The organism is Pseudomonas sp. NPDC087336, from assembly GCF_044744285.1.
Taxonomy (GTDB): Bacteria; Pseudomonadota; Gammaproteobacteria; order Pseudomonadales; family Pseudomonadaceae; genus Aquipseudomonas.
Window position 1 is genome coordinate 57,115 of sequence record NZ_JBIUYA010000023.1, and the last position, 55,929, is coordinate 113,043.

General features: G+C 57.9%; 42 protein-coding genes and 4 pseudogenes (1 of these 46 only partly in view). 21 read left to right on the forward strand and 25 right to left on the reverse strand.

Annotated elements, in window-relative coordinates; genetic code table 11:
• Window positions 1-20 carry the beginning of a fumarylacetoacetate hydrolase family protein gene (locus tag ACIO0C_RS21810; protein ID WP_401315147.1) on the reverse strand. It extends 640 nt beyond the left edge of the window, so 20 of the gene's 660 nt are visible here — the first part of the coding sequence; its start codon is at window positions 18-20; its stop codon lies off the left edge, out of view.
• A gap of 181 nt (window positions 21-201) precedes the next feature.
• Here ACIO0C_RS21810 and hpaA point away from each other — a divergent pair, with 181 nt between their 5' ends.
• Window positions 202-1,107, forward strand: coding sequence for a 4-hydroxyphenylacetate catabolism regulatory protein HpaA (gene hpaA / locus ACIO0C_RS21815; RefSeq protein WP_401315149.1), 906 nt, complete (start codon window positions 202-204; stop codon window positions 1,105-1,107).
• Between the two features lie 251 nt (window positions 1,108-1,358).
• Window positions 1,359-1,781 carry a homoprotocatechuate degradation operon regulator HpaR gene (gene hpaR, locus ACIO0C_RS21820; RefSeq protein ID WP_401315151.1) on the forward strand — a complete coding sequence of 141 codons (423 nt, stop codon included), beginning with the start codon at window positions 1,359-1,361 and terminating at the stop codon, window positions 1,779-1,781.
• Between the two features lie 539 nt (window positions 1,782-2,320).
• Here hpaR and ACIO0C_RS21825 read toward each other — a convergent pair.
• From ACIO0C_RS21825 to ACIO0C_RS21845, 5 genes are all read right to left on the reverse strand, one after another.
• Window positions 2,321-3,673, reverse strand: a complete 1,353-nt coding sequence (locus tag ACIO0C_RS21825; RefSeq protein WP_401315153.1) for an MFS transporter — start codon at window positions 3,671-3,673, stop codon at window positions 2,321-2,323.
• Between the two features lie 47 nt (window positions 3,674-3,720).
• Window positions 3,721-4,878, reverse strand: a complete 1,158-nt coding sequence (tcuB, locus tag ACIO0C_RS21830; RefSeq protein ID WP_401315154.1) for a tricarballylate utilization 4Fe-4S protein TcuB — start codon at window positions 4,876-4,878, stop codon at window positions 3,721-3,723.
• Window positions 4,865-6,319, reverse strand: coding sequence for an FAD-dependent tricarballylate dehydrogenase TcuA (gene tcuA / locus ACIO0C_RS21835; RefSeq protein ID WP_401315156.1), 1,455 nt, complete (start codon window positions 6,317-6,319; stop codon window positions 4,865-4,867). The genes tcuB and tcuA overlap by 14 nt, the downstream gene beginning before the upstream one ends.
• 168 nt (window positions 6,320-6,487) lie before the next feature.
• On the reverse strand, window positions 6,488-7,423 hold the full coding sequence (locus ACIO0C_RS21840; RefSeq protein WP_401315158.1) for a LysR substrate-binding domain-containing protein: 936 nt from the start codon (window positions 7,421-7,423) through the stop codon (window positions 6,488-6,490).
• A gap of 211 nt (window positions 7,424-7,634) precedes the next feature.
• Window positions 7,635-8,309 carry a hypothetical protein gene (locus ACIO0C_RS21845; protein ID WP_401315160.1) on the reverse strand — a complete coding sequence of 225 codons (675 nt, stop codon included), beginning with the start codon at window positions 8,307-8,309 and terminating at the stop codon, window positions 7,635-7,637.
• A 109-nt stretch (window positions 8,310-8,418) separates the two neighbouring features.
• Here ACIO0C_RS21845 and ACIO0C_RS21850 point away from each other — a divergent pair.
• Window positions 8,419-8,757, forward strand: a pseudogene (locus ACIO0C_RS21850) (potassium transporter Kup); the annotation flags it as partial.
• An 86-nt stretch (window positions 8,758-8,843) separates the two neighbouring features.
• Here ACIO0C_RS21850 and ACIO0C_RS21855 read toward each other — a convergent pair.
• Complete coding sequence (locus tag ACIO0C_RS21855; protein WP_401315161.1) at window positions 8,844-9,794, reverse strand: magnesium transporter CorA family protein; 951 nt, start codon at window positions 9,792-9,794, stop codon at window positions 8,844-8,846.
• Between the two features lie 66 nt (window positions 9,795-9,860).
• Complete coding sequence (locus ACIO0C_RS21860; protein ID WP_401315163.1) at window positions 9,861-11,447, reverse strand: RimK family protein; 1,587 nt, start codon at window positions 11,445-11,447, stop codon at window positions 9,861-9,863.
• A gap of 92 nt (window positions 11,448-11,539) precedes the next feature.
• Between ACIO0C_RS21860 and rimI the strand changes: the two genes are divergently transcribed.
• Window positions 11,540-12,685 carry a ribosomal protein S18-alanine N-acetyltransferase gene (rimI, locus tag ACIO0C_RS21865; protein WP_401315165.1) on the forward strand — a complete coding sequence of 382 codons (1,146 nt, stop codon included), beginning with the start codon at window positions 11,540-11,542 and terminating at the stop codon, window positions 12,683-12,685.
• Between the two features lie 52 nt (window positions 12,686-12,737).
• On the opposite strand, the gene ACIO0C_RS21870 is transcribed toward rimI, so the two are convergent.
• The 7 genes from ACIO0C_RS21870 to ACIO0C_RS21900 form a co-directional block, all read right to left on the reverse strand.
• Entirely contained in the window at window positions 12,738-13,427 is a 690-nt protein-coding gene (locus ACIO0C_RS21870; RefSeq protein ID WP_401315167.1) for a response regulator, read from the reverse strand.
• Window positions 13,424-16,123, reverse strand: a complete 2,700-nt coding sequence (kdpD, locus tag ACIO0C_RS21875) for a two-component system sensor histidine kinase KdpD (protein ID WP_401315168.1) — start codon at window positions 16,121-16,123, stop codon at window positions 13,424-13,426. The genes ACIO0C_RS21870 and kdpD overlap by 4 nt, the downstream gene beginning before the upstream one ends.
• Before the next feature lie 26 nt (window positions 16,124-16,149).
• Window positions 16,150-16,722, reverse strand: a complete 573-nt coding sequence (gene kdpC, locus ACIO0C_RS21880) for a potassium-transporting ATPase subunit KdpC (RefSeq protein ID WP_401315170.1) — start codon at window positions 16,720-16,722, stop codon at window positions 16,150-16,152.
• A 12-nt stretch (window positions 16,723-16,734) separates the two neighbouring features.
• Window positions 16,735-18,813, reverse strand: a complete 2,079-nt coding sequence (gene kdpB / locus ACIO0C_RS21885; protein ID WP_401315172.1) for a potassium-transporting ATPase subunit KdpB — start codon at window positions 18,811-18,813, stop codon at window positions 16,735-16,737.
• Window positions 18,814-18,823: 10 nt separating this feature from the next.
• A complete protein-coding gene (gene kdpA / locus ACIO0C_RS21890; protein ID WP_401315173.1) occupies window positions 18,824-20,596 on the reverse strand; it encodes a potassium-transporting ATPase subunit KdpA in 1,773 nt (590 codons plus the stop codon).
• The gene (gene kdpF, locus ACIO0C_RS21895; protein WP_201187734.1) at window positions 20,593-20,685 is read right to left on the reverse strand and encodes a K(+)-transporting ATPase subunit F; all 93 of its coding nucleotides are present in this window, start codon (window positions 20,683-20,685) and stop codon (window positions 20,593-20,595) included. The genes kdpA and kdpF overlap by 4 nt, the downstream gene beginning before the upstream one ends.
• A gap of 203 nt (window positions 20,686-20,888) precedes the next feature.
• A complete protein-coding gene (locus ACIO0C_RS21900) occupies window positions 20,889-21,077 on the reverse strand; it encodes a hypothetical protein (protein ID WP_401315175.1) in 189 nt (62 codons plus the stop codon).
• 98 nt (window positions 21,078-21,175) lie between these two features.
• Here ACIO0C_RS21900 and ACIO0C_RS21905 point away from each other — a divergent pair.
• A pseudogene (locus ACIO0C_RS21905) lies at window positions 21,176-21,412 on the forward strand (arsenate reductase ArsC); the annotation flags it as partial.
• 362 nt (window positions 21,413-21,774) lie between these two features.
• Complete coding sequence (locus tag ACIO0C_RS21910; protein WP_401315176.1) at window positions 21,775-22,242, forward strand: hypothetical protein; 468 nt, start codon at window positions 21,775-21,777, stop codon at window positions 22,240-22,242.
• A 189-nt stretch (window positions 22,243-22,431) separates the two neighbouring features.
• On the opposite strand, the gene ACIO0C_RS21915 is transcribed toward ACIO0C_RS21910, so the two are convergent.
• The 5 genes and pseudogenes from ACIO0C_RS21915 to ACIO0C_RS21935 all read right to left on the reverse strand — a co-directional run bounded on the left by ACIO0C_RS21915 (window position 22,432) and on the right by ACIO0C_RS21935 (window position 31,508).
• Window positions 22,432-25,527, reverse strand: a complete 3,096-nt coding sequence (locus ACIO0C_RS21915) for an efflux RND transporter permease subunit (RefSeq protein ID WP_401315177.1) — start codon at window positions 25,525-25,527, stop codon at window positions 22,432-22,434.
• Window positions 25,524-26,621 (reverse strand): efflux RND transporter periplasmic adaptor subunit, encoded by a 1,098-nt coding sequence (locus tag ACIO0C_RS21920; protein WP_401315179.1) that lies wholly within the window; start codon window positions 26,619-26,621, stop codon window positions 25,524-25,526. The genes ACIO0C_RS21915 and ACIO0C_RS21920 overlap by 4 nt, the downstream gene beginning before the upstream one ends.
• A 30-nt stretch (window positions 26,622-26,651) precedes the next feature.
• Window positions 26,652-28,115, reverse strand: coding sequence for an efflux transporter outer membrane subunit (locus tag ACIO0C_RS21925; RefSeq protein WP_401315180.1), 1,464 nt, complete (start codon window positions 28,113-28,115; stop codon window positions 26,652-26,654).
• A 165-nt stretch (window positions 28,116-28,280) separates the two neighbouring features.
• Window positions 28,281-28,496 carry a hypothetical protein gene (locus tag ACIO0C_RS21930; RefSeq protein WP_401315181.1) on the reverse strand — a complete coding sequence of 72 codons (216 nt, stop codon included), beginning with the start codon at window positions 28,494-28,496 and terminating at the stop codon, window positions 28,281-28,283.
• A gap of 113 nt (window positions 28,497-28,609) precedes the next feature.
• Window positions 28,610-31,508: pseudogene (locus tag ACIO0C_RS21935) on the reverse strand (AAA family ATPase).
• Between the two features lie 387 nt (window positions 31,509-31,895).
• Here ACIO0C_RS21935 and ACIO0C_RS21940 point away from each other — a divergent pair.
• Both ACIO0C_RS21940 and ACIO0C_RS21945 read left to right on the forward strand, forming a co-directional pair.
• Window positions 31,896-33,551 carry a bifunctional 3-(3-hydroxy-phenyl)propionate/3-hydroxycinnamic acid hydroxylase gene (locus ACIO0C_RS21940; protein ID WP_401315182.1) on the forward strand — a complete coding sequence of 552 codons (1,656 nt, stop codon included), beginning with the start codon at window positions 31,896-31,898 and terminating at the stop codon, window positions 33,549-33,551.
• A gap of 2 nt (window positions 33,552-33,553) precedes the next feature.
• Complete coding sequence (locus ACIO0C_RS21945; RefSeq protein ID WP_401315183.1) at window positions 33,554-34,201, forward strand: TetR/AcrR family transcriptional regulator; 648 nt, start codon at window positions 33,554-33,556, stop codon at window positions 34,199-34,201.
• A gap of 864 nt (window positions 34,202-35,065) precedes the next feature.
• Here ACIO0C_RS21945 and ACIO0C_RS21950 read toward each other — a convergent pair.
• Window positions 35,066-36,301, reverse strand: a complete 1,236-nt coding sequence (locus ACIO0C_RS21950; protein WP_401315184.1) for an NADH:flavin oxidoreductase/NADH oxidase family protein — start codon at window positions 36,299-36,301, stop codon at window positions 35,066-35,068.
• 326 nt (window positions 36,302-36,627) lie between these two features.
• Between ACIO0C_RS21950 and ACIO0C_RS21955 the strand changes: the two genes are divergently transcribed.
• The 5 genes from ACIO0C_RS21955 (at window position 36,628) to ACIO0C_RS21975 (ending at window position 42,907) form a co-directional block, all read left to right on the forward strand.
• Window positions 36,628-37,242, forward strand: coding sequence for a TetR/AcrR family transcriptional regulator (locus ACIO0C_RS21955; protein ID WP_401315185.1), 615 nt, complete (start codon window positions 36,628-36,630; stop codon window positions 37,240-37,242).
• Window positions 37,243-37,323: 81 nt separating this feature from the next.
• Window positions 37,324-38,415, forward strand: a complete 1,092-nt coding sequence (locus ACIO0C_RS21960; RefSeq protein WP_401315187.1) for a VOC family protein — start codon at window positions 37,324-37,326, stop codon at window positions 38,413-38,415.
• Between the two features lie 175 nt (window positions 38,416-38,590).
• A complete protein-coding gene (locus tag ACIO0C_RS21965) occupies window positions 38,591-39,547 on the forward strand; it encodes a fumarylacetoacetate hydrolase family protein (protein WP_401315189.1) in 957 nt (318 codons plus the stop codon).
• Window positions 39,547-41,448 carry an acyl-CoA synthetase gene (locus ACIO0C_RS21970; RefSeq protein WP_401315190.1) on the forward strand — a complete coding sequence of 634 codons (1,902 nt, stop codon included), beginning with the start codon at window positions 39,547-39,549 and terminating at the stop codon, window positions 41,446-41,448. Before ACIO0C_RS21965 ends, ACIO0C_RS21970 begins: the two co-directional genes overlap by 1 nt.
• A 163-nt stretch (window positions 41,449-41,611) precedes the next feature.
• The gene (locus ACIO0C_RS21975) at window positions 41,612-42,907 is read left to right on the forward strand and encodes an outer membrane protein transport protein (protein WP_401315192.1); all 1,296 of its coding nucleotides are present in this window, start codon (window positions 41,612-41,614) and stop codon (window positions 42,905-42,907) included.
• A 579-nt stretch (window positions 42,908-43,486) separates the two neighbouring features.
• Here ACIO0C_RS21975 and ACIO0C_RS21980 read toward each other — a convergent pair.
• Together ACIO0C_RS21980 and ACIO0C_RS21985 are read right to left on the reverse strand one after the other, a co-directional pair.
• On the reverse strand, window positions 43,487-45,070 hold the full coding sequence (locus ACIO0C_RS21980; protein ID WP_401315193.1) for a GMC family oxidoreductase: 1,584 nt from the start codon (window positions 45,068-45,070) through the stop codon (window positions 43,487-43,489).
• A gap of 26 nt (window positions 45,071-45,096) precedes the next feature.
• The gene (locus ACIO0C_RS21985; RefSeq protein ID WP_401315195.1) at window positions 45,097-45,870 is read right to left on the reverse strand and encodes an alpha/beta fold hydrolase; all 774 of its coding nucleotides are present in this window, start codon (window positions 45,868-45,870) and stop codon (window positions 45,097-45,099) included.
• Window positions 45,871-45,958: 88 nt separating this feature from the next.
• On the opposite strand from ACIO0C_RS21985, the gene ACIO0C_RS21990 reads away from it, so the two are divergent.
• On the forward strand, window positions 45,959-47,398 hold the full coding sequence (locus ACIO0C_RS21990; protein ID WP_401315196.1) for an HD domain-containing phosphohydrolase: 1,440 nt from the start codon (window positions 45,959-45,961) through the stop codon (window positions 47,396-47,398).
• A gap of 23 nt (window positions 47,399-47,421) precedes the next feature.
• On the opposite strand, the gene ACIO0C_RS21995 is transcribed toward ACIO0C_RS21990, so the two are convergent.
• A complete protein-coding gene (locus ACIO0C_RS21995) occupies window positions 47,422-48,339 on the reverse strand; it encodes a LysR family transcriptional regulator (RefSeq protein WP_401315198.1) in 918 nt (305 codons plus the stop codon).
• A gap of 256 nt (window positions 48,340-48,595) precedes the next feature.
• On the opposite strand from ACIO0C_RS21995, the pseudogene ACIO0C_RS22000 reads away from it, so the two are divergent.
• The 6 genes and pseudogenes from ACIO0C_RS22000 to ACIO0C_RS22025 form a co-directional block, all read left to right on the forward strand.
• Window positions 48,596-48,793 (forward strand): annotated as a pseudogene (locus ACIO0C_RS22000) (response regulator transcription factor); the annotation flags it as partial.
• 92 nt (window positions 48,794-48,885) lie between these two features.
• The gene (locus ACIO0C_RS22005) at window positions 48,886-49,218 is read left to right on the forward strand and encodes a nuclear transport factor 2 family protein (protein ID WP_401315200.1); all 333 of its coding nucleotides are present in this window, start codon (window positions 48,886-48,888) and stop codon (window positions 49,216-49,218) included.
• A complete protein-coding gene (locus ACIO0C_RS22010) occupies window positions 49,212-49,988 on the forward strand; it encodes an SDR family oxidoreductase (RefSeq protein WP_401315202.1) in 777 nt (258 codons plus the stop codon). Before ACIO0C_RS22005 ends, ACIO0C_RS22010 begins: the two co-directional genes overlap by 7 nt.
• A 205-nt stretch (window positions 49,989-50,193) precedes the next feature.
• Window positions 50,194-50,832, forward strand: coding sequence for a DUF2459 domain-containing protein (locus tag ACIO0C_RS22015; protein WP_401315203.1), 639 nt, complete (start codon window positions 50,194-50,196; stop codon window positions 50,830-50,832).
• 423 nt (window positions 50,833-51,255) lie between these two features.
• Window positions 51,256-51,702, forward strand: coding sequence for a hypothetical protein (locus tag ACIO0C_RS22020; RefSeq protein WP_401315204.1), 447 nt, complete (start codon window positions 51,256-51,258; stop codon window positions 51,700-51,702).
• Window positions 51,703-51,983: 281 nt separating this feature from the next.
• A complete protein-coding gene (locus ACIO0C_RS22025) occupies window positions 51,984-53,696 on the forward strand; it encodes an arylsulfatase (RefSeq protein WP_401315205.1) in 1,713 nt (570 codons plus the stop codon).
• Between the two features lie 74 nt (window positions 53,697-53,770).
• On the opposite strand, the gene ACIO0C_RS22030 is transcribed toward ACIO0C_RS22025, so the two are convergent.
• Complete coding sequence (locus tag ACIO0C_RS22030; RefSeq protein WP_401315206.1) at window positions 53,771-54,430, reverse strand: MarC family protein; 660 nt, start codon at window positions 54,428-54,430, stop codon at window positions 53,771-53,773.
• Between the two features lie 264 nt (window positions 54,431-54,694).
• Between ACIO0C_RS22030 and ACIO0C_RS22035 the strand changes: the two genes are divergently transcribed.
• Window positions 54,695-55,771 (forward strand): HAD family hydrolase, encoded by a 1,077-nt coding sequence (locus ACIO0C_RS22035; protein WP_401315208.1) that lies wholly within the window; start codon window positions 54,695-54,697, stop codon window positions 55,769-55,771.
• Window positions 55,772-55,929: the final 158 nt, after the last annotated feature.

The following is a 55,929-nucleotide window of genomic DNA, read 5'->3' on the forward strand; positions in this document are numbered from 1 at the left end:
TCATGCAAGGCGCGGCTCATGCTTTTCTCCTGGGAGAGCCTTGGGGGCTCTGTGATTTTGTTAATGTGTTAACAGTTATAATTAATATGTTAACTATCGTCAAGCGTGGCAGACTGGTCGAACAGTGGTTGTCTTGCCCAATTCGGTGCAGGATGAAGGCGACTGCAAGGCTTGAATCAGAATGAAAATGAGTAGCGAGCGATGACCGACCGTCAACCGATCCCGAACATCAACATTGGCCAGGTGTACGACCAGCGCTACAGCGACGCTGAAGTGCATTACGACAAGCTGGGTAACCTGGCGGGCTTCTTCGGTCGCAACATGCCGGTGCACCGACATGACCGGTTTTTTCAGGTTCACTACGTCAAAAGCGGCACGGTGCGGGTGTACCTGGACGACCAGCAATACGTGGAGTCCGGGCCGATGTTCTTCCTGACGCCACCGACCATTCCTCATTCCTTCGTGACTGAGGCCAACAGTGACGGGCACGTTTTGACGGTGCGTCAGCAACTGGTGTGGCAACTGATCGATGCCGATTCCAGCCTGGCGCCTGCTGGGGCACAGTTTCCGGCTGTGTGTGTCGCGCTGTCTCGCCTTGGGCCGGAATATGCCGCTGAGGTGCGCCGTCTTGAATATTTTTTCGAGGAGCTGAGTGAGGAGGTCGTGACTGAACGTCCGGGACGCAGTTCTGTCCTGGACGGCTTGACGCGATTGATCATGATCAGTCTGCTGCGACTGTGTCCCAACTCGTTGAAAGCCTCGCCAGCAAGGCACGAAGACCTGAGAATCTTCCACCGCTTCAATGAATTGATCGAAGCCCACTACCAGCAACACTGGCCGTTGTCGCGTTACGCTGAACGCATCGGGGTTACCGAAGCACGACTCAACGATGTGTGCCGACGGATTGCCGACCTGCCTTCCAAGCGCCTGATCATGGAGCGCTTGATCCAGGAAGCGAAACGACTGCTGTTGTTTACCGGCGGCTCTGCCAATGAAATCTGCTATCAGCTGGGGTTCAAGGACCCGGCCTATTTCAGTCGATTCTTCCAGCGCCACGTGCAGTTGACACCGGGGGAGTATCGCCAGCGCCAATCGGGTTTGCGTTGAGCGGGGCATAGGCTTTTGGGCCTTGGTCGGGTTGATCTTGTACGGATCATCATGACCACCGCGGCGCTGCGACAGAATGGCTTTTACAGGGAACCGATTGCACTTTTCACAGGCGCGTTGCTGCCAGGCAATGTCGGGTTGATCCAAGACGGAAAATGGTTAACAAGATAATAAGCGAGCGCGGGTCCGCCGCTTGCACCCGTTGGCTGGCGACACTAAGCTGCCGACTCGCCCAATCAAGTAGTTCGATCATGGCTAACCCCAGACCTTCACTGACGCTGACCTTATTGCAGGCTCGCGAGGCCGCAATGGCTTTCTTCCGCCCGGCTCTCAACAAACACGACCTGACTGAACAGCAGTGGCGGATCATTCGGATACTGCGTCAGCAGGGCGAGCTTGAAAGTCATCAGCTTGCGCACCAGGCCTGCATTTTAAAGCCGAGCATGACTGGAGTTTTGACACGTCTGGAGCGAGATGGTCTGGTGCGTCGGCAGAAATCCAGCGAGGATCAACGACGGGTTCTCGTGGCGCTCACAGAGCGCGGCCAGCAGTGCTTTGTCTCCATGAGCGACGGCATGGAAGGTAACTACCTCAAGATTGAAGAGCAGTTTGGTGCGGAGAAAATGGCGCAGTTACTGGCATTGCTCAATGAGTTTAAAAATATCAAACCTTGACTGGCGTCTGTTAATGCAATGACTTTCGCCGACTTTCCGTGCATTCCTTTTTTGCAGGAGCTTACTGGCATCGGTTTTCAAAGGCTCCAGCAACAGGGATTCCAGTCCAGAGGAGCTGGCCGCCGCCTTTACACTGACGTTTGCTCACGAGGCAGATGTAGCAAGGCTACGGGGTAGGGTGGCGCTACATGCCCGGAAGATGGCAGTGACCGCTTTTGGCCGATTGTGTTGAAAAAGTCGGTCCTTCCAGATCGCCTGCGTACAGGCTGCTGAAAACGCCTTTTTTGCGCGCAGCTACGCGAAATCTGAGCTCGGAATCCTCTGCACAAAGTAAAGATTTCAATCTCAAGCGCGTACTTTTCTGCCTCGGAAACCATGGCCGACTTTTTCAACAGAATCGGCCGATTGTTGCCCATCCCAAAGGGCGACAATCGACCCAATATAGATAGTCGTGGGCCATACGAATAAGCGCAAGTTAGATCTCGTACTCCGATGCGGCCGATTACTGCCCTGACGACTGTAATCGACCTCATGCCACTCTAATTCGGTTCCCGCCGTGGATCGACGCGTGGTAAGCGTCGGCGATCGGGGAACAAAACGGTCCTGACTGCCAAAGCTTTTTGCCGACGATACAGAATCGTCGTCGCAGTGAACCCGCACACCGCCGCGAACATCAGCCAGTAGGCAGGTGATGCCTTGTCGCCCGTGGCCTGGACAAGCAGCGTGGAGATTGCCGGGGTAAAACCGCCAAACACCGCGGTGGCCAAACTGAAGGCCAGTGAAAACCCGACTACCCGCACGTTCTGTGGCATGACTTCGGTCAATGCCGCGACCATGGCGCCGTTGTAAATGCCGAAGAAGAACGAGAAGTACAGCAGAACAGCGAGCAGTCGTTCGAAACTCGCCGCTTCTGCCAGCCAGTGCATGGCGGGATAGGCGGTCAAGATGCACAGCAACGATATCGCCAGCAACAGTGGCCGACGGCCAATGCGGTCGGAGAGGGCGCCTCCGACAGGCAGCCAGATAAAGTTGCTGATGCCGACCAGCAGTGTGACCGCCAGGCTGTCGGTGGTGCTCAGGTTCAGTACTGTCCTGCCAAAGGTAGGTGTGTAAACCGTAATCAGGTAGAACGTGGTAGTGGTCATGGACGCCAGCAAGCCACCCGCTAGTACGGTGCGCCAGTTGTCACGCATCGAGCGAAAAACTTCGCGCGTTGTTGGACGATGGCTGCGAGCCGTGAAGGCAGCGGTTTCTTCCAGTGAGCGGCGAATAATGAAAATGAACGGGATGATCACGCAGCCAATGAAGAACGGAATACGCCAGCCCCAATCGGCAATCTCAGCAGCTTGCATCGTGGCGTTGATCGTGTAGCCCAACGCGGCCGCGACGACGATCGCCACCTGTTGGCTGGCCGATTGCCAACTGGTGTAGAAACCGGTGTGACCGGGGGTGGAAATTTCCGCCAGATACACGGAAACACCGCCCATTTCCGCTCCGGCGGAGAAGCCCTGGAGCAGCCTGCCCAGCAACACCAGAATCGGTGCGGCCACGCCGATGGCGGCATAGCCCGGCACCAGGGCGATCAATACGGTACCGGCGGCCATGATCGACAGCGTCACGATCAGGCCCTTGCGACGGCCCACCTTGTCGATGTACGCCCCCAGCACAATGGCGCCTAACGGACGCATCAGGAATCCGGAACCGAAGACCGCGAAGGTCATCATCAGCGAGGCAAACTCGCTGGTGGCTGGAAAGAAGGTCTGAGAGATGTAGGTCGCGTAGAACCCGAACAGAAAGAAGTCGAACTGCTCGAGAAAGTTACCGCTCGTGACCCGCAAAATGGCGCCCAATTTGGACCCCTTGGCTCGGGTTGTTGCCGTTGTCGTTTTCATGGCTACCGTTATGCTCACTATTGTTTTTGGAATGAGTGTTTTAACCGTCAGTCGCTGCCGGCGTTGATCGGGATGGGTTGACGCTTCTCGATCGCGTGTTTGAGCAGCGCTGCGCTGCGGAATATTCCATGGGCGAATTTGCTGTAGGGCATGGTCAGGAAAAACGCCATGACCAGGCCGAGATGGACAGCCAACATCACGCCCAAGACGCTGGTTTCACGCAAAGCCAGTAGCGCCAAGCCGCTTGCGCTGACCAGAAACAGCAGTGCGATGAAGCCGCGATCCATGGGTTTTTGGTTCTCATCGCCGTGCGCAGGGTTGCGACGCAGATTCAGCCAAAGAAGACCTGCCGGGCCGATCAGCAGGCCGATGCCACCGGCAATCCCCAACATCACCGGCAAGCTGAAGATTGGATAAGGCGCCGACCACTTCAGCAAATAATGAAAGAGCGTGGCGACACCGGTGGCGGCGAAGCACAGCATGAAGCCGTAGAAGGTGAGGTGGTGGAATCGGCGTCGCCACAAGGTGAATTGATCGTCGGCGTTGTTGCAGCCTTCGCCATGACCGCCGTCCAGGTACTTGAGCCTCGCGACGTTGGCCGTAGCCTCCAATGCAGCGGATGTTTTCAACGGCAGTGGCGCTGCGACCGGTGAAACGTCGCGCCAGAAGCGTCGTACACCCATGGTCAGGGCCAGTACCGCAAAGCCAAACACTGAGCCGAACATCAGCGCCAGGGTGTTATGCGGGAAAATCCTGTAGAAGTTGCCCCCGGGAATGGCCGTGAACAGGTTGCCCATGAGCATCAGGGTCAGGCATATAAACAAGGCCAGTGCCCCACCGCAAGCCAGTGCCAGGGTCAGGCCGTTGCGCTGATACAACCTGCCCATCACTTGCGGCCAGGCATATTCGGCGTAAGTATCCAGGCGCACTTTGGCCATGGCTTTGGGGACGTTGACGTCGAATTCGTGTGGGGCGGCGTACTGGCAGGCGTGCAGGCACGCGCCGCAGTTATGGCACAAGTTCGCCAGGTAATGGATGTCGGCCTGAGTGAATTCCAGGCGCCGGGTCATCGCCGGAAATACCGCGCAGAAGCCTTCGCAATAACGGCAGGCATTACAGATGGTCATCTCCCGCTGGACTTCACTTTCGTCAAGATTCAACACCGGGATCAACCCGCCCGACGCTTGGGGATCAAACAGTTGCATGTCGAAACTCCGTGTTTGCAGATGAAACGCCAAAGCCCACCGAAGCGGCCGCCTGCACACCGGCGATGCGACCAAACGCGGTTCCGATGGCCATGCCGATGCCGGCGGTGTAGCCCTTGCCCAGAACGTTGCCGGCCATCATTTCTCCCGCGACGAACAGGTTGGGGCTCGCTTTGCCGTTGAAATGCACGGCAGCGGTTTCGTCGGTGGCGAGCCCGAGGTAGGTGAACGTGACACCCGGTTTAAGCGGGTAGGCGTAGAAAGGTGGTTTCACCAATGGCCGCGCCCAATGGGTTTTGGCGGGCGTCAGTCCTTGGGTGTGGCAGTCGTCCAACGCCGTGTGATCGAACGTGCCAACGCGGCAGGCGCTGTTGTAGTCCTCGACAGTCTTGACGAATTTTTCTTGAGGCAGCTTCAACTGGCGGGCAAGGTCTTGCAGAGTATTGGCGGTGGTTCCAGGAAAGACCGGCGGCATGAAGCGGCCGATGGCTTGTTGATCGATGATCGAATACGCCTGCTGACCGGGTTGTCCGGCAACCAGACGCCCCCAGATCGCATAACGTTTTGGCCAGAAATCCTCACCTTCGTCGTAGAAGCGTTCGCCATCACGATTGACCACCACACCCAGCGATACGCAGTCGATTCGGGTGCAGATGCCGCCGTCGTAAAGTGGCGCGCGGGCATCAATCGCGACCATGTGTGCTTGCGTCGGATCGCCGATCGCATCTGCGCCAAGGTCGAGCATGCGCCGTAGCAAAATGCCGGTGTTGAATCGGGTGCCCCGGATCAGGAAATTGTCCGATGGCCATTCACCGCGTTCGTTCTGACCCCAGGCTTCGCGCAACCATTCACGGTTGGATTCGAAGCCGCCGGCCGCCAACACGCAGGCCCGGGCTTCAATGCGTTCTGCGGCGAAACGCTGACCATCGATTTCATGTTCGCCCACATGGGCGGCGACGAATTTCCCCTCATCCAACTCGATGTCGGTCACTTGCGTGTTGTATCGAACTTTTACACCCAGGCGCTCGGCGCTGCGGAAATACGCATTGACCAGCGCTTTGCCGCCGCCCATAAAAAAAGCATTCGTCCGCGCCACGTGCAGCGCGCCGGACAGCGGTGGCTGAAAATGCACGCCGTGCGAACGCATCCAATCGCGGCAAGAAGACGATGCCCGAATTGCAATGCGTGCAAGCTTTTCATCCGTGAGGCCACCGGTAACCTTCAACAGGTCTTGCCAGTATTCTTCTTCCGGATAGGCATCGATCAGGACGTCCTGCGGTTCGTCGTGCATGCACCGCAGGTTACGGGTGTGTTGGGAGTTGCCACCGCGCCAGATTTTCGGAGAGGCTTCCAGCAGCATCACGCTGGCGCCCGCTTCTCGCGCCATCAGAGCGGCGCACAAGGCAGCGTTGCCACCCCCTATGATTAAGACATCGATCATTATCGCTCCTCGATTTGCAAGGAAGCGGGAACGAAGTGCTCCTTGCGAGTGGGGAGAACGATAGGGTGGGGAAGGAGTGGCCGAAAGGCTGCTTTTGACGCGGGGTGTTTAGTTTTTCTAAAGGCTTTGTCGTCAGGAGAGACTTATGTGTCCGGGGTTGAAGGAGGATTACGCGTCTACCCCTTCTATCCACGTAGCTCCAGGCCACTGTTTGTCGACGACCAACTGTCGCGCCACATCGACGATGACCAACCGCGTTGCCAGCGCCGCCGGAGAGAGTTCGTCGTCAGCCAGCGTCGCCAGAAGATTACGCCGGCCCACATGGGGATCGGCAATCCTGATCAGTGAAAGTCCGGACCCGTCTTTCAATGCAGCGGCCGCCCCCGGTTGTATCGTTGCTGCATGACCGGCCCGAACGGCGTTCATCAAAACAGCGAGACCGTCGACTTCCATAATGACATTGGGTGTTAGCCCGACCCGCTCGAACGCGCTCATCAATGCCGAGCGCAATCCATGTTGCGCGCTGGGCATCACCAGCGGCAGGCCGCCGAGGTCGGCTAACTGCACGCTGTCACCAGAAGGCGCTTGAGGCAGGCTGGGCGAGGCAATGACAAAGAGCTTTTCATCCAGCAGCGGAGTCACGCTCCAGCGTTTACCCCCTTCGAGCTGGAACAGGATGGCCAGGTCAATTTGCCGTGCGTTGAGCTGCGCCGCCAAGTGGCCGGAAAGCATTTCCACCAAATGCAGTTGTATGTCCGGATAACGCGCACGCATTGCGTTGATCAACGGCAACGCGAGCACCGTCGCGGTAGTCGGTGGTAAGCCGACGCTGACATAACCGCTCATTCGCCCGCGATGGGCGGCCATGATTGCGTTTTCCGCCTGGCGTAGCGTCAGTTGGGCATGATGTAAAAACGCAAATCCGGCGCTAGTGGGCGTCACGCCGGTGGAGGTTCGATTCAGGAGGCGGGTGCACAGTTCGATTTCCAGCTTGGAGATTTGCTGACTGAGGGCTGACACACCAACGTCCAGTTCAAGTGCCGCACGCCCCAGGCTGCCAAGCTCGATGATTTTTACGAAATAGCGCAGTTGTCTCAATTCCAATGTGGCTGCTCCCCACGAATTTGCTATTCAAATACCTGAACGTTTGCCACGCAAGTTGCGAAGCCCAAAGAGGCAGCATTGTCGCAGGTTTGGGTTGACCGTTGAGCGCGTGCGCTTTGTCGTAACTAAATGGGTCAATTTAACGGTTGGCACGGGGAGTGTCGAATGACTGCTCCGATTGTTGCCTGTGCACGTCGTTTGGCAGGGCCGATTACTCAGTGGTTGTGATGAGCCAGAGCGGGGCTGACGATTTCTTTGTCTTGGCGACTTCGTCGCAGTAGTTCTTGGACTGGAAGTTCTTCGCGGCGCGCGAGGCGGGCACCGGTACCCAACGCACATTGAGCAGAGTGCCCACCGAGGACTCCTTGACCTGCGTATTGGCGTCGTCGCGTTCGGAATAGGCGACGCTGATCTTGCCAGGCGTGCGCTGGTCGTCGAGCGGCCAGCCGCACATCATTGTGTAGACCGGCGTGGCTTTGGGGTCCAATGGGAACTTCGCGGGCTTCACGAGGCGCCGAGCCACCATCTGCATCATCGAAGGCAGGTACTCGACCGCGTGCAGCAATTGCACCTCGCCCGACTCGAACCAGCCGAATACCGCCACGCCACCCGCCGGCACGTCGCCGCTTTCAGGTGCATTTTCGTCGCCCTGATCGGTGAAAATGGCCAGGATCGTGTACTTGCTGTCTGGGAGATTGCGTCGGAAGTAGTTGCCGCCGACCATCATGGTCGCGTGCGCGGTCGGCGTGTCGGCCGCGTAGACCGGAGTTTCATCGAGCAAGGCGCCGAGCGTGAGCGCCGCGACAGGGAGAGCGGCTCTTGTGACCCGTGTCCCGTAGCGCGATAGCCGGCCGCAGATGGTCGTCTTCTGTGGGTAGGCGGTCATCGTCCCTCCGACGGCGGTCATTTTTCCGTCGCCGGCGGGCAACGTCTCACGTTAATGTAGTGCGACGCCCGAGTCTTCGCGATTTCGCTCCAGGGCCGTACGTCCGGAAATGTCTGAAGACAGCCCACGCGTGAGTGCTGAACGGCGGTTCGAGGTTGAAGCCTATGGCGAAGGCTTCTTCCGGGTCAGTCTGCATTTTGGTTTTATCGAAGAGCCGGATGTCCCCTTGGCGTTGAGTCTCTGTCACTTGGCTGAGCTGGATTTCAGTCCGATGCGCACGACCTATTTCCTCAGCCGAGAAACGGTTATCCCGACCAAACGCATTGGTATGGCCCGTTGGCGAGAAAGCCTGTTCGCGTTTTTGCTCAAGAACGCCAATAGCAACCTGAAGTACTTCAAGTTGCCGTTGAATCGGGTGATAGAGCTGGGCACACAGGTTGAGATGTAAAGACTCATCGAGTATCCAGGGAACTCATGGAGCGTCGGCGCGAGAAGGTCGAAGCTGCCGTACTGCCCGTGCAGCACCTCAAGAGTTCAATGCGGGCCATTCATGCTGGATGAACCACGCGTCAGACGCTTGAGCGCGATGACCATCAGGCCCCCGGCAACCAGCATTCCCGTGAGAAAAAGCGGATAGGCAACCCACCAGGGGACGGCTGAGGTCATCATGCTGAATTCGGACATGCCACCAATGCTGGCAATCAGGTTGAGAGGCAGGAAAACCACATTGATCAGCGTCAGTTTGCGTAGCAGGTTGTTCATGGTGTTGTTCATCAAATTGCCGCGTGCATCGATCAAGCCGGCAAACACCCTGGAGTAGATTTCCGCCTGTTTGTTGCACTGGGTGTTCTCGATGATCAGATCGTCGATCAGCGCGATTGCCTCGACGCTGAAGTGCTCTTTTTCTGCATGGTTGCGCAGTCGGGTCAGAACAGCGCCATTGCTGTGAATCGCGTTGATGTAATAGATCAGGCTTTCGCTGAGGTTGAACATCTGGATTAGATGTCGATTCTCCATCGAGGAGTTGAACTTCTGTTGCAACTCGCGAGCCACCATCTTTATCACCTTGAGGTGGCCCAGGTAGTGGTGGAGGTTGTTGAACAGCATGTCCAGCAGCACATCCAGCGGTGTGTGCAAGGGGTGCCGCTCCCCCAGTCCGCTCAACTGGGAATCGTCGGTCGCGATGACCAGCAAGCATGTTTTAGAGAACAGTAAGCCGAACGACGAGACCTCGAAGGCCAGGCTTTCTCCGCCCGAGTAACTTTCCGGACGCTTCCAGATCAAGAACAGATTATCCGGGTGGAATTCGATGCGTGAGACTTCGTCAGGATCCAGTGCCGAAGCCAGCGCGTGATCGTCCAGTTTGAAATCGCTGCGCAGTAGATCCCGTTCTGCGATGTCGGGATTGCTGAACAACATCACCTCGGCATTGAGGTGTTCAACCGGTACCAGCGCCCCATTGGCGAGTTGAAAACTCTTGATCACATCTGACCTCTGGCGTTATCGACTGAGAAAGTCAGTGTCTTGCAGGATGCGTGTCGGATCAAGCGTTCACCAGGCCTGGCCACGACGTTTGAGTTCCAGGCGCCGGACGAACTCTTCCAGCACCAGTGAATACAAATCGTCCTGCAAGTAAGCGTCTTCGATGCCGGCGTCCATGTTCGGGTTGTCGTTGACCTCGATCACCACCACCTTGTCGCCGGACTGCTTGAGGTCAACGCCATACAAGCCGTCACCGATCAGGTTCGCCGTTTTGACCGCCAGTTCAACCACCGCTCTTGGTGCCTCGTGAACCGCCAGGGTGCGGCATTCGCCATTGATGTCCTGGCCCTTGGCCTTGTGGTTGTAGATCTGCCAGTGACCCTTGGACATGAAGTACTGGCAGGCGAAAATCGGCTTGCGGTTGAGCACGCCGATGCGCCAGTCGTACTCGGTGTAGAAAAACTCCTGAGCCAGCAACAGCACCGAGTGTTCGAACAGCTCGGCGGTAGCTTCGAGCAAGGCCTGCTGGCTTTCGACCTTGATCACGCCCCGGGAGAAACAACCGTCGGGGATCTTCAACACCAAGGGGAAACCCAGGCGCTCACCGACCCGCTCGAAGTCTTGCGGTCGATCCTTGTAGAGAATCTCGGTTGCCGGCATACCCAATTGATTGCTTTTGAGTAGATCAGTCAGGTACACCTTGTTGGTACAGCGCAGGATTGAAGCGGGATCGTCCATCACCACCAGCCCTTCGCTTTCCGCCTTCTTGGCGAAGCGATAGGTATGGTTATCGACGCTGGTGGTTTCGCGAATCAGCAGGGCGTCATACTCGGCGATTCGTGAATAGTCTTTCTTTTCGATCAGATCGACATCAATACCCAGGCTTCTGCCAACCCGGATAAAATTTTCCAGTGCCTTGGCATTGGAAGGCGGCAACGCTTCCAGGGGATCATGCAAAATGGCCAGGTCGTAGCGGGCTACACGGGGTGAGCGCGGTATTCGCCATATCTTGCGACTGAAACTGTCCAGCGAGTTGGCGAATTGATCTTCCTGATCTTCGCGTAACTTTTGCAAGACGCCAGACTTTATTCCCTCGATGCGCCAACTATTGCTTTTACGGAACTCTACCAGGAGGATCGGACAAGGGAATATTTCGAATATTTGTCGCGCCAGTTCCTGCAACGGTTCAAGGTTGGTTTTACCGAAGTACAGGGTGAGGGTGAATCCTTCGGTATTACTGTAAATATGGTTGTTCAGTGCTTTGTCCAGTGTCTTTCCCAGATCATCCAGCGCCAGGCCATACAGTGATTTTTTGGTAAGTTCGCTGATAGTGCGCACGGAAGGAATCACCTTATGGCCGCGTGCTTCCGCCAGCAGTGAACAGTAATACCCGTGCCCCAGATACCTGTAGCTGCGGCACAGGTTAATCACCTGGACGCGCTTGCCGGCTTCTATCTCAAGGGGCTGTTCCAGGTACTCCTGCGCACTCATCACATCCTCCGAGGGGAAGTAAGAGGCCCAGTCTTCTTTTCGCTCAACAATAATAATAACCTGGCTGGATCTTCCGGGTAACTCCGGTAAATAAGTCGGGTTTGATATTGCTGTTAAGCGATTTTGCTCTGATACTTCACGCAAGCCACCCTGTACCGCTGACATATGAAAAGGTCCGTTGGAGAACAAGTCCTTATCTATTAAGCACGATACTTTTAAAAAGTCTCGTTTCGTTACGCAACTTTTACGGTGGGGCTATGAGTCTGTTATTTCGCAAGGCGACACACGATGACCTGAAGTCGCTGCTGGAACTGGAAAACCAGTGCTTTACCTCTGATCGGCTGACTGCACGCAGTTTTCAGTGGATGATCAGCCGCGCCCATGCCAGCCTGATCGTCGCGCAAGCCGGGAGCCAACTGATGGGTTACTGCCTGGTGCTGTTTCACCGTGGCACCTCCCTGGCGCGCCTGTATTCAATCGCCATTGCCAGCCACAGTCGCGGCCTCGGTCTTGGAAAGCAGCTGTTGGATCAGGCGGAGGATAGCGCTCGCGCTCACGACTGCGCCTACCTGCGCCTGGAAGTGCGACCGGATAATCGCGTCGCTATCGGTCTTTATGAGCGCAACGGTTACCGACGTTTCGCAGTGGTCCACGACTACTACGAAGACCATGCGCATGCGCTGCGTTTGGAGAAACGCATTGTGCAACATCGGGAAAACCGTGAGTTCCAGGTGCCCTATTACCAACAGACCACCGAGTTTACCTGCGGCCCGGCGTGCCTGTTGATGGCCATGAAGGCATTGCAACCCGAGCGTTTAATTGCGCGCAGGGACGAACTGCAGATCTGGCGTGAAGCCACGACGGTGTTCATGACGTCGGGACATGGCGGGTGCAGTCCCCAAGGCTTGGCCCTGGCGGCCTGGCGCCGAGGATTTCGCGTACGCCTGCAAGTGAGTATCGCCGGACCGCTGTTCATCGACGGGGTGCGCGACGGACATAAAAAGGAGGTCATTCGCCTGGTACACGAAGAGTTCTGCGCGCAACTTCGGCAGAGCGATGTGGAGCAGGTCAGCAGCAACCAGCTGGACCTGGCTCAAACGCTGAAGACCGGCGGACAACCCTTGGTGCTGATCAGCAGCTACCGCCTGACTCGCTCGAAAGCCCCGCACTGGGTCATCGTCACTGACTACGATGAAGACTTCGTCTACCTGCATGACCCGGACATCGATCACAGTCAGCACCGTCAGGCACTCGATTGCCAGCATCTGCCCGTCAGTCACAAGGCGTTCGACAAGATGTGTGCGTTCGGTGGCAACAAGCTGCGCGCCTCAGTCACGCTTTACTCGCGCGAGCAGTCCAGCAACGGAGTGCCAATTGCCTCCAGCACAGAAGCTTTTTATTAATGGGACCTTGCATGCCGTGACTTTAAAGACTTTTATCCCCGCAAATATATGCTCAAGGAATGAAGCGATACCCAACCCCCGTTTCGGTGATGAGGTGTCGCGGCTGGGAAGGGTCTGCTTCGACTTTTTTACGCAAGCCACCCATGAATACTCGAAGGTAAGGCGTATCGGTGGTGTGCGATGGGCCCCATACAGCCTTGAGCAGTTGCTGATGCGTCAGGACGCGGTTCGGATGTGAGCAAAGATGGACCAGCAGGCGGTACTCCAGCGGTGTCAAATGCAGAGGGGCGCCAGAGCGTTCCACGACACGCCGTTCCATATCAATCCGCACCTCGCCAAAGGCCAGGACGGCATGGTTCTCGGTATCTTTTACGTGTCTGCGTAGCATTGCGCGGACGCGAGCCAGCAGTTCCCCGGTGCCAAACGGCTTCACCAGATAGTCATCGGCACCCGTGTCCAGGGCCAGGATTTTGTCCGATTCTGCACCACGGGCAGACAACACAATGATCGGCACCTCTGACCAACTCCGTACGTCCCGGATAAGGTCAACACCGTCGCCGTCGGGCAGTCCGAGGTCGAGCACGATCAGGTCCGGATGGCGTGTCCCAGCATCGATAAGGCCTCGGTGAAAGGTATCGGCTTCGTGAACTTCCAAGCCTTCAGCTTGCAGGGCCATTCGCACGAAACGTCGTATTTCCTTCTCATCTTCAATGATCAGGACGTGCAGCACCGATTCGGTCATGGTTGCTCCTCGCCTGTTTGCTCAGCAAAGGGTTCGATGACTGGAGGCTCCTCACGGGGTAGACGCAACGTGAAGCGCGCACCGCCCTCTGGGCGTGTAACACCCAAAATGGTTCCTCCATGAGCCTGTGCGATGGCTCGACAGATGGCCCGGCCCAGCCCGACGCCGGGTATCGAGCTTTCCTTCTTGCCGCGCATGAATTTGCTGAAAATTGCCTCTTCGTGACCGTGCGGTAACCCTGGTCCTTCGTCGGCGACCCACAATTCGAAGTTGTCAGGCGTGGCCCTGGCGCCCAGGCCGATGGTGGTGCCTTGCGGTGTGTACTTGACGGCGTTCTCGATCAGGTTGATGAGAACGCGTTCGATCAGTACCGCGTCGATTTGTACGGGAGGTAAATCATCGTCCAAAGCGACCTGCACCGAACGCCCTCCCAGAATCGGTTGGATGGCTCGTAGGGCACTGCCCACCACGTCTTCGATGGGTTGCCACTGCCGATTCAACACCACTTTGCCGGATTCGAGGCGCGCCATGTCCAGCAGGTTGTTGACCAGCGTATTCATGCGCAGCGCCGACTCACCCACCGCCGTGGCGATCTCGGCGGCTTCGCCGGTCAGGGGTGGCCTGGTCAGTTTAAGCGCTTCGGCAAGCCCTACCAAAACGGACAATGGCGTTCGCAGGTCATGGGAGATGGCCGAAAGCAGTGAGTTACGCAAGCGCTCGGACTCCATCTGCACTGTCGTGTCCTGGGCAATGTGGATGTAGTGAATCCGTTCGAGCGAGATGGCCAGTAATGACGCACAAGTGTCGAGCAAGCGTCGCTGTTCCGGCACCACCAGCCGACTCGTGTCTCGCGGTTGCACGGCCAGTACACCGCGCACCCGCATGGGGGCTGACAAGGGCAGATAAAGCGTTGAACTTGAGGGCAGGGTATCGGTGCCATAGCCGGCCGGCTCGGTTTTATCGAAGGACCACTGGGCAATGGCAACATCCACTTGCGGTGCATCCCCAGTGATCAGCGGAGCTTGCAGTTTATTGTTGTCGTCAGCGACCAGCAGCGCCGACCTGGCGCCAAACTCGGCGGTGAGAAAGCGTGCACTGATTTCAGCGACTTGCTCAGTCATCAGCGCGGCGGACAATAGGCGTGACATGTCGTACAGCGCCCGCATGCGGTCCTCGCGCCGTTGCGCCACCCGTGCCTGGTAGGTCAGGCCGGCGGTCATCTGGCCGATCACCAGGGCGACCACGAGCATGACGCTGAAGGTCACCAGGTACTGGATATCGGCGAAGGCAAACGAAAAACGCGGCGCCACAAAAAAGAAGTCGAATGCGGCCACTGACAAAAAAGCCGCCAGAATCGCTGGGCCCCGACCAAAGCGTACGGCGACGGCGACGACGGCCAGCAAGAACAGCATGACGATATTGGCCTGTTCCAGCACCTGAGCCAGAGGTAAAGCCGCGAGGGTCGTCACCGCGCAGAGTGCCCCGCTCCAAATATAGGAGCGCCACATCACCGGAGTCTCGGTCTTGGTGGAGCGGGGCTCGGTGTGTGTACGCTGGTCGGTTGGAAGAGAGACTTGAATGACGTCCAGGTCAGCGCCCAGCACACCAATTCGATCCGCGAGTACTCGCCGCCAGAAACGACGACGCGGGTGGTCGTCGCGGCCCAGCACGACTTTGGAGAGATTGTGCTGCCGTGCGTACTTGACCAGCGTTTCGGCGATGTCCTGACCGGCCAGGGTCGAGATCTGCGCCCCCATGTCCTGGGCCAGCTTCAGGGTCGCCAGAACGCGACGGCGCTTCGTCTCGGGCAGACGCTGCAAGGCGGGGGTCTCGACATACACGGCATGCCAGGGCACGTTGAGCTGAGCGGCCAGACGCGCTGTCGAACGTACCGTTTTTTCGCCTTTTTCATGCGGGCCGATGCAGGCGAGCAGCGAGTCGCGGGTGCCCCAGACTGGTTTGACTGCACTGCTGATGCGGTATTGCAGCATCTCGCTGTCGACACGGTCGGCGGTACGACGCAGTGCCAATTCGCGCAAGGCGATCAGGTTGCCTTTGCGGAAGAAGTTCTGCACCGCGCGTTCGGCCTGATGGGCCAGATAGACTTTGCCTTCCTTGAGGCGTTGCAGCAGGTCGTCAGGCGGCAAGTCAACAATGACCACTTCATCCGCCGTGTCGAACACATGATCGGGTACGGTCTCCCAAACCCGGATGCCGGTGATCCCACCGACGATGTCATTCAGGCTCTCAAGATGCTGAACGTTCATGGTGGACCAGACGTCGATACCGGCACTGAGCAGCTCTTCTACGTCCTGCCAGCGTTTTGGATGACGCGAACCGATAATGTTGGAATGAGCCAGTTCGTCGATCAGGATCAACTGTGGTTTGCGCAACAGTGCGGCGTCCAGATCGAACTCGGTCAGCGTGCGGTTCTTGTCTATGACCTGTTTGAGGGGCAGCACGTCCAGGTTCTTGGTAAGCGCCTGGGTTTCAGCGCGGCCATGGGTTTCGATCACGCCGATCAGTACATCGGTGTGCTGTTGTTTCGCCGTTTGGGCGGCCGCCAGCATCGCGTAGGTCTTGCCGACACCGGCGCTGGCACCAAAGAAAATCTTCAGCCGACCGCGTTTGGCTTGCGCTTCTTCTTCGCGAATCTGGGCCAGTAGCTGGTCCGGGTCGGGACGTTGTTCGGCCATCAGGCTCACCGTGTGTGAGTGGGCGCTCAATGTGCGGCGTCGAGTGCCAGATTCAGTTCCAGGACGTTGATCCGAGGCTCGCCAAGAAACCCGAACAGCATGCCTTCGGAGTGCTCGGCAATCAGTTGACGAACGCGCTCTATGGGCAAGTTGCGCAACCGCGAAATTCGGCCCGCCTGATACTGGGCTGCTGCGATGCTGATATGCGGATCAAGGCCGCTAGCCGAACTGTAGACCAGGTCGGCGGGGATGGTCGCGGTGTTACCTGGATCGGCAACACGCAAGGCATCGATACGACCCTTGATCGCGTCCGCGAGTGCGGGGTTCAGCGGCCCCAGGTTCGACCCGGATGATGCCGCAGCGTTGTAGGGCGTGGGGCTGGTCGCAGACGGGCGACTCCAGAAATGCCTTGGATCGCTGAAGCTCTGACCGATCAACGAGGAACCCACGGTTTTGCCATCTCGTTCAATCAGACTGCCCGCCGCCTGATGGGGAAAGACCAGCCGGGCGATCCCGGTGGTGAGCAGTGGATAGGCCAATCCCGTGAGCAGTGAAAATACAATCAGCAGGGTCAACGCCGGACGCAGCAGAGTGGCCATGACAATTCTCCCTCACACCAGACCGACAGCGGCCAGGGCCATGTCGATGATTTTGATGCCAATGAATGGAACGATCACCCCACCCAGCCCGTAGATCAACAGGTTGCGGCGTAACAACGAGGCCGCACCGACCGGGCGGTACTTCACGCCTTTGAGTGCCAGGGGAATCAGGAAAATGATGATCAGCGCGTTGAAAATCACCGCCGACAGCACCGCCGAGTTTGGGCTGGTCAGCCCCATAATGTTGAGCGCGGCGAGCTGCGGGTACGTGGTGACGAAGGCAGCCGGCACGATTGCGAAATATTTGGCGATGTCATTGGCAATCGAGAAGGTGGTCAGCGAGCCTCGGGTCATCAGCATCTGTTTGCCGGTTTCCACCACTTCGATCAACTTCGTCGGGTTGCTGTCCAGGTCCACCATGTTCCCGGCTTCCTTGGCGGCCTGAGTCCCCGAGTTCATCGCCACGGCAACATCCGCTTGAGCCAGTGCAGGGGCATCGTTGGTGCCGTCGCCGGTCATGGCCACCAAACGGCCTTCGGCCTGGTAGTCGCGGATCAATTGCAATTTCTGTTCGGGCGTCGCCTCCGCCAGAAAGTCATCGACGCCGGCCTCGGCGGCGATGGCGGCGGCGGTGACCCGGTTGTCGCCGGTCACCATGACCGTCTTGATGCCCATGCGCCGCAGTTCGAGAAAACGCTCCTTAATCCCGCCTTTGACGATGTCCTTGAGTTCGATGACACCCAGCACCTTGGAGCCGTCGGCAACGACCAGCGGCGTACTGCCCCGACGCGCCACCTCCTCAATGCTGTTTTGCACGGCCTCGGGAAAGCTGCCACCCAGGCTCTGGACATGCTTGAGAATGGCCTCGCCAGCGCCCTTGCGTATTTGCCGGTCGCCCATGTTCACTCCGCTCATTCTCGTTTGCGCCGAGAAGTGCACGAAGTGAGCATCGAGTGCGGCAATGTCACGCTCGCGCAGATTGAACCGCTGTTTCGCCAGGACCACGATACTGCGTCCCTCGGGGGTTTCGTCGGCCAGGGAGGCCAGTTGCGCCACATCCGCCAGCTCCGCTTCCTTGATGCCCGGAGCCGGTAAAAAGGTTGAGGCATGACGATTGCCCAGCGTAATGGTCCCAGTCTTGTCCAGCAGCAAAACGTCCACGTCACCAGCGGCTTCTACGGCTCGGCCGGACGTGGCGATCACGTTGGCTTCCATCATGCGGCTCATGCCCGCCACACCGACCGCCGACAACAGGCCAGCAATGGTCGTGGGAATCAGGCAGACCAGCAACGAGATGAGGACGGTGATCGAGACGGGCGTCCCGGATTTGGCCACGGCAACCCCGAATAGCGAAAATGGTAGGAGCGTCACCGTTACGCCGAGGAACACTATCGTCAGCGCGACCAATAAAATCGACAAGGCGATTTCATTCGGGGTTTTTTGCCGCTTGGCGTTCTCGACCATCGCGATCATGCGGTCGACGAAGGTTTCGCCAGGGTCAGTGGTCACACGAATGACGATCCAGTCCGACAGCACCCGTGTTCCGCCGGTCACGGCCGAGAAGTCGCCGCCACATTCTCGGATCACCGGGGCCGATTCACCGGTAATGGCCGATTCGTCCACCGAGGCCGCGCCTTCGATGACTTCGCCGTCGGCCGGGATCACCGAGTCGGCCAGGTCACCGGCTTCAACGATCACCACATCGCCCTTGCACAGGTCGGTCGATTTAGCCAGCTGCCACTCTGCGCCGTAGTGTGGCTCGCGCAGTTTCTTGGCCCAGGTTTCCTTTTTCAGTTTATGCAGGGAAGCGGCCTGGGCCTTGCTGCGGCCTTCGGCCAAGGCCTCGGCAAAGTTAGCGAACAGCACGGTGAACCAAAGCCAAAAAGTAATCGCCAGGATGAACCCGGTACCGGCTTCTCCCTTGCCACTCAGCGCCTGCACCCATAGGGCGGTGGTGATGATCGCGCCGATGTAGACGACGAACATCACCGGGTTTCGCCACTGAATCCTCGGGCTGAGTTTGCGCACTGACTCGACGATGGCAGGCGTTATCAGTTTCGGGTCGAACAAGGAGAACGCTTTGCGTGTCATGTTCGTGATCTCACTTGATCATCATGAAGTGTTCAACGACGGGACCCAGCGCGAGGGCCGGTACGTAGTTCAACAAGCCGACCAGCAACACCGTGCCGATCAGCAGCACCACGAACAGCATCCCGTGGGTGGGCATGGTGCCTGCGGTGACCGCTAATCGCTTCTTCGCCGCCAGGCTGCCGGCGACTGCGAGCACCGGCACGATGACGCCGAACCGGCCGAACCAGGTCATGATGGCCAGCATCGTGTTGAAGAACGGTGTGTTGGCCGACAGACCGGCGAATGCACTGCCGTTGTTGTTGGCCGCCGAGGTGAAGGCGTAGAGAATTTCCGAGAAACCATGGACACCGGGGTTGGCGATCCCCAATCTCCCAGCTTCGGCCATGACAGCGATGGCCGTACCGAATAGCACCAGCAATGGCGTTACCAGAATCGCGATGGCCACCATCTTCATCTCGTAGGCTTCGATCTTCTTGCCCAGGTACTCGGGCGTGCGACCGATCATCAGGCCGGCGATAAACACCGCGAGGATGGCAAACACCAGCATGCCGTACAGGCCTGAGCCGGTACCGCCGAACACCACTTCACCCAGTTGCATGAGTATCAGCGGCACCGCACCGCCCAGCGGTGTAAACGAATCATGCATCGAGATAACGGCGCCGCACGACGCCGCCGTAGTCACCGCCGCAAACAGACTGGATGCACTGATGCCGAAGCGCAGCTCCTTGCCCTCCATGTTGCCCGCCGCCGTGTCGATACCCAGCGCCGAAAACTGCGGGTTACCCAGTTGTTCGTAATGGGTGACCGCCACTACTGCGATCACGAAGATAATCGTCATTGTCGCCAGCAGCGCCCAGCCTTGGCGTATGTCACCGACGATGTGGCCGAAGACAAAACACAGTGCAGTCGGGATCAGGAAGATCGCGAGCAACTGAAAGAAGTTCGTGACGGCGGAGGGGTTTTCATAAGGATGGGCCGAGTTGGCGTTGAAGAAACCGCCACCATTGGTGCCCAGCATTTTGATGGCCTCTTGTGATGCTACAGGCCCCATAGCAATCGTCTGCTTGTCGGTGCTGACGGCCTTGCTCACCGGATTGCCCTGGGCATCGAGGGTCGGCTGACCGGCATCATTGAGTACCGGGGCCTGGTACTGCATGACTTCCATCGTCGTGACTTCCTTGTATGGGTCAAGATTCTGGATCGCGCCCTGGCTAACCAGAAACAGCGCAAAAATCAGCGACAACGGCAGCAAAACCCACAACGTGATGCGCGTCAGGTCGGTCCAGGCATTACCGATGCTGGTGGCGCTGTGGCGAGCGAACCCGCGAATAAGGGCAATGGCCACCACGATGCCGGTGGCGGCAGACAGGAAGTTCTGTACCGTCAGCGCGAGCATCTGGGTCAGGTAACTCATCGTTGCTTCGCCGCTGTAGCCTTGCCAGTTGGTATTGGTGACGAAACTGGCGGCGGTATTGAACGAGGAGTCTGGAGTTACGGCGCCAAACCCTTGGGGGTTAAATGGCAGAAAACCTTGCAACCGTTGCAAGGCATAAACCACCAGCAATCCCAGTGCGTTGAACAGCAGCAAGGCCAGGGCATACTGGAGCCAACTCATCTGTGTTTCGGGCTTGACGCCGGCCAAGCGATACAGCGGCGACTCGATGCGCGCACCGAAGGCAAATCGGCCTTCCATCACCGTGGTCAACCAGCGCCCAAGAGGCCAGGCCAGAATACCCAGCACCAGCAGAAAGGCCCCGAGCAGGCCCCAGGCTTGAGTAGTCACAGGAAGTCCTCCGGAAAAAGCAGTGCGCAGACGAGGTAAATCAGTAAACCCGTCGCTATCAGCCCGCCGAAAAGATAGAAGCCAGTCATGACCGTCTCCTGTTAAGCGCGGCACAGCCACGAGCAAGGCCGACCAGGATGAAAAAGAACAGTGCACCGAGCACTAAAAAGACGAAATCCATGGCATTCCCTCCAGCGATGAGGGAAGCCTAGATTGACGTCTAATAAATTGTTAAAAGGATTGGGGGCAAAAGAATAAAGATCTTATAAAGATCCAAGGTAGTGCAGTTAGATCAGGGGTGGTCGTTTAGTAATGGGCATTTTTCTTTGATGGGTTTTCTCTTTGTCGCTTTTCTATGGGGAATCTCTGCTTTTTGATTTTTGGTTGAGCGGTTGCTGCTAAAATACTCAAAAATAAAAGATGCAAATCCGAACAGTCCAATTAGTGAAATGATCATAATGCCCAAGTCCGAGCTGCTCATAATATACTCCCGTCGAAATTTGTTCCGGAGGATAAAATATCTATTGTGGAACTCAAGGCGATCTACGATTTCTTTACGATTCGTTTGGTTAATTATACGAAGCTAGCGGCCTACGCAGTAAATCGATCAATGAGTTTAAAGGGCAGGAGTTTCATTACTTGATCACTCTGTGTGACAAGTTTTCCGAAGAAGCCTCACCTATGCCGTCCTCAGGCGAGGTAATCGTGTGGAATTTTGAAGACCCGGTGAGCAGTGAGAGGCATGAGCCATTTCGCCATGCGCTCCAAGAGATTCACGACCGCATCAAAATGTTCGTCACAGTGAAGACAAGGTAGTGAAATTGGATCCGTGTTCAGCACTACGAGCTGTTTTTAGACTTGAATTCCAATGACCGCTCCTGGCCGATTGTGTTGAAAAAGTCGGTCCTTCCAGGCAGTCCTCGTACTGACTGCTGAAAATGCCTTTTTTTCGCGCAGCTACGCGAAATCTGGACCCGGAACCCTCTGCTCAAAGTAAAGATTTAAATCTCAAGCGCGTACTTTTCTGCCGTGGAAACCGTGGCCGACTTTTTCAACTCAATCGGCCGATAAGTGCCCGTCGCGATGGGCAGCAATCGGAACCGTACTGGACTCACAGAGCAGCGTTCTCGTCATCTACACTATTCCAGCAAACACGAAGCTGAGAGCGAGGATGGGGAATGATAGTTGGCCGTAAAATTGATCATGCCTATTCAATCCTGCTAATCACGCCCGTTCTCCTTTACGCAAGCATGGGAGCCGATCCGCTGCACGCAGGATCCTGGTACCTCTTCAGTGTGCCTTTGGCGACGCTGTTACTGGGCGTAATCCTGCGAGTCCCCGCGTTGTTTCTCACTGGAACGACAGTAGCAGCGATAGTGAGTCTACTGATCTACATGAAAATCATGCTCAGCTTGTCTCGCCCCGAAGGGTTGCTTGTGCTTGGGCAGCTATTTTCCATGCCCGGCATGTTGTTGGGCACAGGAGTGTCAGCTTGGCTATTGAGGTACCGCGTGAAAGCAACTTTGTCATGGCTTGTTGCAGGCATTGCATTTCTGGGAGCAGCCATTGGTTTCATGATCGCCCAGATGATCCTGTGCTCCACTTTGATGTATTGCAGTGCCCTGTCTTTTGGAGTGAGGGGTTGAGCTCTGTGGTTGAACTCTCAATGCCAGCCAGCACGCTGCTGGGTAAAAAATAAGATGGGGCCTGTTCGACGAAGCTCAGATTGACGAAGAGTGCGCGAAACAGGGCCCCAAGAGGTCGGATCTTTCCTTACTTGCGGAAATTGCACGAGCGAACTCCAGCGGTAAGGGCTCGTGCAATACCGGCGCTTGCTATACAGGAACCAAGGGGGTATCTGCCATTACTCGCTGGGCGTCAGTCGTCTGGACACGACGGACCTTAAACCATGCCGCGTACAACGCGGGAACGAAGAAAATTGTTAGCAGTGTCGCCATGGTGAGACCGCCCATAATCGCGATCGCCATCGGCCCCCAAAACACACTACGTGTGAGCGGGACCATTGCGAGTACGGTGGCCAGCGCCGTCAGCATCACCGGACGGGCTCGGTGAATGGCGGCATCCAGCACAGCATTCCACGGGTCGCGCCCCTCGGCGTTCTCGATTTGTATTTGATCGATCAGGATCACCGCGTTGCGCATGATCATGCCACCAAGTGCGATGATGCCCAGGATCGCGACGAAGCCCAGCGGCGATTGAAACACAAGCAGCGCGGGCACTACACCGATCAGGCCCAGCGGTGCAGTCAGCATCACCATCCACATGCGGGAGAAGTTCTGCAATTGCAGCATGAGCAATAGCAGGATAGTCACCAGCATCAACGGGGCTACCGCGAGCAGCGCCTTGTTGGCCTTGTCACTTTCCTCAACTGCTCCACCTATATCGATGCGGTATCCGGTCGGCAGCTTGGCTTCAATGTCCTTGAGCAACGGCAGGATTTCCTGCGTCACCGAGACACCCTGTTCACCATCCTTCACGTCCGCACGCACAGTGATCGCCATGTCGCGGTTGCGGCGCCACAGTACCGGTTCTTCCAGTTCAGCGCGCACCTGGGCGACTTGCGACAGCGGCACCACGGTGCCCTGGCGTGTGTAAAGGTTGATGTTTTTCAGTGTGTCGAGGTTCAAGCGTTCCTCTGGCACGGCACGGGCCACGATGTCGATCAGGTCCTCGCGCTCACGCAGCTGCGACAGGGTTGCGCCGTTCATCACGGTCTGGGTCGCCAACGACACGTCGGCCGGGGTGAGGCCAAGCGCACTCGCCTTGTCCTGATCAAGCTCCACCTTCAGCGTACGCACCGGGTCGTTCCAGTCCAACTGGAGGTCGCGCACCTTTTGGTTAGATGCGACTACCTTCTCCACGTCTCGGGCGATCTTGCGCACCACTTGGGTATCGGGGCCTACCACGCGGAACTGTACTGGGTAGCCAACGGGTGGCCCCAACTCTAGCCGAGTCACGCGTATCCACGCTTGTGGGAATTGTTGGTTTGCCGAGTCCACCAGCCGGGCACGTACTCGCTCGCGTGCATCCAGATCTTTGGTCATCACAACAAACTGAGCGAAACCCGGATTGGGCAGCTCCGGGTTGAGCGAGAGGTAAAAGCGCGGTGCGCCGGCGCCGGTGTAGGCAGTATAGAAACGCACGTCCTCATCCTTCGCCAGGATCTCCTCCATGTGCTTGACCTGCTCGGTTGTCGCGGCAAACGAGGAGCCTTCCTTAACACGCAGGTCTATCACCAGCTCAGGACGCGAACTGTTGGGGAAGAATTGCTGCGGCACGAGCTTGATACAGGCCAGAGCAAGCACCAGAGCGCCCACAGTCGCACCGATGACAATCCAACGGCGCTCGATGGCGGCGTCGATCAAGCGGCGCAGGCTGCGGTAAAACTTGGTGTCGTGCGGATCAGCGTGCTGATGCGAGCCCAAGTCGTTGGGCAGCATCTTGACCGCCAGGTATGGTGTGAAGATGCCCGAACAGATCCACGAGAACAGCACCGCGGCGCCGACAATCCAGAAAATGCCCCCCGCGTACTCGCCGGTGGTGGATTTCGACAGGCCGATCGGCAGGAAGCCTACGACTGTGATCAGCGCACCGGTTAGACGCGGCATGGCGGTGGACTGGTAAGAGAAGGCGGCGGCCTTCACGCGGTCCATGCCGGTTTCCATCTTCGCCACCATCATCTCGATAGCGATGATGGCGTCATCCACCAGCAGTCCCAACGCGATAATCAGTGAGCCGAGCGAGATACGCTCAAGGTTCCAGCCCATCGCCAGCATCACCAGCGCCACGCCACCCAGCACCAGCGGCACCGTGGCCGCGACCACGAGGCCTGCGCGCCAGCCCAGGCTGGCCAGACTTACTGCAATCACGATGACCAGCGCCTCGACCAGCGCGCGCCCAAAGTCCAGGATTGCATCCCGTACCGTGGTGGGCTGATCGGCCACCAGCTCCAGCTCCACACCATGCGGAAGTTCCGACTGGATCTTGGTGACGGCCGTGTCCATCGCCTTGCCAAGATCCACGATGTTGCCGTCACTGGTCATCGTGATACCAAGCATCAGTACGGGCTGGCCGTTGTGACGTACCGTGTAGGTCGGTGGATCCTCGAAGCCACGGGTAACGGACGCGACGTCGCCGAGCTTGATCAGCCGGCCACCGGCGGAGATCGGCACGTTGCGGATGGCTTCCTCGCTAGCGAATTGGCCACTCACGCGCACCATTACGCGGTCGCCATGGGTGTCGATCTGGCCTGCGGGCAGCATGGCGTTCTGGCTCTTGAGGCTTTCGGCAATGGCCAGCGGTGTAATGCCCAGCGCTGCCAGGCGTTCGTGCGAGAACTCGACGTAGACACGCTTGGCCTGCTTGCCGATGAGATCGATCTTCTTGACCATCGGCACCTTCAGCATCTGGCGCTTGATGTCCTCGGCCGCGTCGGACAACTCGGCGTGGCCGATGCCGTCGCCTTTGACCGCATACATCAGGCCATACACGTCGCCGTACTCGTCGTTCAGGATCGGGCCGATCACGCCGTCAGGCATCTCCAGGCTCAAATCGTTGAGCTTCTTGCGCGCCTGGTACCAAGCCTCGCGCTGGTCAGCCTTGGAAGTGCCGCCGCGGACGGTGAGTGTCATGCCGGCATAGCCTTGCCGCGCATAAGTAACGACTTTCTCGAAGTTGTCGATCTGCTCGAATTTCTTCTCCATGCGGTTGAGGACCTGGTCCTGCAACTGCTGGGCAGTGGCGCCCGGCCAGATGACCATAGCGGTCATGGAGGGCACAGAAAAGTTCGGGTCTTCCAGTTGGCCAAGCCGGGTGAAACTGAAGGCCCCGGCTACTGCAACGACGAGCAGCATGAACAGGACAATGGCGCGGTGGCGCAATGCCCAGTCGGTGAGATTGAAGTTGCTCATCGGGCGGCCTGCTGCGTGGTGACTTTTTCATCGATTGCGACATTGCGCAAGACGACTTTTAGTCCGGAGGTCATCTTCTGTACACCGGCAGTAACGACCAATGTGCCAGCCCGCGGTCCAGTGACGAGCACCTCGTCATTGCGATAGCCCCAGACGGCCACACGCTCCAAATCGACCAAACCTTCCGACGAGACCGTCCAAAGCGCTGGTTGCCCGCCACTTTGCGTGAGTGCCGTCGCCGGTACCGCTGCCACTGCGACACTGCTCATCACGCGCTCGGCCGTGACCGTGGCAGTGGCACCCAGTGGCAGGGCCTTGGCTGGTTTAAGTCGAGCGCGGTAGGTGCGCGTTTGCGTTGCAGCCTGTGGCGACAATTCGCGCAAGGTGGCATCGAAGCTTTCGTTTGGCGCACTGGCCAAAGCACCTTTGAAATGCGCCTCCTTGAAGACAGACAACTGGTCTTCGGGGACATCGATGACGACCTCAGATTCGTCCGGATTGGCAATCGAAATAATCGGTTGGCCTTCCGCCACGACCTGTCCCGCTTCGATACGTACCGCCGTGACTACGCCGCTACGGGAGGCGCGCAGTACGGTGTACTTGAGGCGGTTGCGTGCAATCTCAAGCTTTCGCGCTTCGGCCTCGGCGGTCGCGCGCGTGGTCTGGGCATTGGTATGTGCACGCTCATCGTCGGCCGCGCTGACTGAACCATCTGCCTTCAAGGCCGTCAGGCGCTGACGATCGGATTCGGCCTGGCGCGTCTGCTCCACGGCAGCGGACCACTGCTGTTGCGACGCTTCCTCCGCGAGGCGGTAGTCGCTGTCGTCCAACACAGCCAGTATGTCGCCTTCGCGCACCAACTGACCGACGTCGACCTTGCGTTGGGCAACCTTGCCGCCCACACGGAAGGATTGGTCGACTTCGTGGCGCGACTGCACGGTGCCCACATAGCGGCTGACGTCGCGGGCATTGTCGTAGTTGATTTCAACGGTACGTACCGCTCTGGGGGCCGGCACGGACGGCTGATCCGGGCTGCACGCGCACAGCATAGCGGCGACGGCCAAGACGCCGGCCGCAGTAAGAGAATTCTTCAAGACGGTTCCTCTTTGGAGAACGACAGATACTTAGGAAAGTGGTGGCCGGTCAGCTTTGACAGATGCGGCTGGGTTGGAGGGTTGTTCGAACACCTGCCAGCCCCCGCCCAGTGCCTTGTAGAGCTGCACGCTATCGAGCAGGAGTCGGGTGTTGCTTTCGTTGGAGTTCAGGTGTGCCGCCAGTCGCGCCCGCTGCGAATCAAGCAAAGGCAACAGGTCAATCTGCCCGCGGTTATAGAGCGACTGGGCGCGACTTTGAGCCGACTCCGCGGAAGCGGCGGCCAATTGCAGCGACCCCGAGCGGCGACGTTCCTGTGCAAGCGTGACAAGGGCGTTTTCCACATCCTCAAGCGCACGCACGATGCCGTCCTCAGCGCGAAGTACGGCCTCTTTTTGAGCGCTTTCGGCCGCATCGTTGATTGCTTGCGTGCGTCCTGCGTTGAAGAGCGGCATTGCCAGCAGACCCGCGACATTGGTGAAGCGCGCAGCCCCAAGATCGGCACCGTTCAGGTTCAGGCCCTGGCGGCCGAAGGACGCACCGAGAAAGAGTTGGGGGAACCACTCAGCTTTCGCTTGCTGGCGACGCGCATTGGCGGCATCCAGCTGAGCCATCAACGCCAGGACGTCAGGTCGGCGTTGTAGCAATTCGGCCGGCTGCCCAGGCTTGGCCTCAGGCACATCCGTCATTTCGCTGCTTGAAGGCTGAATGTTGGTGGTGTTGAAAGACTGGTCGGCGATCAGTACCGCGATACGGTGACGTGCCACCGCCGCTTGGGTTTCCAGTGGTGGTATTTGCGCCCGCGCCGATAAGGCGTCGGTCTGCGCGCGCTCGACGTCGAACGCGGATGCGAGCCCCACCTGTTGACGCGCAGTAACCAGCCGCAGCGTCTCGTCCTGCATCGCCGAGATAGCGCGCAATGTTGCAACCTGGCGCTGGGCCCCGACCAGGGTGAAATAGTTGCTGACGACATCGCTCATCACCAGCAGGCGCACGCCGCGCATGCTGTGCTCCGCGGCTAATGCATCGGCATCCGCCGCCGCGGCACTGGCTCGCAGGCGGCCACTCAGGTCGAGTTCCCACGAGACGTCCAAGCCCATACTGGCGGTCTTGGTATCCGGATACCCCTGTTTTACTGCCGAATTGAAGCCGGTGCTGCGGTCACTGCCAGAGACTGAAGCACCGACGCTTGGAAGCAGCCAGGACTGGCTGACTGTTTCTCCAGCACGCGCGGCACGCAGCCGTTCGGCGGCAATTTTGACATCGCGGTTCTCCCGCGCGGCTCGACGCACCAGGTCCGTCAGCAATGGGTCGTGGTAAACCTCCCACCAGGCCGCCTCGGGCTCCATCTCGGACGCCGTACTGGCGGCGAAGTTGTTCGGCACGTCGACCGAGGGTTTGAGGACCGGTGTGGAGCAGCCAGAAAGGGCGAAGGCGATCGATGTGGCCAAGGCAGCCGCCATGGCAAACGCGGTGGGGCACTTGGTACGTTGCAAGGTTGTCCCACCGGCCTGGCAAGGCAGCGGATGGGGGGTGGAAAGTCGCGGCATCAGAAATGGACTCGTGTAGTTCGAGGTGGCTTCAGCGTAGGGGGACTGTGTAGGCAAAGTCGTCAGCGAACCGTCAGCGTTCGGTCGCGATGCGCTTTGTGCTGGAGAGGTTCATTCACTGTCGCCTTCTATCGCCTGCTCATCGGCTGCTGTCGCCAGATCTGCACCAAGCGACTCCAGCAACTCTTCGCCGGATGAGAACTCGCGCTGACGCCCGGTGACCAGGTTTTCCAAGCGACCGGCCAGGGCGCCCGGTTCGGCATCACTGCGCAGCTTGACGACGTATGCGCGGCGGCTCGGGTATTTGGATTCAGGGTTGAGGCTCATCGCAGACCTGGGGATCAAGAAGGTTAGATGCCAGCGTAAGCCGTCCTCTAGGGCGAGTCGTAAGCGAAAGGTCAGACTTCGGTCGGATCACCTTCGCTCCCACAAGCGTCACTTCAAGCCCGCTTAGCAGCCTCAAGCAGCGAGCGTGCACGTTTTACCTGTTCGGTTCCGTGCGATTCAGGCAATTGATCAATCAGCATGGCCAATGCCTGGTGATCCTCTGGCGCGGCATTGTGGTACTCACACAATTCAACCAGCGCGAGCAGCTCCAGCCATGATGCTTCTTGGGCGCGTGCCTCCTCAATCGCACTCCGCACCGCCGCGTTGCTGGCGTCCGACCGACCCTGAGCACGCGCGAGTGCGGCCTTCAGAAGCAAGAGCTGCGGCAGGTATACACGCTCCCCCAATTCCTCACCTATACGGAATGCTTCCTGCAATTCGACTTGCGCTGCGTCGTAATCACCCGCTAGGAGTAGCGCCTCGGCGGCGTAGCCGAGTACTTCGCTAGCACCGGAGCGCATACCGAGTTCGGTGTGTTCCTCGTAGGCCTTACGGATGTGCCGGTAGCCATCTCGCGGCGCCCCATTGCGCGCGTCGGCCCACCCGCGCCACCAGCGACAAGCCGTACGACCGAGTGCGAGCGAATACTCAACGACGAGCTTTTGCATGCTGTCAGCCAGCTCTGCTACCCGCACAGGGTTCCCCAGACGTACCTCGATCAACACCTCCTGCCAGGTAGCGATCAGCAACGTCATGGGTTGTCGGAGCGTATGTGCGCGGTTTCGGGCTTGCTGCAAATGGTTACGCCCTTCCTCAATCAGCCCAGATCGCACCAGCTCGATGGCCAGCATACCGTGCAGCATGACCTGTGGATCAGTCGCAAAGATCTCGTTTGTCCCTATGCCCAGCGGCTCGGCGATCGCGAGGGCGCGTTCTAGCCAGTTGCGTGTCGTGTTCGTGCGACCCTGGAGGTGATGCACCTCACCCTGAACAATGCACGCTGCCAGCATGAGCGCTTGATCGTTTGCGTGCAAAGAGAGCGCTTCAGCACGCTCTGCCACTTCTAAAGCCTGTGAATAGTCGCCGCGCAGACCGAGCAGATAGCCGAACCCATGTAGGAGGCGACCGCGCATGGGGTGCTCGGGTACATCCGCGAGCAACGTGTATGCCCGTTCGAAAGCGTCCTTGGCTTTGCTGCCGACACCGAACATGTGGAAGGCCGAAACCCCCTGCAACGTGGCCAAGGTAATTTCGAGCGTGTCGCGCTCCTTCCCGCCGGGAGCCTGCATAAGCAGGATTAGGCCACGCTCGGTGAGGCCGATGCACAAGTCCGGGCTGAAGTGCAGTAGTGCGGCTTCTGCGGCCTCGGCGTAATAGCGCAGCGATAGCATCGGCTGCCGAGCACGATCGAAATGCATCGCCAGTTCCGAAGCTGCAACCGGCGTACCAGCGGTGCGCTCACTTTCGAGGGCAGTGCCAACTTGGCGATGGAGATCGATGCGCAATGCGCGCGGCGTGCGCTCGTACAACACTTGGCGAAAAAGGGCGTGGCGGAACGAGTAAGGCAGCTCGACCGCTTCGTCAACATCGGGTATCCGCGATTGTGTGAGCCATACCTGCTCACGCATCAGGTCCTCACAGGCGCCGATCACCGAAGAGAGATTGCGCTCTAGGGCGAGCGAAACTGTCTCAGTCCGGAAATCGGACCCGCACACCGCAGCTGCGCAGAGAAGCGCTCGTTGTTCGGGAGCTAGCTTGGCAATGTAGTGATCGATGATGGCCGCAAGGTTGTCGGGAACCGCCAGGTCGGTCAGCCGAGCTTCGATGGTGGTTTCGTCCTCTTTTACAACCATCACTTCACTGATGATTGAGGAAACGAACAACGGCACGCCGTCAGTCCGGTCGTGCAGGGCGCGCACGAAGGCTTCATCACGTGCCAGTGAGGCTGAACGCAGCGCCACAAAGTCGGCGACTTCAGTTTCCGAAAATGGGTCGAGCACCACTTCCTCGCACAGGCGTTGCAGACGAAGTTCATGGCGCAACGAACTGAGCGGGTGGTCAAGCGCCACCACTTCGGCAAGGCGAAAGCTTGACAGCCACATGAGCCGTGCGGGGCCACGGCGGCGGGCCATGTAGTTAATCAGCTGAACCGTCGCCCGGTCGCTCCAATGCAGGTCTTCGGTCACCAGTAACAGCGGGCGCAGCTCTGTGTAGCGGTCCAACAGTTCACCAAACTCCCTCAGCATGCGTTCCGGGCCGACACCGGCCAGTTCACGCCGCAAGGCGTCACGCTCCTCCGTGCTACTCAGCCACGGCAATTGCAACAGCCAGGTGGGTGCCACTTCGCGCAATAACGCCGGCAGAGTCGGTTCGCTGCGGCACAGGTCGGCCAACGCCTCCAGTACCGGCAGGTACGGTTCGCCTGTGCCAAAGTGCTCCATACAATGGCCACGTGCGCAGGCGATACCGCTAAGGCCGGCAAGAAAATGCTCGATCAATGTGGTCTTGCCGATCCCCGGTTCTCCAGCTAGCCAAACTACTGCCCGCTGACCGCCACTAACCCGCTCCCACGTCCGTTGCAGCCTGGCGACTTCTGCAATGCGACCGATGAATGACGGCAACTGAGGTATGTCGGTCGGCGGAACCACCGTGGATGCAGGAGACACCGAAGCAGCAAGGGGCGACACGGCAATGAAGCGATAGCCGCGCCGCGACACCGTCTCAATAAAGCGAGGGTGCTTGGGGTCATCGCCTAACACCTTGCGCAGGTCACTGATGGCCGTTTTCAGGACCGAATCACTGACAAACCAATGTCCCCATACCTCGTCCCAGCAAAGCGTCCTTGGATACCAATGATCCTGGCTGGCGGGCAAGCACACATAACAACTGGAACGGAGTCGGCGCCAAAGCCACCGCTTGCCCGGCGCGGAACAAGCAAGCGTTGGCCTCATTGAGTTCGAACTCGCCAAAGCCCAGCAGGACGGGGGTTGGATGGGGCTGCGGACGGGCCACGGGTAATTCCTAAAAACTTAAAACGTGGTGCTGAAAATTCGCACGGTATCGATCGTCTTCGATCTAGCGTCGGTCCCTCGCAGTGACGCGCTTTAGTCATGGGTCACTGTTCCCATGACACCCCTGATCGATCCGGACGCCAAGCGTCGTCGGTCGGAAACTGGTGTACCAAAAACTTCATGCCACGAGCCTCGCTTGCCTAATTGTGGCCAGTAACACCTGACCTCTGCGCCGGTTCGTTCGACGACATCACGGCTTTTCAATTATCTCAAATAATTATGACAAATAAATCAATATTGAAATATCTCTCATTTTTGCTTATTTTGATCCTGCCTAACGATGAGACCTATGCGCCTCACGATTTCAATCACAACAAGGGCTCGCGAGATGAACAACAACAAGAAAGATTCCGAATTGCCTCCCTCCGTCATCGACGTGCTGGTCGTCGGTAATGGCCCGGTAGGTGCGACAATTGCGGCGCTGCTCGGCCGCTACGGGGTTACTACCCTGGTGCTGGACAAGCTCCACGACATCGTACTGATGCCTCGTGCCATTGCCCTGGACAACGAGGCCCTGCGCATCCTGCAATTAGCCGGATTGTCAGAGGACGCTTTCGAGAAGATCGTGATCCCTGAAGTGAAGATGCACTCTCCGGTCCTCGGCCAATTTGGTCGCGCCAATACCGAAGGATGCATCGACGGCCATCCCAAGCTTGTGACCTTCTATCAACCCGATCTGGAACGCGCGATGCGTGGCCAGGTTTCCCGACTGAAATCAGTGACCAGTCTGGGTGGTTTTGAGATGGAAAGTCTGGTTGAGGAAGTGGATTGCGTGGTCGCTACCGTGCGGGATGAGAATGGGCACTCGCATGCAGTTCGCGCCCAATACCTGATTGGTGCAGACGGTGCCAGCTCCCGGGTTAGGGCGCTGATCGGCCAGGAATTTGAAGGACAAACCTATGCTGAGGATTGGCTGATTGTCGATGCCAAGAATCGGCATCAGTCAGCCATTGATCACATTGAATTTATCTGTGATCCACGGCGACCCACACCGCACATGCCCGCCCCTGGTGGCAGGGAACGCTGGGAATTCATGCTGCAACCCGGCGAATCACGAGAGGAGTTGGAAAGCCCGGAAAGCATCGCCCGGCTCATAGCCCCCTGGGTCAATCCGTTGGAACTGGAAATCGAGCGCAAAGCGGTGTATCGATTCCACGCTCGATGCTGCAACCGGTTTAGTAAAGGGCGCACGTTTCTCGTTGGCGACGCCGCGCACATCACCCCTCCTTTCGTCGGGCAAGGTCTCGTAGCGGGCCTTCGGGATGGTGCGAACCTGGCCTGGAAGCTGGCTTGGGTCCTTCGTGGCCACGCCGCGCCCGCGATACTCGAAACCTATGACGTTGAACGCCGCCCGCATGCTCAGGCAATGATCAACCTGGCAAAAATGATGGGCCGTCTGGTGATGCCCAAGAACAAGATCGCAGCGTTCTTCATCCACGGCTTGATGCGCATGCTGGGATTGACTCCCGCCACCAGGAGGTATTTCGAGCAGTTGGACATCAAGCCGAAAAACACCTTCAAGCACGGTTTGTTCGTACAGCATCGGCGAGGTGACAAGCTGGTACGTGGCAGCCTTTTTCCCCAAGCCTGGGTTCGTACCCTGCAAAAGCAGATCAATCTGAGCGACGATGCGCTGGGAAATAACCTTACCCTGGTTGGATTCGGCGTTGACCCTTTATCACTGCTATCCACAGATCAGATCGTTGCTTGGGAAAAGATGGGGGGGCACTTCCTGGAAGTCAGACCCCGCGGCCTACGCTCCAGTGGCCGTTGTGACTTCATCGAAGACATGAACCATGAGATCCTGCCGCTGGCTGCAAAAGGAACATTGGTCGCCGTTCGTCCTGACCGTATCATCATGCACCACCTCCCTGGCACAGAGGCCAGCAGACTTTTTCAAGACTGCCGGGATCTGCTGATGAGTGACGCCACTGCTGACAGGGTTTCCAGTACCATCAACGAGCCGATTAGATTACGAGCTTGATCATGCATTCCCCCACACCTCCTTTAGAACCCGCGGCACCAGAACCTCTCACCCGGGGGCACAAGAAGCGTGCGCGCACCCGTCGCGGTCTGATGGACGCGGCATTGCGCCTTGTCGCACGTAAGGAGGCTGGGGAAATCACACTGCTTGAGGTAGCCGCGGAGGCAGAGGTATCCAACGGCACCATCTACAACTATTTCCGAACGCGCGACGAAGTCTTCGAAGCAGTGGGCATTGCCATGGCCGCGGAGTTTTCTGATGCCATTTCTGTCCTGAACGCGGACGTGCTCTGCGGAGCGCAGCGGCTTTCGATTGGTGTACGCATGTTTGTATGTCGGGCTGCGACTGACCACCAATGGGCGAATGCGCTGCTGCGCATCATTCATTTCGACCAGGCCATGCGCTCGCGTCTGGCTGACCATGTGCTTGGCGATCTGCGTGACGGTCTGCGTGCAGGAACTTTGGCATATGAGGAGGAGGGGGTTGCCCTGGATCTGGTCTTATCGTGCACAACCGGAGCGATGCGCTCAGTTGTCGATGGTCGGGCTGTGGTGGAGCATGATGTGCGGGTCGCCGAAATGATTCTTCAGGCGTTGGGCGTAACGCCTGCCAAAGCTCGGAAAATCGCCGCAAAGCCATTACCTGGGTAGCTGCACAAACTTGCGATTCATTTTTGTTCAGTCTGACCAGTTAGTTGCGTCGGATTTAACCTGCATGCTCGGTAGCCCTGTACTTCCCATCTGTGTGCCTACGCTCCAGCAATTTCAGCACCCGCACCCGCACCCGCACCCGCACCCGCACCTGTAACGGCGCCGGCAGGCGCAGCCTTGGCCACGGTGCGCTCGTTTCGTTTCTGTCGCGGTCGCTCATTACTTCACCGCCGGCAACCTGCCCAACAAGGCCCACAAGGCGTGCCATGGATAAGCTACAGCGCCTTCGGGAGCTGAGCAGTCGGGCGCATGCAAAAAGGGGCGTCCGGCCTCTGACAATGCTTGCTCCTCGGCGCACCATCCGCATTGCAATATCGTGGCACCGCTGATCAACGTCCAATGGGCAGACCAGATCCTCATATCGGTTTTCAAGACCTGCAAGGGGCTGTGCTTGCGCGTAGGGGAGCTAGTAGCCTTTGACATGCGGGTATCGTCCTTTTTGAGTAAGTTTTGCTCCCACTGCGTAAACCAGAGGGTGGAGTATTTCTAGGGACTTCCAAGAGGCGCAATTGGCCGGTTGCGGACTATTACAAAGGCCGACAATCGGCTCATAGCACACACACCCTATGCACTTGTTTCGGAAACTGACAGATTTCACCAGCGGGCGTTCCATCGTGTTCAACTCATGGCGCTAGTAGCCCATATCGTGCCAATGACCGAGCTTGTAATCGACCTATGGGTAGGGGGCGATGTGTCGAAAACGAGCTGTTCATGCAGCCCGATGTGACTCTGGTCAGGCTGGGAGATGCCGGCCTAGGCCGAGCGAAATCCGCCTGACCTGCTGTCTTATTTGATCTGTATCTGTCAAATGTTATTTACCCATTGCCGATAGCGCTTCGCCTGGCGACGGGCCTTCAACTGATTGCCGATCAATGCCATGAGTGGCGACGTCCCGGGTTTTGTCCGTTTCCCTTGACTCAACAAGCCGAGCTGCTTCTTGATGACCGATGCCACTGCCAGTGATGCCAGCGCCTTGTTCTTCCAGCGGACAACGATGGGCTCCACTTTGGTGTCCCGACCCGCCATCCACTGTTTCGGCAGGGCTGGTTCGATTGCCAAAGCAGTGGCAAGTCCGACCATCGACACCGAACCGCTCACCACTCGTTGCGCGACCTCCTTTCTGCGCACGCCGCCGGTGACCATCAGCGGCATGCGCGCTATTTCTCCTATCTTCTGCGCGATCTCAAGAAAATAGGCTTCTCGAGCCAGGGTGCTGCCATCGCGCGTCTGCCCCTGCATGGCTGGGCTTTCGTAGCTGCCACCCGACAACTCGACCAGGTCAACTGCCTTGGTGTTAAGCATTTCCACTACGCGAGCTGCATCCTCGGCATCGAACCCGCCGCGCTGAAAGTCCGCGGAGTTGAGCTTCACAGCGACGCAAAAGATCGGTGCCACGCGCTGGCGAATGGCGTCGATGGTTTTCAATAGAATTTGCGCACGGTTTTCCAGGCTACCGCCCCAGCGGTCATCACGCCGATTGGTCAAGGGCGAAAGGAATTGGCTGAACAGGTAGCCATGCGCGGCATGAATCTGCACGCCGGTGAATCCGGCACGCTCGGCCAGCACCGCCGCTTGGGTGTAGCGCCCGATCAGCTCTTCGATCTCCTGCTCTTCCAAAGCCCTGGGCGGCACAAATGCTTTTGAAAGCCCGGGGATATCGACCGCCACGGCGGAAGGGCCCCTTGCCGATTGCCCCATTGAAGCCAATAGCTGCCGTCCGGGATGATTGATTTGCATCCAGGCCTGGGCTCCACGGCTGCGGCAAGCGTCGGCCCATAGCTTGAATTTACCCAGGTTCCGATCGTCCTCGAGCACTACGCCAGCGGGGCCGGTCAAGGCGTGGCGGTCAACCATGACGTTGCCAGTGATGATCAGGCCGGCTCCACCCTCCGCCCAACGCTGGTAGAGCTTGACCAGCGCTTCCCCTGGAGCGTGATCCTCATTAGCAAGGTTCTCCTCCATGGCAGCCTTGGCGATTCGGTTTGGAATCACCGTGCCGTTGGGTAATCGAAGCGGTTTGAAGAGATTTGAGCAGGTCATGTTCTGTCCTTCAGCTAATGAAAAGTCGGCCAGCCATCGCTTAGGGTCATACCGTTTGAGCGCTGTATTCACAGTGCCTGCTCAGGGTTTGAGCTTCTGTTTTCCATCGATGGGCCGGATTGATGGCCGCCGAGATGGCAAGCCAGATCATGACGTAATTGAACATGCGTGTTCATTTATGTCAATGTGCATGGCATTTATTGATCTGTCACCATGGGTTTAAAGTCGTATTCAGATAAAAAACCGACAAAGCTGAAAAAACATGGTTGACTTGATGTGAACACGAGTGTTCAATCGATTCATAAGGTAATCCTGGAGAGAGAACCGTGGAATCCCTGAGTCCAACACAGCGCCGCATTCATCAAGCTGCCTTTCGCCTGTTCGCCGAGAGAGGCACCTCACAAGTAAACATCCTTGATCTCGCGCAAGAAGCAGGCGTGGCGCGCGGAACGGTCTATAGCAACATCGACAGCATGGAAAGCCTGTTCGAGGCAGTCGCCAGCCATCTCGCGAGGGAGATGCATGAGCGCATCAACAAGAGCTTCGACTCCCTCTCGGATCCCGCTCATCGCCTAGCCAATGGCATTCGATTTTTCATTCGTCGAGCGCACGAAGACTCCCAGTGGGGCGCATTCATCCATAAATTCGCCATGAGCAATTCGGCGTTGCGCGAAATGTTCAGCAGCCAGGCGACCACGGATCTTCTGAGCGGGCTTTCCACTGGGCGCTACACGTTTGCGCAGGAGCAATTGCTCTCGGTACTGACGCTAATATCGAGCAGCGTGCTTGGCTCGATTTTCCTGGTACTGGAAGGTCACAAAACGTGGCGCGAGTCAGGCTCTCATACCGCCGAGCTGGTACTGCGCGCATTAGGTGTACCGGCAGAGGAGGCGCGTGAGTTGGCGACCAAGGAGTTGCCGGCACTTCCGTCTCTCGACTGACCTGACTGACTCAACCAGACAACACCCCTGGTTTCAGGGGTGGGGGACAGCTTTGCCCTAAAAACCCGGAAATCAACAACAATGAACAATAAAATCGAATTGCACCGGTTAGCGACACAACAGCCCGCCCGGCATCCGCAGCCGACGGTGAAGGCCCAGAATCTGACTCACCTGATCTTTCAACGGCCGGACTTGAATGAGGCGGCGCGTTTCCTGACTGACTTCGGCCTGACGGTAAGTCGGCAGGACGCCGAGACGCTTTATCTACGTGCCACTGACGCAACTGCCTATTGTTACCGTGTCCAACGTGCCGAACAGGCGCGGTTTATCGGGTTTGGACTGGCCGTGCAGTCCCTGGCAGATCTGGAAAAGCTCACTCGAATCCCGGGTGCGTCTTCGGTCGAGAAATCGGAACATCCCGGTAAAGGGTATTGCGTCAGGCTGACGGATCCGTCCGGTTTCATCGTGGAAGCCGTCTGCGACCAGATGCCAGGCAAGACGCTGGCACATAGAGCTCCCTTGCACTGGAATCTGGCGCACGAGCAGCCACGAATCAACGCCACTCAGCGCCCGCCGATTGCGCCCGCTGAAGTCCTCAAGCTTGGCCACATTGTCATTGAAGTGGCTGATTATCAGGCGACCTGTGCCTGGTATACGCAGCATTTCGGGTTTATTCCCAGCGATGTGCAGGTACTCCCCGACGGCACGCCTATTGTCACTTTCATGCGCCTTGATCTCGGTGACATTCCCGCGGATCACCATACGCTCGCGATTGCGCAAGGGTTCGTGGCGACCTATAGCCATAGCGCCTATGAGGTCGTCGACGCAGACGCCGTGGGCATGGGGCAGCGCGTCCTGCGCGAGCGTGGTTGGGCGCACTCATGGGGCATCGGCCGACACATTCTGGGCAGTCAGATATTCGATTACTGGCAAGACCCCTGGGGTGACAAGCATGAGCATTACTGCGACGGGGATCTTTTCACAGCCACACGGCCTACGGGCATTCATCCGGTGAGCCCCGAGGCAATGGCGCAGTGGGGGCAGTGCATGCCCAAGAGTTTTACCCAACCCAAGATGACCCTGGCCAATCTGATTCTGCTGATCCGCAACCTGCGACGCAGCCCGGACCTGACCATCCGAAAGTTGGTAACACTCATGCGGATGTTCGGGTAGAGCTGCCGCCATGTCGGACAACTCAACCCGGTTTGGCCGGCGGGACCTGCTTAAAGCCGGCGCTTTGATTGCTGGCGGTGCGTGGGTCTACACCGTTGCCAGTCCCCCTTCAGAACAACACCACCTTTCTTGCGCCACCGAGCGCGGGACAAACGCCGCTCCAGGAGTACCTTCAATGTCTGCTGTACACGTAGTCCGCTTCGAATTTCAGAACGGTATCCGCTGGGGCGTGCTTCGCCAGGGCCGTATCACAGTTGTCCCCGGTGTTTTTGAAACCACCGGTGACTTCCTTCGCCAGAACAGTATCGAGGACCTCGCTCAGCTCAAAGGCTCGGAGCTGGATGCGGGCGAAGTAAAATTGCTGTCGCCGGTGACCCGTAACCAGCAGTTCGTCTGCCAGGGTGCCAACTATCGTCAGCACATGATCGAGTCGGGCATGGACCCGGACGCGAAGAAATTCAACATGATCTTCACCAAGGCGACGAGTTGCCTGGTAGCGGCTGACAGCGACCTGATCAAGCCGCGCCACGTGCGCTTCCTCGACTACGAGATCGAACTGGGCCTGGTGATGAAGCGCCCGATCACCGGCGCCATTGCCGTCACCGACGCCAATCTGCATGAGTTCATTGCCGGCGTGGTCATTGTCAATGACTACTCGGCGCGTGACATCCAGATTCCCCAGATGCAGTTCTACAAGGGCAAGAGCTACCGCACTTTCGGTCCGGTCGGCCCGTACCTGTGCCTGCTGGATGCCAAGAGCATGCATTACCTGAAAGAACTGCAGCTACGACTCACAGTCAACGACCAGGTACGACAGAACGACAGCACGGCCAATCTGGTTTACGGCCCCGCTGAGACCCTGACCGAACTCAGCGCCTTGCAAGATCTCGATGTTGGCGACCTGATCGCCACCGGTACACCTGCCGGCTGCGCGCTGACGATCCCTTCGCCTGCGAAAATGCGCATTGCAGCCCTGCTGCCCGAAGCCACCAAGTGGAAGCTTTTCCTGAAGGCACAGGAAGGCCGGACGCAGTACCTCAACGCCGGTGACGTGGTCGAGGCGCGTATTCGTAGCGCCGATGGTGTGATCGACCTCGGCGTCCAACGCAACCGCGTCGTGGGAGAAGCCTGATGGTCGTACAGACGCTGGATGACATCGAAAGTCTCGAACGAGTCCCGTTGTCGGAGCGCGGCCTGGCTTGCAGCACTTATGAAGCGCTGCGACAGGCGGCCGAGCGCACCCCCCAGGCACCGGCGCTAAGCTTCTTCGCCGATGCCGCCGATTTCAAGCGCACCCACGAGTGGAACTACGCCCAGCTCTTGGCGGATATCACCCGCGCGGCAAATGCCTTCCATGACCTGGGCATAAAACCGGGCGAGGTGATTGCCTTCATCCTGCCCAACCTGCCGCAAACCCATTTCACGATATGGGGCGGGGAGGCGGCAGGCATCGTCATGGCGATCAATCCTCTGCTTGAGGCCAAGCAGATGGCTGGCTTGCTGAATGCCGCGAAGGCATCGGTGGTGGTGACGCTCGCGCCAACTCCAGGCAGCGACCTGTGGCCGAAACTGGCTTCGCAGCTGGATCAGTTACCCGGGATCAGGTCTGTCGTTTGGGTCAGCATGGCGCCCTATGTCGACGAACCAGTGCGTGGGGCTTTGAAAGCCGTGGCACTGAAGGAGCGAGACTTGCACAGCGGCATCGCGATCCACGATTGGCAATCGCTGATGGAGACTCAGCCACACACATACCTCAAGAGCGATCGGCAATTCCGCGAGGATGATTGCTCCTCCTACATCTGTACGGGTGGCACCACGGGACTTCCCAAGATCGCCGCGCGTACCCACGGCTCTGAAGTATTCAACGCATGGGCCATCGCCGCTCACATGCAGCCACGCAATGGTGTCCAGGTCATGTTCTGTGGCCTGCCGCTATTTCATGTCAATGGCCAGCTGGTGACTGGACTGATGCCTTGGACTCAAGGCGACCATGTGATTCTCGGCACGCCTCAAGGGTATCGTGGCGAGGGGGTGATTCCACGATTCTGGGAGATGGTCGAGCACTTCGGTATCAACCTCTTTTCCGGCGTGCCCACGGTCTATGCAGCACTTCTGCAAAATGAATGGCAGGGCCGGGATCTGTCCAGTCTTCGCTATGCAATCTGTGGCGCCGCACCCATGCCGGCTGAGCTGTTCCGCGAGTTCGAGCGTCGGACCGGGGTGAAGATCCTTGAAGGTTACGGTCTTACCGAGGGTGCCTGCGTCTCCTCGATCAATCCACCCCAGGGCGAGCGCCATATCGGCTCCATCGGGATACGGATCGCCTACCAGAATATGCGCGCGGTCGTGCTCAATGATTCGGGAGAGTACCTGCGCGACGCCAACGTGGATGAGATCGGCCTCATCACGATCAGTGGACCGAACCTCTTCGATGGCTATTTGGAGGAGCGTCATAACCAGGGACTCTGGATCGATATCGACGGTCAGCGCTGGCTGAATACGGGTGACTTGGGTCGCCAGGATGCGCAGGGATACTTCTGGCTGACCGGTCGCAAGAAGGAGTTGATCATTCGCGGTGGTCACAACATCGATCCCAAGCAAATCGAGGAGGCGCTTCAGGCGCATCCTGCTGTCGCCTTGGCCGCTGCAATCGGCAGCCCCGATGCCTACTCGGGCGAGGTGCCGGTTGCCTACGTTCAACTGCGCCCCGGGCAAGTTTGCAACGCCGAAGAGCTTGAGGCGTTCGCTCATCAGAACATCAGCGAGCGGGCAGCCGTTCCCAAGCGCATTGAAATCCTCGAAGCGTTGCCACTGACTGCGGTGGGCAAGATATTCAAGCCCGCTTTGCAGCAGCGCGAAATTGCCAAAGTAGTCCAGCAGGAAGTGGAACGCCTGGGGCTTTCGGATATTGCTGTCGAAGTCGTGCAGGACAATCGTCGTGGGCAGGTTGCCTGCGTCAGGGCCGGAACTGGCCAGGCAGTCCTGGCTCCGCTCCTGGGGCGTTACAGCTTTCAAGTCGAGTGGGTTAACTGAGTTTCTGACTCGCAATCCGTAAGTCTGGCAATCATGCCCTGGCGCTGTTCAGCCAGGGCTTTTGACACAACTTGGATCAACGCCAACTGGCACTGAAAAGTGCACAGGACGGCGAAGCCTTGCCTGCGTGCAGTCAACAAAAACAATAAACAAGAGGTGGAAAATGAAACTGAATAGCCGCGTGATCCCGTGTCTCTGGATCAAGTTCAGCAGTGCCATTGCACTACTTGGCGCCTCCACCATTGCAAGCGCCAATGGCATTGCCCTGAACGAACAAAGTGCAAGCAGTGCGGGAACTGCCTATGCGGGAAGGTCGTCTTCCGCGCTGGACGCCAGCACCATCTTTGGAAACCCTGCAGGCTTGACCAGGTTGAAGCGTAGTGAGATTTCCGGCGGAGCCGCGGTCGTTTCGGTGAGCGACGACATCAGTGACGCGCACAGCAGTGCCCCAGGAACGAATGAGGGGGACTCGGTACCGTTGGGGGTTGTGCCCTTCGCCTATATGTCGACGCCACTTGATGATCGTTTTTCGATTGGTTTGGGCCTTTATGCTCCGAGTGGTCTGATCAATGATTACGAGGGCTCTTTTCAGGGCCGCTACCATGGTTCCTATAGCACGACCAAGGAAGTAACCCTGCAGCCCACCATTGCCTGGCGGATCAATGACTACGTGTCCATTGGTGGCGGACCAACCATAAACCGTTTCAATGCAAAACTTCAGAATTACCTGGCCACCGGTGCCTTGAACAACGGCGAGGACACACTGGTCACCATCAAAGGCGATGACACGGCACTTGGCTACAACGTCGGCATCCTGATTGATTTTAATGAGGCTACCAGTTGGGGGATTAACTATCACTCGAAGGTGGACTATGAACTCGAAGGGCATACAGAGGTTTCCGGCTCTCCGAGCGTTATCCCGCTGGACGGAAAGTATGACAACAAGATAAACCTCACAATGCCCGAATCGGTGGACACGTCCATCACCCATCATTTCAATAGTCGCTGGACGGGATACCTGGGGACCACCTGGAAGCGTTGGAGCCGAATCCAGAAGGTTGAGGCAGTCAACAGCGGTCTTTCCCCCATGGGGCAGGCGGCTGGCTTGGGACATGTGATCGAAGAAATGAACTGGCGCGACACCTGGAGCACTGCAGTGGGCGCATCCTATCAATTGAACCAGCAATGGCTGCTGCGTGCAGGCTACGCCTATGATCCGTCGCCAATCAGGAATGCCGATCGCAGCGTGCGCATACCGGTTGGGAATCGCCAAGCCGTGACCTTGGGTGGCGCTTATTCGCCGAGTTCCGATCTGACGATAGACTTTGCTTATGGTTACCTCTGGGATTCCAAAGTCTCGGTAAAACAGTCGAACAACTCCGGTCTTCAACCGGAGTACAGTGCCAACTACGACAATAGCGCGAACGGGTTTTCGGTGCAGGTAACCTATCGGTACTAATCGATTTGACCCAGAGCATTTCCTCTGCGAACTGATTGAGTAGTTTTTTCAGCACCCATAATTGAACCTGCTGTGGGGGCTTTTTACAGCGGGCGGACGCTACGCGTTCCACGGCGTTAGTAGCCATGCCCAATCGAGGCGCTTTACCAAGCTCCTTGCTGTCGGTGCACTCTCCACAAGAGAGTCTCTGCTTTATCTCTGCGCCTGTCTGAAGTTCGTCGCTATCCGTGGCGATTGGGAAGACCCCGAACTCGCGTTTCGCGGGTTCGGGACGGCGCCACCGAATTAAGCAAATCAAAGTCGGGAGTTGTTCGGTTGCTATATCGTTACGATTTACTTAAGTGAATGGCAGCTTTTGGCCGATTCTGTTGAAAAAGTCGGCCATGTTTCCACTGCAGAAAAGTACGCGCTTGAGATTGAAATCTTTATTGTGAGCGGAGGATTCCGGTCTCGGATTTCGTAGCTGCGCGAAAAAAAAAAGGCATTTTCAGCAGTCAGTACGAGCGCTGTCTGGAAGTACCGACTTTTTCAACACAATCGGCCAATATCTGCCAGTGAGCCAGGGGTTTGTCAGTATTCTCACGAACTACCGTCCGGCGCTGTGGCCGCAGCGATTACTCCGTGCGCGGAGAGGATGAGATCTGCTGCTCGTTCGCCGATGACGATGCACGGCGCCATCGTATTGCCAATGGTAATTCGCGGCATGATCGAGGCATCCGCAATGCGCAGCTTATCGATCCCATACACACGCAGTTGATGGTCGACCACTGACATTGCATCTCGGCCCATTTTAGCGGTGCAGCACTGGTGCCAGTAAGTCACGGCAGAGTTGCGGATGAACTGCTCCATAGCGCGATGTTCTTTCGGCCCGGGCACAACTTCGCGTTTGACCGGCCCATTGAAGGCTTCGCTGTTACCGAGTGCCCTGCACAGCTCGATCGACGCATACGCCGCTTTCATATCCTCGGGCGCACTCAGGGAGTTCGGCTCAATGAGTGGGGCATTCAGTGGCCCGGCGCCCGACAGGCGCAAGCGTCCTCGACTGGCAGGCCTGGCCAGCCCTGCGAACATTGTCCAGCCATGTTGTGGCGGCTCAATTGCGACCTCAGGCGGAGACGGCACCGCAAACGCCAGCTGACACTGCAACAGGTCCGGGACTTCCAGGCGACTGTCGCTTTTCCAGTACAAAGTGGTTTCGCACCCGCCGCTACCGACTGCCTGGGGTTGCATGTACTCCCACGTACAGCCAAAGGCCAGATGGTCCTGTAGATTCTCGCCCACGCCGGGGAGGTGATTGATCGGTGCAATGCCGTGGTTTCGCAGTTCGTCTTCCGGGCCGATTCCCGATTGCATGAGCACTTTGGGTGTTTGCACCGCGCCCATGGACAGGATGACCTCGGCTGCGGCATGGAAGCACTGCCGTTCGCCTGCGATCACCACCTCCACACCGACTGCCCGTGTACCGACAAGCAATACGCGGGTCACCAGTGCTCCTGTCAGAACCGTCAAGTTTGGATAGTGCAACCGTGGCCTGATGTAGGAGTCGTAAACGGATTCGCGCTTGCCCTGCTTAATGCGCAGTTCGGTAATGGCGACCCCGCCCGGGCCTTCCATCATTTCGCCATTGGGACTGTCGAATCTGGGGATACCCAGACGGCTGGCCGCCTCCAGCGTTGCCCAAGCGAGGGGCTGAGGTATGGCCGGCTGTTCCACATGCACCGGACCACCTGAACCACGCCGAGTGGCATCAGGGCTGCCTTGCCAGTTCTCGATCCGGCGGTAGTAATTGAGTACGGAGTCGTAGCCCCAGGCCAGGTCGCCGGACTCGGCAGCGAAATGGTCCCAATCGGAGCGGTGCCCTCGCGACCAGACCATCACATTGATGCTGGAGCCACCGCCGAGTCCCTTACCCATGCTCAGGGGGAGCCGTCGACCATTGAGGTGTGGATTGGATTGCCCCTCGAATGCCCAGTCGCGCTTTGAACCGAGATTCATCGGCCATAGCGCCGGTTCGGCAACCTCGGGGCCCGAGTACCCTTCGCCAGCCTCAATCAGCAAGACGCGTGCGCTTTTCTGATCGGCAAGACGGGCAGCGACCACGCAGCCCGCCGTACCTGCACCACATACAATGAAGTCATGGTGTTGATCATGTAGATTTTTCATGCGCCCGCTCCGTATCGATGCAGCGATCACTGCTCGCCAACGCTGTGCACTGCCTTGAGAATCACTGCGGCGACCTCAGCGGGCTGCGACTGCTGGGGAACATGGCTGGTGTGCACCTCTGAAAGGGTGGCACCGATACGCTTGGCGGCAGAGCGCTGGACGTCGGGGTGAATCATCCGGTCTTCTGTGGCGAGCAGATACCAGGACGGTTTGGCCTTCCAGGACGACACGGTCGTTTTATCTTCGAAGGCAGATGCCTTGATGGGACCTTGAGTGGCGGTCATGACGGCTGTTTGAGCTGCCGGGAGATCCTGGGCGAAATCCTTGGCCATGCCTTCAGGCGTCAAGTAGAGGAAGCCGTTGCCGTCTGCCTTGATCTGACTGATGCCAGGGGGCGTGGGCGCGCCTTTACCTTGTTCGCCGCTGGTTTGCCCCGCCTCTGGCGCGAAGGCGGCGACATATACCAGCGCGCTGACCTTCTGGTCGCTACCGGCCTCGGTAATCACAGTGCCGCCCCAAGAATGCCCGACAAGAACTACCTTGCCCTGCTGGTTGCTCAACGCGCGGCGCGTAGCGGCAACATCGTCGGCAAGCGAGGTGAGCGGGTTTTGCACGACCGTAACGGCCACTCCTTTGGCCTGAAGCAGTGGCACCACTTTGGCCCAGTCGGAGCCGTCGGCGAACGCGCCGTGTACGATCACCACGGAAGGCGTTGTATCCTGCGCGTGGCTGGCGCTTGCGATGAAGGTACCGGCGAGTGCGAAGGCGACGGTAGCGACTTTCGATTTGAATGTTTTCATTGGATGAGCTCCTGTTCGGGAGTTCAAATTCTGCTGACTGGCCTGCGTTGAGGGCATCGGTCAATTATCCGACCCCGGGACATTTTTCATGGATAGTGCGTTGCAACTGGACATCTCCCTCAACGGGGCACTGGCGACGATTGCCCAGATCGGTGATCTCAGCATGGGCCAACCACTCGGTCATTCCCGGCGCGTTGCCGCACTGGCGCGGATGCTGGCGCAGGCCCGGCATGGCGACGGTGAGCACTTGAAGGTAGCGGAGCAGGTTGCCTTGCTGCGCTGGTCCGGTTGCACCGCCAATGCCGAAGGCTTTGCGGACCTTCTGGGCGACGACGTCGATGGCCGCCGCGCGATGCTCGACTTGACGCTGGGCAATGAGCAAATGAACGCGGTGCATCAGGCGACCCCGCTTGCCGTCGTGCACTGTGAGGTATCAGGAGCAATCGCCAAAACGCTCCAGCTCGGTGCCGCCGTCGAGGCGGGTTTGTGTCGCGTGTTCGAAACCTACGACGGCACCGGACGGCCGCTGGGTCTGACCCATGAGCACATTCCAGACGTCGCCTATCAGGTAGTACTGGCAGGCGATCTGGATATTCTCAGTCGCGCACACGGCCTGGGCGCGGCGCTACGCTGGATCAGAGAGCAGTCGGATCGGCGCTATCCAGCGTCGCTTGTATCGTTGCTTCTGGAGAACGCAAAGGACTGGCTGGCGAATTTGGAAACGCTTTCGAAAACGGTTGACCACGCGCCTGAGCAGCGTTGCGTCTCACTGACGCTGGTGGGAGACATAATCGACTTGAAGCTCCCTTGGTTGGCAGGGCATTCGCGACAGGTAGCGCATGTCGCCGTGGAAGCTGCACGCCTGTGGGGGCTGCGTGAACCCATTTTGACAGAAATTGGCAAAGCCGCGTTCATCTACGGTCTCGGCCGGGCAGCCGTTTCGAACCACCTTTGGAATACCGCAGGGACGCTGCCATACGGCGCTTCGGAGCGGGTGCGCCTTGTACCTTACTGGACGCAACAAGCCCTCAGACCTTTCACTGAACTGGCCGTACCCGCCGAGATTGCAACCCATGCTTATGAGCGGCTCAACGGCAGTGGCTATTTTCGAGGCGTGGCGGGTGATGCGCTGTGTGCCGAATATCGCCTGTTCGCCACGTCGGTCGCCTGGGTCGCGCTAAGGGAAGCCAGGCCATGGCGGCCGGCCCACGGCGAAGCGGATTCAGCCAGGTTACTCAAACACGATGCTGACCGTGGTTTGTTCGACAACGATGTTTGCGAAGCAGTCATTGCCGCCGCAGGTGGCGAGCGTCGGATGCGTCAACCGAAGGCTTCGATACTGACGACTCGCGAATGCCGCATCCTGCTGGAGATCAGCCGTGGCGCCAGCAACAAGCGGGTGGCGCAGTTGCTGGACATCAGTCCGAGCACGGTTCGTACGCACATGGAAAGCATCTTTCGCAAACTGGATTGCTCCACCCGGGCAGCCGCCACCTTGAAGGGGCTGACACTGGGATTGATTGCCTGAGCCTCGTCCGGGCTACGCCTGAATCATGCGAGCCCGTCCTGATCGGCTTGATGGGCGCGTGCCAGGTCGATGAATGCCTTGGCTGCCGCAGAGGGGTTGCGGCGGTTCGGGTAGTACAGGCACAGCTTGTCTCTGGGCGGTGTCCATTCTTCGAGAACCCGCACGAACTGTCCGGCGCGGATTTCGTGGTGAACGTCCTGTTCCATGAAAAAGCCGAGCCCCACGCCTTCCTGCACCGCCACCTTGACCACACTAGGTTCATCCAGCGTAAGCGGCCCGCTCACATCGAGACGCGTCACTTCTGCGTCTCGCTCGAAATACCACGGGAAAATCCCCCCATTCGGTAGTCGGACGCGAATGCACCGATGCTGGAGCAGCTCGGATGGAGTTCGCGGTTTGCCGTGTTTTTCAAAGTACGCCTGCGAACCGACCACGGCGTACCTTTGTGGCGGGCCGAGGGGGATCACAATCATGTCGTTCGGAACGAGACTTTCCGAGCGCACGCCGAAATCGAAGCAGTCAGCAACGATGTCCACCAGACGACCTTCGGTGACGACGTCGATGTGTATTTTCAAATGATGCTGCAAGAACTCCATCACCAAGGGCATGAGCGCTGATCGGGCAGCGCTGGCAAACGCATTGAAGCGCAGCGTGCCCGAGGGCCCGGCATTATGCGATCGCACGGCATCGAGTGCGGCACGCAAATCCTGCAAGGCGGGCCCCACCTGTTCGAGAAATATCCTGCCCGCTTCTGTGATGGCCACGCTACGGGTAGTGCGATTGAACAACCGCGATTCGAGGCGGGCTTCCAGTTGCGCAATGGTATTGCTCAACGCGGTGGTGGAGATGTGGAGATCGATCGCGGCTTGCCGAAACGACCCCCTGCGGGCGACCGCTATAACTGCGTCCAGCTCGCTAAGGCCAAAACGGTCGTGTGACATGGATTATCCTGAATTTCGGGATTGGTCATAAAGGTTTGTCCCAGTTGAACAAACTATCCGTCAGGCAGCAATATCGCTGCAGGGAATCCATCCAGGAGATCAGCGAATGAGCCTTCAGCCTGTCAGCAGCGTCGAGACGTACTTTGACATCGTCAGCGGAAGCGATCTGGTTGCTGCTGAATACTCGCCACCTCAAGCAAGTAATGCGTCGCTGAGGCTGGCTGTGCAGGGCGAGCAGCAGATTCAGCGGCCGGGTGGGCTTTTACTCACTGGGCGCGAGCGTCGCATTCTCAGGGAGATCAGCGATGGCGCCAACAACAAGAAAGTGGCGAGGTTACTGGAAATAAGCCCGAGCACCGTTCGCACGCACGTGGAAAGTATCTTCCGAAAACTAGAATGCTCGACCCGAGCGGCGGCCACCTTCAAGGCAGCGAAACTGGGATTGATCTCCTGATGCTCGACCGGGATTGAGGCCTCATTGCATCAGGCTCGCTTAAAAAAGCGCCCAAGATCGCTTCATACAACCAGATTCAGGAGAACGAAAACATGACCCTCCAGCTTCCCGACGTCGTGCAGACGTACTTTGCGGTCAGCAATGGTGGCGATGCAGCACAATTTTCTAGCTGCTTCTGCTCTGACGCCACGGTATGCGATGAGAGAAAAACATACGAAGGAATCGCTGATATCAAAGCCTGGCAACAGGATGCCCGCAAGGCCTTCAACTATCAGGTCAATCCAATCCAAGCCTTGCAAGGACAGAGCAGACTGACGGTCATTGCGAACCTTGTCGGGAATTTCCCCGGTAGCCCGGTTCAACTGAGTCACGCCTTCACGCTGGAAGGCGGTCGAATCCGTTCCCTGGAGATCACGCCATGCTGAATCTAGGTTTGACTGGCAAGCGGGTCCTGGTCACAGGTGGCACCAAAGGCATCGGCAAGGCTGTCGTCGAGTTGCTACTGGCCGAGGGCGCGAAGGTGATTACTTCAGCCAGGCAAGTAGACGTTGAACTGTCGGGCGCTCTTCTGATTGCGGCTGATCTTTCGACCCGGGAAGGTTGTGATGTGCTGATCGCCGCGATCCAGGAGCGGTTAGGCGGCGTAGACATAATGATCCACGTCCTCGGTGGTTCGTCGGCACCTGGCGGCGGTTTTGCCGCTCTGGACGAGGAGCACTGGCAACGAGAGCTCAGCCTCAACCTATTGCCGGCGGTGCGCCTTGATCGCGCTCTGCTCCCGGGAATGCTGGAGCGCAAGGAAGGGGTTGTCATCCACGTCACCTCCATCCAGAGTCGGCTGCCACTGCCGGAATCTACAACAGCCTACGCGGCGGCCAAGGCAGCGCTTTCGACATACAGCAAAAGTTTATCGAAAGAGGTTTCGCCCAAAGGCATTCGAGTAGTGCGGGTTTCGCCGGGCTGGGTTGAAACCGAAGCGTCGGTCGCATTAGCCGAGCGACTCGCGCAGGAGGCAGGTACTGACTATCAAGGAGGTAAGGACATAATCATGAAAGCACTTGGAGGTATCCCGCTCGGACGCCCATCGGCGCCCTCCGAAGTTGCTGACCTGATCTGTTTCTTGGCTTCACCGCGAGCAGCATCTATCACGGGAAGTGAGTTCGTGATTGATGGCGGAACAGTACCAACGGTTTAGCCAACTGTTTGCAGGGAAGGCGAAAACTAGTGACCCTATCGGCCATCGTGTCGACGCTTCTTGCCGATTTCTGCCTGCCGCGATTGCCCATGGATGCCTGCTTGATGGTGCGAGCCAGCTTCTATGCTTGAATACAGCACCCACCCCTGCCGGGGTTTTCCACGTTCGTTAGCGAGTCGCCAAACCCTTGTGCATGCGCATTGTAGTGCTGGCCCTGATCCTGACGCTGTTCGGCTGCGCTACCGCGTCGGACCCGCCGAGGGGCGAGGGTGGCGATTGGCGGTCCTTCTATGTAGTGAATCATGGCCTGCATACCGGGTTGGCAATTGCGCGTCCCGATCTACTTCAGGTGCTTCCCGCACTGGCCGAAGCGTTCGGCGACGGCGACTTCATTGAGTTCGGCTGGGGTGACGAGGACTTTTACCGAGCCCCACAGGCCACCTTGAGCCTCGCACTGCGAGCCTTGTTCGGGTCGACGGCAACCGTGCTGCATGCGGTCAAGATTGACGGGAACCCCAGGCGGCGTTTCGCCGCAAGCGAGGTCATCGAGGTGCGGGTGACGGAGGACGGCTACCGGCGACTGCTCGCGTTCGTGGCCGGGACCTTCACCCACTCAGCGACGGGCACCTTGGCGGTGCTCGGGCCTGGCCTGTATGGAGAGAGCCGGTTTTACCAGGCCGAGGGTAGCTATTCGCTGTTTTATACCTGCAATACCTGGGTCGCAGAGGCGCTGGCCGCGAGCGGCTGCCCAATGTCGCCTGCAGCTGTGATTACGGCAGGAAACGTCATGTCGCAGTTACGCCGGGCGACAGCGGGTGGTGCATCCTGCCTGGTTACCTGCTAATCCGCGCTGACGATGGGGGGGCATTTCAACCTTGTGTCGAATGATACTAACGCGCAAATGACCGCGTCTGGCTGTCAGGAGGGGCAGCAGTCGACCCAAAGGAGACACTCGCCAACCTCTGTTTTGGCGAAAGCAGTCTAGAAACCGGATCCTTCAGTCACACCACGTTCGTTCAACAAGACACGAGATCACTGAGTAACTACAGCCAGCTTACCTGTTATGACTGCGCCACGTTGGAGGGCTACCCGTCTCAGCGTTTGCACCAGGGCAGATGACACTGTAAGCGTTTCTTCTATTTTTTTGCCGGATCGCCGGGTGACGGTGCGAGGTTGTCCAATGCGGATTTATTGAGGTACAGCCCATTTATTTATGAGCTATACCCAATGTTCCCCCATGCACTTCTTCCACTTCTGGAGGTTGTTTATGAATACCCGCATCGTCCCGTTAGCGCTTCTCGTGGCAAGTCTGTTCGGTTGCAGTACCGCTTCAAACCACTCCATGAATTTGCCTCTGGCGGCCACCCACGCCAATGTCGGACATACCGGCAACGCCACGTTGACCCCGGAGGGCAATCAAACCAACTTTGATTTCTTTATCTCGGGTGTTCCGGACGGAACGATTCTGCCCCCGCGCATTTACACCTTCATCAATAAAGGCAGTTGCCAGCAACCCGGGCCAGTGGCTTACGCGATGAACGATAAGGTCAATACAAAAGACGAAGCCGGATCCAACGGTTGGAGCTTTTACCGAAATGCGCCTATCGCAACATCAGAGTTGCTTTCTGGGCAATATTCCGTCGTCGTACGAACTTCACCCGAGGACGGCAACGTCGATATCTTTTGCGGCGATGTCGCCCAGGCAAAGCGGTGAAATGACCTGACGCCTGTAGGACGCGCCTTTGCGGCCGGCACTTGGTAAATGCGCGTCTATACTCACTCTCCTGTTAGTGGTAGGGGCTGAATAGGCTATGTAAAAGGCAAGAGCCACAAGCCATTACGGTCAAAGCTCAATTTATTAAGAGTCCCACACGAAAGGCGGATGACCGTCGGTATAGGGATTGGGGTAGTTGCAGTTTTTGAGCCTTGAGAGATGAGAGCACGACGTATCCGAGACGGGTATTTCTGTGAATCAACTGCTAGAGGATCAAATACATGAAGCTCAGAAAACTTGTACTGACGGGATTGGCGTTGAGCAGTCTGGCAGCAGGAGCCAGCCTGTCGACAGTGATTCAAGCTGCCGATCAGAAACCCAATATCGTATTCATCATGGCCGACGACATCGGCTGGATGCAGCCGAGCATCTATCACCAGGGTCTGGCGGTCGGTGAGACGCCGAACATCGATCGCATCGCCCAGGAAGGTGCGAAGTTCATGACCTACTATGCCGAGCAGAGTTGCACGGCAGGGCGTAACGCTTTCTTTACCGGGATGCACCCGCTGCGTACCGGGATGATTCCGCCGCAACTGCCCGGCAGCCCGTCCTGGCTGCGCCCTGGTACACCCGCACTGTCCAAGTTTCTGCTGGACCTGGGTTACACCACGGGTGAGTTCGGCAAGAACCACCTCGGCGACAACTTTGAAGCACTGCCGACATCCCATGGTTTCCAGGAGTTCTGGGGTTACCTCTATCACCTCGACGCGATGCAGGGCGTGAGTTTTGTCGACATCAACAAGACGCCGCAAGTGCAGGGCATCGCACCACCGTGCAAGGCCACACCGATCAATGGGCTGCCGGACGCTCCCGGCGCCATCGATCCGCGGGAAGGCACCTGCCTGACGCCACCTCGTCCGGTCATGTCATGCGTTTCCAGCGACGGAACGCAGAAGAACACCACGTGCAAGGACGAAGGTCCGCTGACGCTGGAACGCTCGAAGTCTGTGGATGAAGAAATCTCCGCCAAGGTCATCGACTTCCTCGACCGCAACGATCCGAAGAAAACCAACAAACCTTTCTTCGTCTGGTACAACCCGGCGCGCATGCACATCACCACGGTGCTGCCACCCAAGTACGACGCGATGGTCGGTGAGCCCGGTGGAAAAGACTGGGGCACCAACGAAGCCGGCATGAAGCAACTCGATGACAACATTGGTTATGTCCTGAAGAAACTCGAGGACATGGGCCAGTTGGATAACACCATCGTCGTGTTCACCACCGATAACGGTGCGGAAACCATTACCTTTCCAGACGGCGGCACAACTCCGTTCAAGGGCGGCAAGTTGACCACTTGGGAGGGTGGCATGCGCGCGCCACTGGTCATTCGCTGGCCCGGGAAAATCAAACCTGGCACCGTCCTGACTGACATCTTTGCCTCACTCGACTGGGTACCGACGCTGGTCAATATCGCTGGTGGCAAGAAGGGCAATGAACTCAACGAGCAAATCATGGCGGGCAGCTACCCAGGCATCGTCAAGACCAAGCTCGATGGGGTGGACCAGACTGACTACCTGACGGGTAAAACCGACAAATCGGCGCGCGATACATTCTTCTACTACACCGGCTCGCAACCTTCGGCGGTGCGCTACAAGAACTGGAAGATGTACTACACCATGGTGCCGGATACCGCGACAGGCGGGTTGTATGGCGCGACCACGTTCCACTGGACCCAGCTGCTCAACCTCAAGCGCGACCCGTTTGAAACAACGGTCGGCGCTGACGCGAAGTCCATTACCGGTTATGGCGGAGCCTTGGGTTCCCCTGGCAATGCCTATGTCTACAACTGGAACATGTTGCCGATCGGGCAGTTGCTCTGGGAGAAGGAACTGATGTCATACAAGGACTTCCCGCCCATGCAGGCGCCGGAAACCTACAACCTGGACGGCATTCTCAAAGCCATGCGGCAGAACGGTCATAACGGACACGATTAACATCGTGGCGGGTTAGTTGTCCTAAACGACGGGGCGCCCCAAACAGGCGCCCGTTCTGCATGAGCTTTGCAGTCCTACTTTATTACACCGTTGAGCAACACCCCATACGACTGGAGAAATTCCACCGTCCCGTGAAAGATCAGGCCGACGCCCATCGCCGAAACGAAGAAACCGACGATGCGCGTCGCGGCATCGATCCCTTGCGGGCCAATCTTTTTGAGGATGGTGTTGGCGTAGGCCAGCGAGAGGTAAGTGACCAGCATGGTGGCGCAGATCGCCAGCGCAACGACGGCGAAGGACAGTACGGCGCGGTCGGAGTCTTTAATGGTGCTGGTCAGGCCAATCACCGTGGCAATGGCGCCGGGGCCGAACATGATCGGCATGGCCATGGGGATGAAGGATACGTCCTCGTCGCCTTTGCCACCGCTTGGAATCAGGCTGCTGTTGGGTGAGGGCGCAAAAAGCTCGAAGCCGATCCGCATCAGGATCACCCCGCCGACCACCCGAATCATACTCAGCGGAACTTCAAACAAACGCAGCAGCAGGTTGCCGAAGATCAAAAAGAAAAACATCAACAGCAACGCATAAAGACAGGCTTTTCGCGCCACGCGGCGTTGTTCGGCAGTGTCCTTGTTCTGCAGCAAACCCAGGAATACCGGAATGGCCTCCAGTGGGTTGATGATTGCCAGCAGGGTAGTGAACATGCCGAAGAACAGGGTGAAGTAGGCGTTCATGGATGATCTGCCCAAGCGCGTGGTTGACCGACTTACCTTATTGGGTATAGCTGATTACCCCGTATTGCATTTTTCGAGACGTACTTCTTAGAAATCCTCCATGCCGTGCCGGGCCTTCATCGAGCAAAACCTTCTACGAGCGCGGAAATAGCAAGTATTCCCACACCCACTACACTGAATTCCCAACTGACTGCTGTCGTCATCGCCTGAGTGAGCAGCCATGTAACCACCGACGATCAACCAGATCCCTCATAGGTAGACATCATGGTATTCATGAGCTTGGTGCAGCGTATTTGGAACTCCCTTGCCTCTTCGAACCGTTCTTGCTCTTACCTCAAGCGACGTTATGGTGCGCCCCTTGTAATTGGTATGAGTCTGATCGCGTCAACGGCGGTGTTCGCTGCTGACCCTTTAGCGTCCTGGAATGAAGGGCCGGCCAAGCAAGCCATTGTAGAGTTCGTCAAAGCGACCACCCAGCAAGGCGGTGCTCAGTACGTATCGCCGGCTGAGCGTATCGCAACCTTTGACCAGGACGGCACCCTGTGGGTCGAGCACCCAGCCTACGGTCAATTGTTCTATTGCCTGAGTCGCGTGCCGGCCGCCGTCGAGGCCAAACCCGAGTTGGCTCAGGTTGAGCCCTTCAAAACGGTGCTGTCAGGTGATCGTGCCAGCATGGCGAAACTGACTCTCGATGACTATCTGAAAATCGCCATGGTAACTCTCAGCGGCATGCCCACGGATGAGTTCAAGCAACAGGTTAACGCTTGGCTGGCGAACGCCAAAGACCCACGCTGGAAGCGCCCCTTTACCGAGCTGACATACCAGCCGATGAAGGAAGTCATGCAATACCTGCGTGACAATGGCTACAAAATTTACATCGTCACCGGCGGAGGGCAGGACTTCGTTCGCGCCTATGCCGAAGAGATCTATGGTGTTCCTCCCGAACAGGTAGTTGGCAGTGCCGGGGCCACCGATTATGGCTATGACAAAAGCGGCAAGCCGCAGTTGATCAAGCAGCCCAAAATATTGCTCAACGACAACGATGCCGGTAAGCCAGAGAATATTTACTTACTGGTCGGGCGTCAGCCCTACGCCGCTTTCGGCAATTCCACCGGTGACAAGCAAATGCTGGAGTACACCAAGGCCGGCAAGGGGGCGCGATTGGCAATGCTAGTGCTGCACGACGACGCCGAACGTGAGTACGCCTATGGCCCGGCGCAAGGACTGCCAGACACTAAGGTAGGCACCTTCACCGAATCGTTATATACCCAAGCGACAAATGAAGGCTGGACTGTGATCAGCATGAAAAAGGACTGGAAGAAGATTTTTGCATTCGAGTGAAATGCAGCGGTGATTGAATTCCGCTTGCCAAAAGCAGCCTCTCTTGGGGGGCTGCTTTTGGCCGATTGTGTTGAAAAAGTCGGTACTTCCAGACTGCCCGCGTACTGACTGCTCAAAATGCCTTTTTTGCGCGCAGCTACGCGAAATCTGAGCCCGGA

What these genes read in the sequence shown, in the direction of transcription:
- ACIO0C_RS21870 (WP_401315167.1), bottom strand. Translation starts at nt 13,427, where the DNA reads ATGACCGAATCGGTGCTGCACGTCCTGATCATTGAAGATGAGAAGGAA.
- ACIO0C_RS21930 (WP_401315181.1), bottom strand. Translation starts at nt 28,496, where the DNA reads ATGAGCCTCAACCCTGAATCCAAATACCCGAGCCGCCGCGCATACGTC.
- ACIO0C_RS21965 (WP_401315189.1), top strand. Translation starts at nt 38,591, where the DNA reads ATGTCTGCTGTACACGTAGTCCGCTTCGAATTTCAGAACGGTATCCGC.
- hpaR (WP_401315151.1), top strand. Translation starts at nt 1,359, where the DNA reads ATGGCTAACCCCAGACCTTCACTGACGCTGACCTTATTGCAGGCTCGC.
- ACIO0C_RS21825 (WP_401315153.1), bottom strand. Translation starts at nt 3,673, where the DNA reads ATGAAAACGACAACGGCAACAACCCGAGCCAAGGGGTCCAAATTGGGC.
- ACIO0C_RS21985 (WP_401315195.1), bottom strand. Translation starts at nt 45,870, where the DNA reads ATGAAAACATTCAAATCGAAAGTCGCTACCGTCGCCTTCGCACTCGCC.
- tcuA (WP_401315156.1), bottom strand. Translation starts at nt 6,319, where the DNA reads ATGATCGATGTCTTAATCATAGGGGGTGGCAACGCTGCCTTGTGCGCC.
- ACIO0C_RS22010 (WP_401315202.1), top strand. Translation starts at nt 49,212, where the DNA reads ATGCTGAATCTAGGTTTGACTGGCAAGCGGGTCCTGGTCACAGGTGGC.
- ACIO0C_RS21975 (WP_401315192.1), top strand. Translation starts at nt 41,612, where the DNA reads ATGAAACTGAATAGCCGCGTGATCCCGTGTCTCTGGATCAAGTTCAGC.
- ACIO0C_RS21860 (WP_401315163.1), bottom strand. Translation starts at nt 11,447, where the DNA reads ATGTCAGCGGTACAGGGTGGCTTGCGTGAAGTATCAGAGCAAAATCGC.
- ACIO0C_RS22035 (WP_401315208.1), top strand. Translation starts at nt 54,695, where the DNA reads ATGGTATTCATGAGCTTGGTGCAGCGTATTTGGAACTCCCTTGCCTCT.
- ACIO0C_RS21915 (WP_401315177.1), bottom strand. Translation starts at nt 25,527, where the DNA reads ATGAGCAACTTCAATCTCACCGACTGGGCATTGCGCCACCGCGCCATT.
- ACIO0C_RS22020 (WP_401315204.1), top strand. Translation starts at nt 51,256, where the DNA reads ATGAATACCCGCATCGTCCCGTTAGCGCTTCTCGTGGCAAGTCTGTTC.
- ACIO0C_RS21970 (WP_401315190.1), top strand. Translation starts at nt 39,547, where the DNA reads ATGGTCGTACAGACGCTGGATGACATCGAAAGTCTCGAACGAGTCCCG.
- ACIO0C_RS22030 (WP_401315206.1), bottom strand. Translation starts at nt 54,430, where the DNA reads ATGAACGCCTACTTCACCCTGTTCTTCGGCATGTTCACTACCCTGCTG.
- ACIO0C_RS21990 (WP_401315196.1), top strand. Translation starts at nt 45,959, where the DNA reads ATGGATAGTGCGTTGCAACTGGACATCTCCCTCAACGGGGCACTGGCG.
- ACIO0C_RS21980 (WP_401315193.1), bottom strand. Translation starts at nt 45,070, where the DNA reads ATGAAAAATCTACATGATCAACACCATGACTTCATTGTATGTGGTGCA.
- ACIO0C_RS21910 (WP_401315176.1), top strand. Translation starts at nt 21,775, where the DNA reads ATGATAGTTGGCCGTAAAATTGATCATGCCTATTCAATCCTGCTAATC.
- ACIO0C_RS21945 (WP_401315183.1), top strand. Translation starts at nt 33,554, where the DNA reads ATGCATTCCCCCACACCTCCTTTAGAACCCGCGGCACCAGAACCTCTC.
- ACIO0C_RS21950 (WP_401315184.1), bottom strand. Translation starts at nt 36,301, where the DNA reads ATGACCTGCTCAAATCTCTTCAAACCGCTTCGATTACCCAACGGCACG.
- ACIO0C_RS22025 (WP_401315205.1), top strand. Translation starts at nt 51,984, where the DNA reads ATGAAGCTCAGAAAACTTGTACTGACGGGATTGGCGTTGAGCAGTCTG.
- ACIO0C_RS21995 (WP_401315198.1), bottom strand. Translation starts at nt 48,339, where the DNA reads ATGTCACACGACCGTTTTGGCCTTAGCGAGCTGGACGCAGTTATAGCG.
- ACIO0C_RS22005 (WP_401315200.1), top strand. Translation starts at nt 48,886, where the DNA reads ATGACCCTCCAGCTTCCCGACGTCGTGCAGACGTACTTTGCGGTCAGC.
- kdpB (WP_401315172.1), bottom strand. Translation starts at nt 18,813, where the DNA reads ATGACACGCAAAGCGTTCTCCTTGTTCGACCCGAAACTGATAACGCCT.
- ACIO0C_RS21940 (WP_401315182.1), top strand. Translation starts at nt 31,896, where the DNA reads ATGAACAACAACAAGAAAGATTCCGAATTGCCTCCCTCCGTCATCGAC.
- kdpC (WP_401315170.1), bottom strand. Translation starts at nt 16,722, where the DNA reads ATGGCCACTCTGCTGCGTCCGGCGTTGACCCTGCTGATTGTATTTTCA.
- rimI (WP_401315165.1), top strand. Translation starts at nt 11,540, where the DNA reads ATGAGTCTGTTATTTCGCAAGGCGACACACGATGACCTGAAGTCGCTG.
- ACIO0C_RS21900 (WP_401315175.1), bottom strand. Translation starts at nt 21,077, where the DNA reads ATGAGCAGCTCGGACTTGGGCATTATGATCATTTCACTAATTGGACTG.
- kdpD (WP_401315168.1), bottom strand. Translation starts at nt 16,123, where the DNA reads ATGGCCGAACAACGTCCCGACCCGGACCAGCTACTGGCCCAGATTCGC.
- ACIO0C_RS21845 (WP_401315160.1), bottom strand. Translation starts at nt 8,309, where the DNA reads ATGACCGCCTACCCACAGAAGACGACCATCTGCGGCCGGCTATCGCGC.
- kdpF (WP_201187734.1), bottom strand. Translation starts at nt 20,685, where the DNA reads ATGACTGGCTTCTATCTTTTCGGCGGGCTGATAGCGACGGGTTTACTG.
- ACIO0C_RS21960 (WP_401315187.1), top strand. Translation starts at nt 37,324, where the DNA reads ATGAACAATAAAATCGAATTGCACCGGTTAGCGACACAACAGCCCGCC.
- tcuB (WP_401315154.1), bottom strand. Translation starts at nt 4,878, where the DNA reads ATGCAACTGTTTGATCCCCAAGCGTCGGGCGGGTTGATCCCGGTGTTG.
- hpaA (WP_401315149.1), top strand. Translation starts at nt 202, where the DNA reads ATGACCGACCGTCAACCGATCCCGAACATCAACATTGGCCAGGTGTAC.